This is a genomic window from Williamsia sp. (genome assembly GCF_036566845.1).
Classification (GTDB): domain Bacteria; phylum Actinomycetota; class Actinomycetes; order Mycobacteriales; family Mycobacteriaceae; genus Williamsia.
In genome coordinates this window covers 1-57485 of sequence record NZ_DATCVM010000220.1, presented here as the reverse complement: position 1 = coordinate 57485, position 57485 = coordinate 1, and the positions used below count along the sequence as shown (strand labels likewise).

The 57485-nt window shown below is 63.3% G+C and carries 56 protein-coding genes and 1 pseudogene (1 of these 57 running past the window's edge); 23 read left to right on the top strand and 34 right to left on the bottom strand.

Features of this window, described 5'->3' with window-relative positions; all coding sequences use genetic code 11:
- On the top strand, positions 1 to 317 hold the final stretch of the coding sequence (locus VIQ49_RS21475; protein ID WP_331888451.1) for a hypothetical protein. 910 nt of this gene lie to the left of the window's left edge; only the last 317 of its 1227 coding nucleotides appear in the window; its start codon lies off the left edge, out of view; the stop codon is at positions 315 to 317.
- A gap of 45 nt (positions 318 to 362) precedes the next feature.
- Here the strand turns inward: VIQ49_RS21475 and VIQ49_RS21470 are convergent, their stop codons facing one another.
- The 11 genes from VIQ49_RS21470 to VIQ49_RS21420 form a co-directional block, all read right to left on the bottom strand.
- A complete protein-coding gene (locus VIQ49_RS21470; RefSeq protein ID WP_331888449.1) occupies positions 363 to 1649 on the bottom strand; it encodes a hypothetical protein in 1287 nt (428 codons plus the stop codon).
- 70 nt (positions 1650 to 1719) lie between these two features.
- On the bottom strand, positions 1720 to 3495 hold the full coding sequence (locus VIQ49_RS21465) for a glycosyltransferase family 2 protein (protein WP_331888447.1): 1776 nt from the start codon (positions 3493 to 3495) through the stop codon (positions 1720 to 1722).
- Entirely contained in the window at positions 3492 to 4082 is a 591-nt protein-coding gene (locus VIQ49_RS21460) for an acyltransferase (protein WP_331888445.1), read from the bottom strand. The genes VIQ49_RS21465 and VIQ49_RS21460 overlap by 4 nt, the downstream gene beginning before the upstream one ends.
- A 33-nt stretch (positions 4083 to 4115) precedes the next feature.
- Positions 4116 to 5330, bottom strand: coding sequence for a hypothetical protein (locus VIQ49_RS21455; RefSeq protein WP_331888443.1), 1215 nt, complete (start codon positions 5328 to 5330; stop codon positions 4116 to 4118).
- Between the two features lie 57 nt (positions 5331 to 5387).
- Complete coding sequence (locus tag VIQ49_RS21450; protein WP_331888441.1) at positions 5388 to 6584, bottom strand: DegT/DnrJ/EryC1/StrS family aminotransferase; 1197 nt, start codon at positions 6582 to 6584, stop codon at positions 5388 to 5390.
- A complete protein-coding gene (locus VIQ49_RS21445) occupies positions 6581 to 7228 on the bottom strand; it encodes an acetyltransferase (protein ID WP_331888439.1) in 648 nt (215 codons plus the stop codon). The genes VIQ49_RS21450 and VIQ49_RS21445 overlap by 4 nt, the downstream gene beginning before the upstream one ends.
- Positions 7228 to 8361: a DegT/DnrJ/EryC1/StrS family aminotransferase gene (locus VIQ49_RS21440; RefSeq protein ID WP_331888437.1), complete on the bottom strand. Its 1134-nt coding sequence runs from the start codon at positions 8359 to 8361 to the stop codon at positions 7228 to 7230. Before VIQ49_RS21440 ends, VIQ49_RS21445 begins: the two co-directional genes overlap by 1 nt.
- Positions 8358 to 9350, bottom strand: a complete 993-nt coding sequence (locus tag VIQ49_RS21435) for an NAD-dependent epimerase/dehydratase family protein (protein WP_331888435.1) — start codon at positions 9348 to 9350, stop codon at positions 8358 to 8360. The genes VIQ49_RS21440 and VIQ49_RS21435 overlap by 4 nt, the downstream gene beginning before the upstream one ends.
- Positions 9347 to 10414 carry a Gfo/Idh/MocA family oxidoreductase gene (locus VIQ49_RS21430; RefSeq protein ID WP_331888433.1) on the bottom strand — a complete coding sequence of 356 codons (1068 nt, stop codon included), beginning with the start codon at positions 10412 to 10414 and terminating at the stop codon, positions 9347 to 9349. Before VIQ49_RS21430 ends, VIQ49_RS21435 begins: the two co-directional genes overlap by 4 nt.
- Positions 10414 to 11214, bottom strand: coding sequence for a hypothetical protein (locus tag VIQ49_RS21425; protein ID WP_331888431.1), 801 nt, complete (start codon positions 11212 to 11214; stop codon positions 10414 to 10416). Before VIQ49_RS21425 ends, VIQ49_RS21430 begins: the two co-directional genes overlap by 1 nt.
- Positions 11211 to 12755 (bottom strand): O-antigen ligase family protein, encoded by a 1545-nt coding sequence (locus VIQ49_RS21420; protein WP_331888429.1) that lies wholly within the window; start codon positions 12753 to 12755, stop codon positions 11211 to 11213. Before VIQ49_RS21420 ends, VIQ49_RS21425 begins: the two co-directional genes overlap by 4 nt.
- 275 nt (positions 12756 to 13030) lie before the next feature.
- Between VIQ49_RS21420 and VIQ49_RS21415 the strand changes: the two genes are divergently transcribed.
- The 6 genes from VIQ49_RS21415 (at position 13031) to VIQ49_RS21390 (ending at position 18942) form a co-directional block, all read left to right on the top strand.
- Positions 13031 to 14503, top strand: a complete 1473-nt coding sequence (locus tag VIQ49_RS21415) for a sugar transferase (protein WP_414731680.1) — start codon at positions 13031 to 13033, stop codon at positions 14501 to 14503.
- A 98-nt stretch (positions 14504 to 14601) separates the two neighbouring features.
- Positions 14602 to 15438 (top strand): WecB/TagA/CpsF family glycosyltransferase, encoded by an 837-nt coding sequence (locus VIQ49_RS21410; protein ID WP_331888425.1) that lies wholly within the window; start codon positions 14602 to 14604, stop codon positions 15436 to 15438.
- A 296-nt stretch (positions 15439 to 15734) separates the two neighbouring features.
- Positions 15735 to 16397 carry a response regulator transcription factor gene (locus VIQ49_RS21405; protein WP_331888423.1) on the top strand — a complete coding sequence of 221 codons (663 nt, stop codon included), beginning with the start codon at positions 15735 to 15737 and terminating at the stop codon, positions 16395 to 16397.
- Complete coding sequence (locus VIQ49_RS21400) at positions 16364 to 17569, top strand: sensor histidine kinase (RefSeq protein ID WP_331888421.1); 1206 nt, start codon at positions 16364 to 16366, stop codon at positions 17567 to 17569. The genes VIQ49_RS21405 and VIQ49_RS21400 overlap by 34 nt, the downstream gene beginning before the upstream one ends.
- Positions 17566 to 18561, top strand: a complete 996-nt coding sequence (locus VIQ49_RS21395; RefSeq protein WP_331888419.1) for a hypothetical protein — start codon at positions 17566 to 17568, stop codon at positions 18559 to 18561. The genes VIQ49_RS21400 and VIQ49_RS21395 overlap by 4 nt, the downstream gene beginning before the upstream one ends.
- A 114-nt stretch (positions 18562 to 18675) precedes the next feature.
- Positions 18676 to 18942, top strand: a complete 267-nt coding sequence (locus VIQ49_RS21390) for a LuxR C-terminal-related transcriptional regulator (RefSeq protein ID WP_331888417.1) — start codon at positions 18676 to 18678, stop codon at positions 18940 to 18942.
- Positions 18943 to 19104: 162 nt separating this feature from the next.
- Here VIQ49_RS21390 and VIQ49_RS21385 read toward each other — a convergent pair whose 3' ends face one another.
- Positions 19105 to 19881, bottom strand: a complete 777-nt coding sequence (locus VIQ49_RS21385; protein ID WP_331888415.1) for an enoyl-CoA hydratase — start codon at positions 19879 to 19881, stop codon at positions 19105 to 19107.
- Complete coding sequence (locus tag VIQ49_RS21380) at positions 19878 to 20951, bottom strand: enoyl-CoA hydratase/isomerase family protein (protein ID WP_331888413.1); 1074 nt, start codon at positions 20949 to 20951, stop codon at positions 19878 to 19880. The genes VIQ49_RS21385 and VIQ49_RS21380 overlap by 4 nt, the downstream gene beginning before the upstream one ends.
- A 156-nt stretch (positions 20952 to 21107) precedes the next feature.
- Here VIQ49_RS21380 and VIQ49_RS21375 point away from each other — a divergent pair, with 156 nt between their 5' ends.
- Complete coding sequence (locus VIQ49_RS21375) at positions 21108 to 21374, top strand: hypothetical protein (RefSeq protein ID WP_331888411.1); 267 nt, start codon at positions 21108 to 21110, stop codon at positions 21372 to 21374.
- 60 nt (positions 21375 to 21434) lie between these two features.
- On the opposite strand, the gene VIQ49_RS21370 is transcribed toward VIQ49_RS21375, so the two are convergent.
- Entirely contained in the window at positions 21435 to 22106 is a 672-nt protein-coding gene (locus VIQ49_RS21370; protein WP_331888409.1) for a PaaI family thioesterase, read from the bottom strand.
- 87 nt (positions 22107 to 22193) lie between these two features.
- Here VIQ49_RS21370 and VIQ49_RS21365 point away from each other — a divergent pair, with 87 nt between their 5' ends.
- Positions 22194 to 23129, top strand: a complete 936-nt coding sequence (locus VIQ49_RS21365) for a 1,4-dihydroxy-2-naphthoyl-CoA synthase (RefSeq protein WP_331888407.1) — start codon at positions 22194 to 22196, stop codon at positions 23127 to 23129.
- Positions 23130 to 23213: 84 nt separating this feature from the next.
- On the opposite strand, the gene VIQ49_RS21360 is transcribed toward VIQ49_RS21365, so the two are convergent.
- Entirely contained in the window at positions 23214 to 24242 is a 1029-nt protein-coding gene (locus VIQ49_RS21360) for an alpha/beta hydrolase family protein (protein ID WP_331888405.1), read from the bottom strand.
- A 1096-nt stretch (positions 24243 to 25338) separates the two neighbouring features.
- Positions 25339 to 26391, bottom strand: a complete 1053-nt coding sequence (locus VIQ49_RS21355) for an LLM class F420-dependent oxidoreductase (protein ID WP_331888403.1) — start codon at positions 26389 to 26391, stop codon at positions 25339 to 25341.
- Between the two features lie 212 nt (positions 26392 to 26603).
- On the opposite strand from VIQ49_RS21355, the gene VIQ49_RS21350 reads away from it, so the two are divergent.
- The 6 genes from VIQ49_RS21350 to VIQ49_RS21325 all read left to right on the top strand — a co-directional run bounded on the left by VIQ49_RS21350 (position 26604) and on the right by VIQ49_RS21325 (position 31091).
- Positions 26604 to 27932, top strand: a complete 1329-nt coding sequence (locus VIQ49_RS21350) for an inorganic phosphate transporter (protein WP_331888401.1) — start codon at positions 26604 to 26606, stop codon at positions 27930 to 27932.
- Positions 27933 to 27935: 3 nt separating this feature from the next.
- On the top strand, positions 27936 to 28217 hold the full coding sequence (locus tag VIQ49_RS21345; protein ID WP_331888399.1) for a hypothetical protein: 282 nt from the start codon (positions 27936 to 27938) through the stop codon (positions 28215 to 28217).
- Between the two features lie 100 nt (positions 28218 to 28317).
- Positions 28318 to 28686 carry a DUF3349 domain-containing protein gene (locus tag VIQ49_RS21340; RefSeq protein WP_331888397.1) on the top strand — a complete coding sequence of 123 codons (369 nt, stop codon included), beginning with the start codon at positions 28318 to 28320 and terminating at the stop codon, positions 28684 to 28686.
- A complete protein-coding gene (gene menE / locus VIQ49_RS21335; protein ID WP_331888395.1) occupies positions 28676 to 29827 on the top strand; it encodes an o-succinylbenzoate--CoA ligase in 1152 nt (383 codons plus the stop codon). Before VIQ49_RS21340 ends, menE begins: the two co-directional genes overlap by 11 nt.
- Before the next feature lie 123 nt (positions 29828 to 29950).
- Complete coding sequence (locus tag VIQ49_RS21330; protein ID WP_331888393.1) at positions 29951 to 30262, top strand: hypothetical protein; 312 nt, start codon at positions 29951 to 29953, stop codon at positions 30260 to 30262.
- Between the two features lie 160 nt (positions 30263 to 30422).
- Positions 30423 to 31091: a response regulator transcription factor gene (locus VIQ49_RS21325; protein WP_331888391.1), complete on the top strand. Its 669-nt coding sequence runs from the start codon at positions 30423 to 30425 to the stop codon at positions 31089 to 31091.
- A gap of 96 nt (positions 31092 to 31187) precedes the next feature.
- Here VIQ49_RS21325 and VIQ49_RS21320 read toward each other — a convergent pair whose 3' ends face one another.
- The gene (locus tag VIQ49_RS21320; RefSeq protein ID WP_331888389.1) at positions 31188 to 32102 is read right to left on the bottom strand and encodes a hypothetical protein; all 915 of its coding nucleotides are present in this window, start codon (positions 32100 to 32102) and stop codon (positions 31188 to 31190) included.
- Between the two features lie 227 nt (positions 32103 to 32329).
- On the opposite strand from VIQ49_RS21320, the gene VIQ49_RS21315 reads away from it, so the two are divergent.
- On the top strand, positions 32330 to 33319 hold the full coding sequence (locus tag VIQ49_RS21315) for an ATP-binding cassette domain-containing protein (RefSeq protein ID WP_331888387.1): 990 nt from the start codon (positions 32330 to 32332) through the stop codon (positions 33317 to 33319).
- On the top strand, positions 33316 to 34137 hold the full coding sequence (locus tag VIQ49_RS21310) for an ABC transporter permease (protein ID WP_331888385.1): 822 nt from the start codon (positions 33316 to 33318) through the stop codon (positions 34135 to 34137). Before VIQ49_RS21315 ends, VIQ49_RS21310 begins: the two co-directional genes overlap by 4 nt.
- Before the next feature lies 1 nt (position 34138).
- Here the strand turns inward: VIQ49_RS21310 and VIQ49_RS21305 are convergent, their stop codons facing one another.
- Positions 34139 to 37372, bottom strand: a complete 3234-nt coding sequence (locus VIQ49_RS21305) for a BTAD domain-containing putative transcriptional regulator (protein ID WP_331888383.1) — start codon at positions 37370 to 37372, stop codon at positions 34139 to 34141.
- A gap of 116 nt (positions 37373 to 37488) precedes the next feature.
- On the opposite strand from VIQ49_RS21305, the gene VIQ49_RS21300 reads away from it, so the two are divergent.
- On the top strand, positions 37489 to 38358 hold the full coding sequence (locus VIQ49_RS21300) for a 1,4-dihydroxy-2-naphthoate polyprenyltransferase (RefSeq protein WP_331888381.1): 870 nt from the start codon (positions 37489 to 37491) through the stop codon (positions 38356 to 38358).
- 66 nt (positions 38359 to 38424) lie between these two features.
- Here VIQ49_RS21300 and VIQ49_RS21295 read toward each other — a convergent pair whose 3' ends face one another.
- From VIQ49_RS21295 to VIQ49_RS21265, 7 genes are all read right to left on the bottom strand, one after another.
- A complete protein-coding gene (locus VIQ49_RS21295; RefSeq protein WP_331888379.1) occupies positions 38425 to 39174 on the bottom strand; it encodes a Clp protease N-terminal domain-containing protein in 750 nt (249 codons plus the stop codon).
- A gap of 62 nt (positions 39175 to 39236) precedes the next feature.
- Positions 39237 to 39452: a hypothetical protein gene (locus VIQ49_RS21290; protein ID WP_020107858.1), complete on the bottom strand. Its 216-nt coding sequence runs from the start codon at positions 39450 to 39452 to the stop codon at positions 39237 to 39239.
- Positions 39453 to 39553: 101 nt separating this feature from the next.
- Positions 39554 to 40432 carry a DUF559 domain-containing protein gene (locus VIQ49_RS21285; RefSeq protein ID WP_331888375.1) on the bottom strand — a complete coding sequence of 293 codons (879 nt, stop codon included), beginning with the start codon at positions 40430 to 40432 and terminating at the stop codon, positions 39554 to 39556.
- Between the two features lie 129 nt (positions 40433 to 40561).
- Positions 40562 to 43102 carry an FtsX-like permease family protein gene (locus tag VIQ49_RS21280; protein WP_331888373.1) on the bottom strand — a complete coding sequence of 847 codons (2541 nt, stop codon included), beginning with the start codon at positions 43100 to 43102 and terminating at the stop codon, positions 40562 to 40564.
- Positions 43099 to 43782, bottom strand: coding sequence for an ABC transporter ATP-binding protein (locus tag VIQ49_RS21275; protein WP_331888475.1), 684 nt, complete (start codon positions 43780 to 43782; stop codon positions 43099 to 43101). The genes VIQ49_RS21280 and VIQ49_RS21275 overlap by 4 nt, the downstream gene beginning before the upstream one ends.
- 31 nt (positions 43783 to 43813) lie before the next feature.
- Positions 43814 to 44971, bottom strand: a complete 1158-nt coding sequence (locus VIQ49_RS21270) for a PLP-dependent cysteine synthase family protein (protein WP_331888371.1) — start codon at positions 44969 to 44971, stop codon at positions 43814 to 43816.
- Between the two features lie 2 nt (positions 44972 to 44973).
- Positions 44974 to 45345, bottom strand: coding sequence for a DUF4229 domain-containing protein (locus tag VIQ49_RS21265; protein WP_331888369.1), 372 nt, complete (start codon positions 45343 to 45345; stop codon positions 44974 to 44976).
- Positions 45346 to 45560: 215 nt separating this feature from the next.
- On the opposite strand from VIQ49_RS21265, the gene VIQ49_RS21260 reads away from it, so the two are divergent.
- The 3 genes from VIQ49_RS21260 to VIQ49_RS21250 all read left to right on the top strand — a co-directional run bounded on the left by VIQ49_RS21260 (position 45561) and on the right by VIQ49_RS21250 (position 46842).
- Entirely contained in the window at positions 45561 to 45827 is a 267-nt protein-coding gene (locus tag VIQ49_RS21260; RefSeq protein WP_331888367.1) for a BldC family transcriptional regulator, read from the top strand.
- 135 nt (positions 45828 to 45962) lie between these two features.
- Positions 45963 to 46205, top strand: coding sequence for a hypothetical protein (locus tag VIQ49_RS21255; protein ID WP_331888365.1), 243 nt, complete (start codon positions 45963 to 45965; stop codon positions 46203 to 46205).
- 214 nt (positions 46206 to 46419) lie between these two features.
- Entirely contained in the window at positions 46420 to 46842 is a 423-nt protein-coding gene (locus VIQ49_RS21250; RefSeq protein ID WP_414731679.1) for a helix-turn-helix domain-containing protein, read from the top strand.
- Between the two features lie 68 nt (positions 46843 to 46910).
- On the opposite strand, the gene ccsB is transcribed toward VIQ49_RS21250, so the two are convergent.
- The 6 genes from ccsB to hemL form a co-directional block, all read right to left on the bottom strand.
- Entirely contained in the window at positions 46911 to 47885 is a 975-nt protein-coding gene (gene ccsB / locus VIQ49_RS21245; protein WP_331888363.1) for a c-type cytochrome biogenesis protein CcsB, read from the bottom strand.
- Positions 47882 to 49591 carry a cytochrome c biogenesis protein ResB gene (gene resB, locus VIQ49_RS21240; protein ID WP_331888361.1) on the bottom strand — a complete coding sequence of 570 codons (1710 nt, stop codon included), beginning with the start codon at positions 49589 to 49591 and terminating at the stop codon, positions 47882 to 47884. The genes ccsB and resB overlap by 4 nt, the downstream gene beginning before the upstream one ends.
- The gene (locus tag VIQ49_RS21235) at positions 49588 to 50406 is read right to left on the bottom strand and encodes a cytochrome c biogenesis CcdA family protein (RefSeq protein WP_331888359.1); all 819 of its coding nucleotides are present in this window, start codon (positions 50404 to 50406) and stop codon (positions 49588 to 49590) included. Before VIQ49_RS21235 ends, resB begins: the two co-directional genes overlap by 4 nt.
- Positions 50403 to 50990 (bottom strand): TlpA disulfide reductase family protein, encoded by a 588-nt coding sequence (locus tag VIQ49_RS21230; RefSeq protein ID WP_331888471.1) that lies wholly within the window; start codon positions 50988 to 50990, stop codon positions 50403 to 50405. Before VIQ49_RS21230 ends, VIQ49_RS21235 begins: the two co-directional genes overlap by 4 nt.
- A gap of 72 nt (positions 50991 to 51062) precedes the next feature.
- Positions 51063 to 51689 (bottom strand): histidine phosphatase family protein, encoded by a 627-nt coding sequence (locus VIQ49_RS21225; protein ID WP_331888357.1) that lies wholly within the window; start codon positions 51687 to 51689, stop codon positions 51063 to 51065.
- Positions 51689 to 53014, bottom strand: a complete 1326-nt coding sequence (gene hemL, locus VIQ49_RS21220; RefSeq protein WP_331888469.1) for a glutamate-1-semialdehyde 2,1-aminomutase — start codon at positions 53012 to 53014, stop codon at positions 51689 to 51691. Before hemL ends, VIQ49_RS21225 begins: the two co-directional genes overlap by 1 nt.
- Before the next feature lie 146 nt (positions 53015 to 53160).
- Here hemL and VIQ49_RS21215 point away from each other — a divergent pair, with 146 nt between their 5' ends.
- Together VIQ49_RS21215 and VIQ49_RS21210 are read left to right on the top strand one after the other, a co-directional pair.
- Positions 53161 to 53466 carry a hypothetical protein gene (locus VIQ49_RS21215; protein ID WP_331888355.1) on the top strand — a complete coding sequence of 102 codons (306 nt, stop codon included), beginning with the start codon at positions 53161 to 53163 and terminating at the stop codon, positions 53464 to 53466.
- Complete coding sequence (locus VIQ49_RS21210; protein ID WP_331888354.1) at positions 53466 to 55877, top strand: hypothetical protein; 2412 nt, start codon at positions 53466 to 53468, stop codon at positions 55875 to 55877. Before VIQ49_RS21215 ends, VIQ49_RS21210 begins: the two co-directional genes overlap by 1 nt.
- Before the next feature lie 780 nt (positions 55878 to 56657).
- Here VIQ49_RS21210 and VIQ49_RS21205 read toward each other — a convergent pair.
- From VIQ49_RS21205 to VIQ49_RS21195, 3 genes and pseudogenes are all read right to left on the bottom strand, one after another.
- Positions 56658 to 57044, bottom strand: coding sequence for a hypothetical protein (locus VIQ49_RS21205; RefSeq protein WP_331888352.1), 387 nt, complete (start codon positions 57042 to 57044; stop codon positions 56658 to 56660).
- A gap of 22 nt (positions 57045 to 57066) precedes the next feature.
- Positions 57067 to 57267: a hypothetical protein gene (locus VIQ49_RS21200; protein WP_331888350.1), complete on the bottom strand. Its 201-nt coding sequence runs from the start codon at positions 57265 to 57267 to the stop codon at positions 57067 to 57069.
- A gap of 30 nt (positions 57268 to 57297) precedes the next feature.
- A pseudogene (locus VIQ49_RS21195) lies at positions 57298 to 57485 on the bottom strand (hypothetical protein); the annotation flags it as partial.

Sequence of the window (57485 nt, the reverse complement as noted above, 5' to 3'; positions counted from 1 at the left end):
CCGGGCTCTACAACGAGACATTCGGGGGACTGGCGATGTCCTTCACGAACATTTCGCTCGTCGTAGAAGAAATGCTCGCATGTGGTGCCGTACCGATCGTCAATGACTCACCGTACGCACGGGCCGACATGCCGAGCACCTCCGTGCGGTGGGCGGCACCCACTCCGTCTGCCATCGCGGCAGAGCTGGTGAAACTGGTTGACTCACCGAACCCGAGGGAGCAGGCGTCAGCAGCCGCAGCCAGTATCCGGACAGACAATTGGATGTCCGCGAAACAGCGAATTGTCGAATTGATCGAAGCCCAGGTATACGGCTGACGAACTGCGAGCTGTGTCGGCCGCACACCTGGGCAAATCAGCTACTCAATCCAGCGCGATCTTATAGACGTGGTACTCGGCTTCAGATTCGAATTCGTCCTGAAAGGAACCATCAGTGGCGGTGATATCACGATCTTCACCAACCACCTCGACCGTATCGGTGAGCCCTGCCGGTAGCGCGAGATGCCGACTTCCGGCCGTGCCGTCGGTCATCGCGAACATGTAGGCGAAGCCATCCTTCACCTTGAGCATCGTGTCGGTTCCCGGTCCCGCGTCCCAACGGTAGCTTTGCGTATTCAATACCGTTGCAAGAGATTTGATGAGGTTGTTGACCTCACCCATCGCCCGGACCTGAGAATCTCCGCAGAAGCCGCTTCCAAGGACCTGTGCGTCCCGGAGCGGTTGCGATGACTTGCAGGGTCCTGCAAACGACTGCTGGAACCACACGAGCCCACGGGCCTCGTTGATCAGCGAAGACATGGCAGCACCCTTGAGTTCTTCCGGCGTGACGTAGCGCGAGAACGACTCCTCTTCGCCGGCACCGGACAACACCTCGACAAAGTTCCACACTGGTTGCAGGCGTCCATCGACCGCATCGCGCGCCCGCAGTGAATCGACCATCCGGCCGTAGCTCGACGCTGAACGGCACGTCGATTCCGGAATCGGATTCACATAGAGTTCACCACGGTAATTCGGGAAGTCGCAGAAGGGAATCGTGTAGAGGTACATATCGAGGCTGACGACATCTGAGTAATCATTGACATACTTCTCCTGGTCCGCCAACGGCATGTCCTCACCCACCACCATGTGCGTGTAGTTCCCGTACAAGAACTGTTCCTTACCACCGAACTCGTCGATCACATTCTGAAGAAGCGCCTGCCCCTCCGCCGGGTCTTCGAAGCGTCCGTCTATTTCATCATCTGTCATCCGCCCGGGCCAGTTCTTCGACGCCGGATCGAATCCGCTGTTGATCTGTCCGCCAACCCAATCCATGTCAGCGCTTTCCAGAACCTTGAAGTCGGATGCCTCCCACAGACCACCGGTGTAGAAGTTTATGCCCAGGCTCTTGTCCCACAGAACCTGTTCCTTCGTGTCAAAGGACCCGTACCATAGGCCGATGGGGAAGAACTCAGGATTCGTCCAGTCCGATGCACTCTCGAACTCCTGCCAATAGCCGGGCCCTCCCTCCCACGGCACCCGCTCCAGACCTTCGATGCCTCCGACTGTTTCACTGCTCGTGTCGGCGCCGGCCGAGTCACATGCGGTCATCGTGAGTACCGCCATACCCACAGCCATCAGAACCCTGATGCTGCGCTGAAACTCAGAAAACATCGTCACTACCACTCCTGGAGTATTCTTCGGCTACGCCGTGCTTGTATCGAACTGCCTCCGCAACAACGCATTAGACCGCAATTGCGGTTCGGCTACTGTCATCTCGTTCCCAGGCCACTGTGCGGGCCCACCGAGCGCGCCGTCTGGCGACCAATGTCAGTACCACGTATACACCGGCGTCCCACGCGGATTGCGGACCTCGCACCGAGTCGATGACCGCACGGAGGGTCTGGCCGGCGCTGGGGGCCTCGGCGACCTCAGCCTTGCCCCGATAGACCCGCTTCATCATGTGCAACAGGCTGTTTCGATCACGTGGGACGACGACCATCGCCGGCGCGGTCTCGACGACGCACTTCTCGTCCGCGACGAACTGCGCATCGACCCACAGATCGTCACCGGTCAGCGAGGGGAACGGCCCGATCCTGTGGTGGCCGGCCTCGCTCAGACCATAGGCACCGGCGCCCCACAGCGCCGTCCGGAACCACGCGATACGCGATCGGGCCCGGTAGTACGACCGCACGAGTGCGTCAGCTCCGCTGACATCGAACATCGACGACGGCCGCGCAGCCAACACTGAACCCGACCGGAGTGCCGCAAGCACCTGTGCCACAGCGGTGATGGTTATCGTGATGTCCGCGTCGAGGTACAGCCGGGGCCACAGCCTCGCGGTGGCGTCGCCGAGGTTCAGCGCCGTGATCTTCGAGGCCTCGGCCGTCTCCACCACGGTCACACCCAGGTATGCCCTGGCGACGTTCGCGGTGTCGTCGGTGCACCCGTTGCACACCACGATCAGTTCGATCACACCGCTCGCCGCCGCAGCAACCAACGGCTCGAGAGTACGGCCGATCACCGAGGATTCGTTGTGCGCCGGGATGATGACCGCACCTAGGGCCACACCACCGACCGGCAGCGGGGGCGGCGACGCCTTGGGCAGATCAACCCAGCGGGCGCTGTTGCAGAGCACCCGCAACGTCTTCCGGTGCCCACTGTCGTACGAGCGCAGGGCCTCACCCAGCATCACCATCGCTCGATGCGATGCCGACTGCAGCTCACCGTGATAGCGGTCGAAATACCGCACCCGGTTGACAGACATCAGCGTCGCCAACTCCGGTGAACTCCCCGATCCGGCGCCCCGATGTTCCACCACGGCACGCGGGTCGAACCAGATCAGTGCACCCGATGCACGGATGCGTCGGAAGTAATCGACCTCCTCGGAGTAGAGGAAGTACCGCTCGTCCCAATCGCCGACGGCACGGTCGACATCGGCGCGGATCAGCAACGCCGCACCGGTGGCCCAGTCGATCTCATGGGGGTGGTGGTAGCGCTTCGGATTCCACACCGTCTCCGACCAGCGTTCATGTCGCCGGTCGAAATGGTGCCCGAACAGACTGTCGCCCAAGGTTCCCACGACGGAGGGTTCCGACCGCAGTGACGGATAGGTGAGGCCATCGGCGTCGACGATCCGCGGGACCACCACACCGATACGACTGCGATCGAGGATGCGGAGCATCGTCCCCACCGTCCCGGCCCGCACACGCAGGTCCGGATTGAGGATGAGCACCGCTCGGCAGTCTCCAATCTGACGTCGTGCGACATTGATACCGCCGGCGTAGCCGATGTTGCCTCCGGCAGAAATCAGGACGACATCGTGATGGCGCGCCACGATATCCCTGGTGCCATCAGTGGAATCATTGTCCACCAGCACAACCCGGATGACATTCTCGCGAGCTTCACGACGAAGGTCCGCCAGGAGGTGGCCGATGTCATCACTACTGTTGTAGGTCACCACGATGACCGCCACGTCAGCGCGGCCGTCCACACCGATGAAGTCGTTGTCATCGATCATGATTCATCACTCCCGAACGCTTCGAGTCCACCAACGGTTTCGCTATATGTGCGCCCACAGTCACCGCAGGTGAGGTCTCCGGACAGGCGCTCGCCGCATTCACATGCCCAGCCGATCTGCCTGCCGGGGTTCCCGACCACAAAGCCGTGTGCCGGAACATCGGCGACCACCACGGCCCCCGCCCCGATGAAGGCATGCTCGCCGATGGTGGTGCCACACACGACCACCACCCCGGCACCGAGTGTTGCACCGCGGCAAACGGTTGTCCGCGAGAGCGCGTCACCACCGCGCTTGATGTGGGCACGAGGACGCAGGTCATTGGTGAAAACCACTGCGGGCCCCAGGAACACGTCGTCTTCGACGGTGACGCCCTCGAAGACAAGGACCCGGTTCTTGACGGTCACCCGATCGCCTACCACCGCTCCGGATTCGATGTAGGCGTGGTCGCAGACGTTGCAGTCGCGACCTACTCGGGCGCCGCGCAGGATGTGCGCAAACGCCCAGACCCGGGTTCGCTCACCCACTTCGGCACTCTCACAGAGTGCGGCTGGATGCACGTAGACGTCGGTGTTGTCAGTAACGGTCATGACCACTTCTTTCGCATTTCAGGCGTCCGTATTTCAGGTGTTCTGGGATCTGCGCCCGTGCAGCCACACACGAAGTCGCCACATTCCGCGACGACGCAGCAACACCGCGGCCACCCGGATCAGGTCACTGAAGGTGCTGAGTTTCCCCACCCTGGTGTCGAGTGCGTCGCGATACTCCTGCAGTTGGCGTAAGACCGCGTTGTCCAGCTCATACTTCTGGGCCAGCTTGTGGGAGTACGCGCCGCGGTATTCCCTCAGGCGTTGGCTGTCCAGCAGCGGCTTCAAAGCATCGAGCAGCTCGCCCTTGCCCATGCCGACACCGCTGCCGACGCCGTACCACCCCGACCACTGGAACTGCTCGGCGGTCGCATGGTTCACCGCCCTGAAGTAGCCCTGGTCGCCCTCCACGACCACCGGCTTCCCGAAGGCCATGCCGTGCAATACCGAACTGTCCGAACCGATCACCACATCCGCGGCCGCATAGGCCTCTCCACGGTCGAGCACGTCGCCCGCGGCCACCGAGACTGTCCGCGCGTACCTGTGGTTCAGTTCCGTCGCACGTTCCTCGGCCAGTGCGTGACGAGGACCGTCTCCCACCACCAGCAGTTGCACTGGCAGATCCAGCGCCGCAAGGTCACTGACCGCATCGAACACGGTGGCCAGCGCTGCGGTCGACGATTCGGAATCGGGCGCGGTGACCACGATGATGAGCAGTCCGTGCCGCTCGAAACCCCAGTGTGTCTTGAGTTCACCGATGTTGCCGTACTTCGCCGGATCATTCTCGGCGGTGTTCACCCACGGCTCCAGCAGTCCGACCCGGGTGTAGCCCGCCGACCGCATGTCGGCCACGGCACTTCGCGAGGTCATCAGCAGCGGTACGGTCCGGGGCAGCACGGGCGCCGGGTTGCGCGACAGTACGGTGCCGGTGACGGCAGCGTGCGCCCTGAACAGTTGCGTCGCCACGAAGGCCTTTGCTATCGACTCCCATTCGAACGCGTGGATCATATCGATATCACGTTCCCGCGAGACCCTGGCGAGCAGTCGCACCGCCCGCAGCACGCACCAACGGGTCCTTTCGGGCACCGATACGACCTCCACGCCCAGTTCACGTGCTCGACCGACGATCAACCCCGGACCGCCCAACATGGTCACCTCATACCCGGCACGCACCATCGCACCGGCCATCTCGACAGCCTGGCGTTGACTATCACCTGAATCAAGGTCTTTGGGGTAGAACAGAATTCGCATTCTCCATCCACCCTTTCGAACGAGGGCGCAGCACCTGGAGCAACCGCAGCGAGCTGGTCACCGCGCGCCAACGATCAGGCCGGCCAACCGGTCGACCACGATCTCCTGCTGCGTCACCGAGATGTGAGGGAACAGTGGCAATGACAAGATCTGTTGTGCCGCATGCTCGCTGACCGGGAACTGCCCGGCACGATGCCCATCGTGATAGGCACCGGTGAGATGGATCGGCGTCGGGTAATGGATCCCCGCGCCGATTCCGGCGGCACCGAGACCATCCAGGACCCGATCCCGGCCATCGACCCGCACCACATACAGGTGCCACACGTCCACGTTGCCGGGAGCCGATGTCGGACTCTGCACACCGTCGATCGATGCCAGCATCTCCGAGTACCGTTCGGCAGCGCGGCGTCGCAGATCGTTCCAGCGTTGCAGATGGGCGAGTTTGGCCCGCAGCACCACCGCTTGCACGGCATCGAGCCTGGAGTTCACGCCGACCACGTCGTGGACGTACTTCTGCCGGCTTCCATGGGCTGCGATGATGCGGACGCGGTCGGCGAGGGCATCATCGTTGGTCAGCACGGCGCCGGCATCCCCCGCCGCACCGAGGTTCTTGCCCGGATAGAAGCTCGTGGCCGCAGCGATACCCGTTGTTCCGGTGGGTATTCCGTTCCGGCTCGCACCTTGCGACTGGGCCGCGTCCTCGATGATCATCACATCGTGACGGGCTGCGAGATCCACGAGCTGTTCGACAGGGGCGGTCTGGCCGAACAGGTGCACCGGGATGATCGCGCGCGTCCGCGCGGTGATGGCCGCCGCCACCTGCTCGGGATCGATGAGCAAATATTGGGGATCGACATCGACCAGGACCACGGTGGCGCCGGCCCGGCTCACCGCCTCTGCGGTTGCGATGAACGAGTTGGTGGGGAGGATCACCTCGTCGCCGGCGCCGATTCCGGCTCCGCGCAACGCAAGTTCGATGGCATCGGTGCCGTTGCCCACGCCAACACAGTGCTGTGCACCCGAGAACTGGGCATAGGCTGTTTCGAACGCGGCCACATGGGTGCCGCCGATGTAGCCGGCAGTGGTCAACACGTCATGCAACACCGGCATCACCTCGGCGGCGACGTCGGCGAACTGCGCCTGCAAATCCACGAACGGCACTCCGACTCTCGCGGCATGTCCCTCAGCGACAACACTGTTCGGGACAAGACTGTTCGGGACAGCATTGTTCGGGGCGATTCTCTCGACGGTCATACGCGGCTTTCTCTCGGCTTGATGTTGCGAGCGGGACTACCCGCCCAGACCTCGTGGTCGGGTAGATCTGTGAGCAGTACGGAGCCCATTCCGAGCACCGCCCCTGTCCCCACCCTGCTGTTCTGCCTGACAGAACTGTTCATTCCCAGGTAAGCCTCGTCGCCCACCACCACATTGCCGCCCAAAGTGACACCGGCGCAGAGTGTCACGAAGTCGCCCAGCTGATCGTCATGGGTACACACCGCATGGGGCATCAGCACGGCATGGCGCCCGATCCTCACCGACGCGGTCAGGACCGAGCCGGCCATCACGATGGTTCCCGACCCGATGGACACATCCGACGGCAACCGGACATCAGGGGCGATCACGGTCGCGTAGCGCACGTGATCGACTCCGAGGCGGCGCAACCGGTCGACGATGAGACAACGCGACCGGCCCGAACCGGTGCACACCAGCAGGTCGGTGTCGACGTGATCGAGCACGGAGCGAATGCCGCCCATCACGGGCAACCCGGCAATGTCGGTGCCGTGCAGGCCAAGGTTGTCGTCGAGCAGTCCGATCGGTTTGTACTCCTGCGTATCCTCGAGTAGCGCAGCGACCTCCCTGGCGAGTCCACCGGCACCGATCAGAATCAGAGGCTTCATCACGTACCCCGGATCACGTCCACGACCCGAAAGAGGTCGTCAGCAGTCATCTGATGGAACAGGGGCAGTATCAACGTCGAGTCGGTCAGTCTCTCGGTCACGGTGAGATCGGCGTGCTCGCGCCAGGCGTGTGCGGGTTGCCGGTGCGCAGCCATGATCCCCCGACGCGCCGAGATCCCCGCCACCGCGAGTTCGGCGAGCAACTCCTCACGCGAGAAACGGAAGCCGGGGAGCACCTCGATCCAGAACGACTGGAAGTTGGCCCGGCCCCCGACAGGGTCGGCGACACAACGTATTCCGGCCACACCGGCCAGCGCGTCCTGGTACATCCCGGCCAGTACCCGACGCCGGGTCACCATCTCGCCGAGACGGCGCAACTGGACGATGCCCACGGCAGCCTGCATATCGGTCATCCGGTAGTTGAATCCGACCTCGAGGTACTGCTCGGCCTCCGCGAGAACGCTCTCGTGCCGTTGCGCGGCACTGACACTCATCGCATGCTCGCGCAGGGTCCGCGCCCGATCAGCCCAGTCCATGCGGTTGGTCGTCAGCATTCCGCCTTCTCCGGTGGTCAGCAGCTTGCGCGGATGGAACGACCAGACGGCCACGTCGGCGTCCACGCCGACCGGCCGGTTACCAAGCCTGGATCCGGCCCCACAGGCTGCGTCCTCGATGACCGTGATCCCCCGCGGGGCGCACAACGCCTTGATCGACGCGATGTCGGCGGGTATTCCGCCCTGGTCGACCGCGATCACCGCGGTCGTGGCCGGCGTCAGCGAAGCCTCGATCGTCGCGGCCGTCACGTTTCCGGTCAGAGGCTCGACATCGGCGAACACCGGATGTGCACCCACATACGTCGGCGCGTTCGCAGTGGCCACAAAGGAAAATGACGGAACCACCACGTCGTCACCGGCCTTGACGCCGGCGACCACCAGCGAAAGATGCAGAGCAGATGTGCAATTCGACAGCGCCACGGCATACGCCGTATCGACGAGCGCGGCGAAGCGGGATTCGAACTCCGCCACTCGTGGGCCTTGCGCCACCCAGCCGGACTCCAGGACGGCGGTCACCGCCGCTACCTCTTCCTTTCCGAGATAGGGCTGCATCACATTGAGCCTGACAGTGGAGGTCATGACGCCACCGATCGGCCGGCCGCGATGCTCTCCCGCTGCGGTTCCCACCACTTCACCAATGCGCGAAGTCCGTCCTCGACACCGATCTCTGCGCGAAAGCCCAGGTCGTTCGATGCGGCGGTGGTGTCGGCCAGACGCCTCACCACACCGTTCACGGCCCGTTCCGGACCGTGTTCGACCGACAAGGGTGAGCCCATCACGCGAAGCAAGGCATCCGCCAGTTCCAGCAGGGAGGTCTCTGTGCCACTCGCGATGTTGTACACACCCTCGTCGATATCACTGAGTGCGGCAAGCACATTCGAGCGAGCAATGTCTTCGGTGTACGCGAAGTCCATCGTCTGGGATCCGTCGCCGAAGATCAGCGGCGGCAGGCCGTCGGCGATTCTCTCCATCCACCGGACAAGGACCTCGGTGTACACGCCATGGACGTCCATCCGCGGGCCGTAGACGTTGAAGTACCGCAGCGCCACATACCGCATCCCGTACATCGCCCGGAAGCTCCGGAGCATGCCTTCGTTGAAGCTCTTGGCCGCGCCGTAGAAGGTGTCGTTGTTGTGGTGATGGTGGCGTTCAGTGGTCGGGAACTGCTCGGCCATCCCGTAGACGGATGCCGACGACGCCGCGACCACCTTGTCGACGCCGTGTTCAGCGGCGGCTTCCAGCACCGTGAAGGTGCCGTTCACCAGCACATCGAGCGCCAGTCGCGGTTCCTCGGCGCACTGGGTGATCCGGATCGCGGCCTGATGGAACACCACGTCGGAGCCCTTGGTCAGGTCATGGACCAGGTCACGGTCACGCAGATCTCCCACCACCAGTTCGGTACGCGGATCGTCTAGCGCCACAGCAAGGTTCGCCTCGCGGCCCCGAACCAGATTGTCCAGGACAACAACGCGGCCCACGCCCTGATCGAGCAACTGGTCGACGATGGTCGAGCCGATGGTGCCGGCGCCGCCGGTCACCAGGACCGATGCGCCCTGCAATGAACTCACGATGCACTCCGAACGGTCAAGGAGCTGTCGTATTGCCGGGGCGCGACCGGGCGGCCCCGGGCGGCCAGGCTCTCGGAGACGGCCTCGAGGACCGACAGCACCCGAAGGCCCGCATCCCCGTCTGTGCGGGCCGAGCGCCCGGACTTGATCGCCGACGCGAACTCTCCGACCATTGTCGAGAGCGCTTCCTTCTCTGTGAGCGCCGGCACGGTGACGTCGCCGAGTCTGTAGGAGACCTGAGCGGCCTTGCGCTCATCCACCGACTGACCGAAGGCCAGATCGACACCCCTGTCATGCACCGACACCCGGCGCTGCGCGTCGAGATCGTCCCAGACCACCGTGCGGTGGCTGCCACCGATCACCATCTGCCGAATCTTCGTGGGCGACAACCAGTTGACGTTGATGTGCGCGGTGGAGCCATCGGCCATCGTCAGTGAGATGTGACCGACACAGGCATTGCCGACGCGTAGTGGATCGGCACCGGTGGCGCTGACCTCGACCGGATTGAGGCCGCCAGGCAAGATGAAGTCGAGGATCGACAGGTCATGTGGTGCCAGGTCCCAGAAGACATCGACATCGGGTTGCACCAACCCCAGGTTGATGCGGGTGGATTCGATGTACATGACGTTGCCGAGCATGCCCGACTGCACCGTCTGGGCGATGTATTGCACCGCGGGCGTGTAGCAGTAGGTGTGGTCGATCATCAGTACCCGGTCGCCATCGCGGGCGGCGTCGACCATGGCGACCGCGTCGACGACACTGGGCGCCAACGGCTTTTCCACCAGGACGTGCTTACCCGCGGCCAACGCGGCCAACGCCAAGGGCGCATGCGTCTGGGCCGGAGTGGCGATCGCGATGGCGTCGATGTCGTAGCGTTCCAGCAGTCGCTCGTAGGACGTCTCGACCTCGACGGTCGAGCGCGAACCGACGACAGCCTGTGCGCGCTGTTCGTTCAGGTCACAGACCGCGACCAGATCCCAATCCGGCGAACCACGGAAGTTGCGGACGAGGTTCGGGCCCCAGTAGCCGGCGCCGACCACCGCCACGCCGAGTTGCTTCTTCATCAATTGCTCCTTGATAGAACGTCGCGGCCATTGGAGTTCGGTTTGACCAGCAGACCGTCGAGGTTGTTGCTGGAGGTATGGTTCTCGGTTGACTCAAAGTCAGACTTCGGTACGTCGGCAGGTTCGAACCCGTTGTCTTCGGCGCCTTCCGTGGCCGGGGCTCGACGACTCTTCCGGAGCTCGAGAGCTCGTGCCGCGGATACTGCACCGAACAGCAGGACCAGGCCGGCCACGCCCAACATCGCGACGTTCCGGAGTCGGCTCGACAACCTCTCGACCGCGGCCCCCGGCGGTGTGACCTCTTGTGCGGTCATGAAGTACTGCTCGTCAGCGCCATTGACCAACTGGATGGAACGTAATTCTTCGGTCAACAAAGTGCCCAGCCGCGATGTGGTGTTGACCGCCTTCTCCGGGGTGTCGGCGCTGGCTGTGACCCTGATGATCTGTCCGGAACCGAATTCGCTGGCCGGCAGGGCCGTATAGTCCGTCGACAGTCCGTCGCGTTCGAGGGCTTCCGCCACGTCCAACGCCCCGAGACGCGTCATCACCACTTGAGCGGCCAACGACGGCTCGGGGGCGCGCAGATAGGGGTTGTCTGTTTTGGCTGTCAACGCCGGATTGTTGGCTATGTCGAGATCAGAAGGAGTGTCTGGCGTGATCAAGACATAGGTAGCCGACGACTCGTAGGTTCTGGGCCCGTAGAACATGGCGTAGCCGCATGCCCCGACGATCAACAGCACCAGCGGGATCGCTAGCAACTTGTGTGCCCACAATGTCGAGAAGATCGCAAATGGATTCATGCGGTTAACTCTCTGTTCGGTGCTGAGGCTGGGCGTCGTTCCGGGAATGCCTCAGTGGAAGTTGATGATTCGCCACGCGCGGCCAACCACACGACGCCGGACAAGCCGGCGATGAAGCCGGAGATCAAGGTAAATGTCGGAAAGGAGAACGAATCAAATGCTGCAGACGCCACCAGGGAGGCGGAACCCGCACCAAAGACCGCACCAGCGAGTGCCTTCATCTCGGGATCACGAAAGTGGCGTGCTGCCAGCAGACCGGCAAATGCCGTCAAGCCGAAGAAGAGTGCCACCGCAACCGCGCCGGCAATCCCCATCTCAACCGACGATTTCAGATATTGGTTGTCGAGAATCTTCAGGGCGTTCTCGGGCAGGTACGTTCCTGGCCCGGTACCGAACCAAGGACGATCAGAGACCATTGCCTCCACTCGCGGATAGTTGTTCAACCGCGTGGTGATCGACGGATCCGCAGACCCCACCGTCAGCGTTCCTTTGAGCGTGGCAATCATGCCCGGCACAGTCACGAAGACCGCCACCACCGCCACGGGGACAGCCACCGCTGCCCACAGCCGGGCCGTCCGCGGCAGGAATGGAATGCTGAACAAGCACACCACGAGGAGGCTCAGCAACATCGACCGAGACACCGTGCACACCGCTGCAGCAGCGATGAATACACATTGCGCCCACGGAAGCCATCGGTAGCGGGAACGGTCAAATAGACCCCGCCACACGGCAAACGGCAGCATGAGGCTCATCACAACCCCAAGCTCGATGGGTGAGAACATCGTGCCGGCAACCCGCGTGAACTCCGCACGCGTCTGAAAGGTGGTGTTGCCACCGTTATCGGTCATGCCGACCAGGGCTTCAGAAATCCACTTGACCGGGTCGATCCCAAAGGCGAACTGGCAGATCGCGATCATCGCGCACAGCGTCGCACCCCATGTCATGGCTCTGATCAACGATCTGATGGCCGCAGGGCCACGTACGAATTCGGCTGTGGTCAGCGCGATTCCCGTGATGGCCATGAGTGTCAGTACCCACCGGTCGGCGCTCATCCGCCCGGCCAATCCGGCCGGGCCTGCGCTCATCACAACGTATGAGGCGGCTGTCACAAACCACAAGATGCCCAATGCCAGACGTGCGGGATTTCGAAACCCGACCGGGTCGTGCAGGCCCCATGCGGCTGATGTGATCCACAACCCGAACACAAACAGCGCGAGGATCATCGCGACAAAGCCATTCGCGCCCAGCGGCGCGAACACGAAGTTCGGTGGGATCAAGAAGACCGTGACGGCTACGGCACGGAGCAGCCACGGGGCGCGGTCGACCGAGGCCTGGTCCACCGCCGGCGCGTGGTCGACGATTTGGTTCACCAGGTGAGTATGCGGCGAATCTGCGTGAAATTGCGCATCGAAAACGAAACTGAATGCGTTCAGACGATGGCCTCTAATTAGCACCAGTAAGGATTGTAGGCGGAACGATTGAACTTTCGTTTCGGTCGACCGGTCGTCAATTTCCAGCAGCGCCCGGACCGTCACCTTCACAACTGTCCCTGTGCCTCATATCTGACACTGACGGTCAATCTAAAAGGCTACAAAATGATCTTCAAGAAACAATCTAAATGAATGATCACTCCCTATCATTGCTTTTATATTACCGGGCGAAGACTCGCTATTGCCTGTAGCCCCAATGGGCTCTGACTCCACTTGAGATTGCCCGGTACTTTCGCCAATATTCGATTGATCGTGGCGAATCGACCTTCGCGGCCACGCTCGCAAACCCCGAGATCCCGAGATGGGTACAGATCATGTTGGACGAAGTGCGCGTGGCACCAAGAACTGCGAAAGTGTCACCGTTTGAGCTGGTCAATCCGCCTGCAGAGAGTTGGCAGCAGACCTACGCGCGGCGAGTTCGCTGGACCGACCTCGTGATCGTCCTGGGTGCCGTGGCCGGCGCCGTCATCGTTCGATTCGCCGGAAATGGCGATTTGGGAATAGATCAACGCAAACACCTGACAATCGAAACAATTGCGCTCTCAATAGTTTGGATGGCAACGCTGAGAGCAACCCAAAGTGAAGATTCGCGAATCCTTGGTTCAGGTGCCACCGAGTACAGCCGAGTGGCGTCGGCATGTTTCATGACATTTGGCCTGCTCGCAATCTTCGATCTGATCTTCAAGCTCGATATTGCCCGTGGATTTGTGGCCATCGCACTTCCATTCGGCACATTGTCTCTACTCGCGGGACGATGGATCTGGCGCAAACAACTGACCCGACAAAGAGCAAATGGCCGCAATCTTCAGCAAATACTGATCGTCGGCGACACCGAATCATCAATTCCATTGATCGATCGAATCGAAGACAACCCGGTGCTCGGATACCAGGTTGCCGGAATAGTGCGCACCGCCGGACATCGTTCACACCCGTCCCGTGGCGGCGAACTGCTACCCGAACCTCCCGACCTCGACGCCCTCACCCACGCGGTGCGGCGATCGGGTGCCACCACGGTGGCGGTGACCTCGGCATCAGCGCTCGGGCACTCCGTCATGCGGGAGCTGTCGTGGGAGCTCGAGGCGATGGGTGTCGACATGGTGGTGGCACCCGGCGTCACCGACATCGCGGGGCCCCGAATGATGTTGCGCCCCGTCGCAGGTTTGCCCATGGTGCACATCGACAAACCTCGATACGCCGGCGCAAATCGGTTACTCAAAGGGGGAATCGACCGCGTCGGGGCGGCAGTACTGCTATGCACGATCGCGCCGCTTCTCGTCGCATGCGCCATTGCCGTCAAATGCAGCTCACCCGGTCCGGTCTTCTATCGCGCCGAACGGATCGGGACAGGCAATACCCCATTTCGAATGTGGAAGCTCCGCAGCATGGTCAACGGAGCCGACAAACAGAGGTCAGAACTCCTCGGCAGCTCGGATGGAAACGGCGTGCTGTTCAAGATGCGCGAAGATCCCCGAATCACCCGCGTCGGTCACTTTCTGCGCCGCTACAGCCTCGACGAGCTCCCCCAGCTGATCAATGTCCTGACCGGCGAGATGAGCCTGGTCGGTCCGCGACCACCACTTCGCGAAGAAGTCGCGCAGTACAGCGGCCCAGTGAATCGCCGAATGCTCGTCCGCCCGGGCATCACCGGACTCTGGCAGATCTCCGGGCGGTCAGAACTCTCCTGGGACGAATCTGTTCGCCTCGACCTGATGTACGTCGAGAACTGGTCGATCATGCAGGACCTCGTAATCCTCTGGCGCACATTGCATGCCGTCATCAAAGGGCGCGGTGCCTACTGATGAGTCCCAACCCATCCAGCGCACTGACCAGGAGAGCAAAGATGCAGTCACCTTCGGCGCGATCGGACGAAACTGATCGTCCGCCCCAGACCGTCACGATGATGATCGACGGAGTCGCCGTGGATCTCTGTACCGAAGCCCTCGTGCTCGATGCCGTGCAGCGGTGCCTGACCGGGCCCCAACGTACGCCGTTGGCCATCGGATCGGTCAATCTGGACCATCTCCATCACTTCACCGCACCGGGCGGCCCGCGACTCGATCACCCCGATCGTCACGGTGACGACGGCGTGGACTGGGTGTTGCTCGCCGATGGAGCCCCCATCGTCGCCCGGGCGACGAAATTGACCGGGCAGGCCTGGCCCCGCCTCACCGGCTCCGACCTCCTGCCCGCGATCCTCCGCCAAGCCGAGCGGGCGGGAAGCCGCGTCGGCTTCTACGGCGGATTCCCGGAGCTGCATCAGAACCTGGACACCCGGATCCGCCAGGACTTCGACAGCCTGGGACCGGTGCGCTACTGGTCACCTGATCGCGCCGACCTCGCGGATCCGCGAAAATGTGTACGAGACGCCGAGCAGATCCGCGATGCGGGGATCGACGTGCTCGTGGTCGGATTGGGCAAACCGCGCCAGGAACTATGGATCGAACACTTCGGTACGTTGACCGGGTCACGGGCCATGCTGGCATTCGGTGCCGCCGCCGACTTCCTTGCCGGAACCGCGCAGCGCGCCCCGATCCAGTTCCAGAGGCTCGGCCTCGAATGGCTCCACCGTCTCACATCCGATCCACGTCGGCTGGCCCGCCGTTACCTGATCGAAGGCCCTCCCGAACTGCTGACCCTGCGTCGCGCGCAAGTCGCCGACGACTTCCGGTCTGCCGTCGCCGATGCCGGTCGCGTCGGATCACCCGCTCCGGCGTCCACCATCAGCAGGCAGTGAGCTGCGGAGGTCCCGGCCAAACCCTGCGGCGGGGGCGATAAACCTTGAATTCACGATTCACGGAAACACATTCACCGACGCCTTCGCCGACGGCAACAGCGTCCACACCTACCGGCTACGAGGCGTCGAACTCTGCGGCCCGGGCCGGTGATCAGCTAAGATAACTCTTGACCTTGCTCAAGAGGGTGGGCTGGTCCGTCCATATTCGACAAAAAGTACATCGTGTTAGTTCGCCAAGCACACGACTCAGTAGGTCCCGCCCATGGAGGGTTCCGCCATATTGCTCCGTACCGCCCATGGATGAATCGTGGGAGGTTGCGCGAATCGGGGTGGTCGAAGATTTCGCGACCACCCGACGGGGCCTCGTGACGATCATCAACCAAGCCGCAGGAATGTCGGTCGTGGCCGACTCTCCGACGGTGCCGAAGCTGGTCGATCAGGGCGCACCGATCGATCTTGCACTGCTCGACCTGCGGCTGTCCGACGATTCGACGCCCCGCAGCAACATCGAGTTGCTGCGTGCCCTCACCCCCAACATCCTCGTTTTCACCTCGGCCTCGGAGCCGTATCTGATCCGTGAGGCGCTCACCTCCGGGGTTCTCGGCATCCTGAGGAAGTCGGTCGGCGTGGACGAGCTCATCGCCGCGATCCGGTCAGCGATCGACGGTCAGGTGGTACCGACGATGGAATGGGCGACAGCCATCGATTCGGATCCGAATCTTGCCGCGGTCGAACTCAGTCCCAGACAACGCCAGATCCTCGAGTTGTACGCCGCGGGAGAACCAGCATCCCGGGTGGCTTCGATCACCGGATTGTCACCGGAAACAGTCAATTCGTATGTAGGCCGGATCAAACAAAAGTACTCGGAGGCGGGTCGGCCGGCACAAACCAAAACCGACTTGTACAAACGGGCATTGGAGGACGGGTGGTTACCAATGCCGCGGCGTTTTCGGCACTGAGATATCCATCGACCTCCGCCGCGGACCTCACAACCCGACAAGTCAGCCGGTTCGGGTCGATCGCGCTGTGCCTGTACCCATTGCTACTCGTCGAGCCGATCAAAGCCCTCTCGGAGGTGGTTCCGACGTGGTGGACCACCACCGCTCTGGAGGCCATCGTGCTGCCCTCACTGGCGATGCTGGTCTCCACGTTCTTCACCGACACCCGTTGGACGATCCGTCTGGCCTGGGCGGTGTCGATCTCCTACGCCGCGGTCATCACCTCATTCGCCTTCGTCTGGAACGGACTGCCCACAGATGACGGCTCTGGGGCCTGGCTGACCGCACTCGCCGGTGTGGTCAGCGTCGCGGCCGTGGTTGCCATGCCGGTCCCGGCTGCGGTCGCGTATCTCCTGGCATCGGTCACTGCAACACGGATGATCAGCGCGTCGGTCGCCGAACGAACGAGTGCCACGGAGTTCTTCACCGACCTCCCGTGGGGACTGTTCGTGGCCGCGGTGCCTTTTGCCATTGCGATCTTCGCGCTGGAAACCGGCCGACGACGGGACGGAGCGCAGGCACGTGCAAAGCGCCGGGCGGAGGCCACCGCCGCCGAACAGAGCCGCCGCCGGGAACGCGCGAATCTGGACGCGATCACCCATGACCGCGTCATGTCGATCATGTTCGCCGCCTCCCGCGAGGGCACCAACACCGAACTTCAGACCCAGGCAATCGCCACGCTCGCACAGCTCGACGCGCTTGGCGCCGACGACGACCTCAACCGTGCCGTGTCACCGGTCGAGCTGGTAGCGGAGGCCGAGTCCGCCGCGGCGATCGTCGACCCCGACACCGAGGTGCACAACGCCGCCACGATCGGACCGACCACAACCTATCCGCTCGACATCGTTCACGCGATCGTCTCTGCCATGTCCGAGGCTCTGCACAACAGTGTCAGGCACGCCGGCCCCGACGCCGCGCGGTCGGTTCTGTTCACCATGGACAGCAACTCCCTGACCGTCGAGATCGCCGATGACGGCGTCGGTTTCGACCAGGAACTGGTCCCCGCGGACAGGTTGGGAATCCCGCTCTCGATCAGAGGACGGATGGAACAGATCGCCGGTGGCACGGCCACGATCACGTCCGCGCCGGGTGCCGGCACCCGCGTGATCCTGAGCTGGCGGCGGACGCCATGACACTCCGGACGATCACCAGCCTGGCATTTGCCGGTTTTGTTGTGATCACAGGTTTCGTCGCCATCTGGAGTCAGCCCACCGGTGCATCCGCCTGGCCCGTTGTCGTGACGCTGGGGATACTCTGCGTCGGCGCTGCCGCGATCACCTTCGGTCTCGGTGACCCACTGTCACCCCGGTGTACCGCGGTCGCGTGTGTATCAATGCCGGGCGCGGTGCTCGCCGCCCTACTCGCGGAACCACAGATCGTCGAAACCAATCGGCCGCCTTGGCTTTTGAGCGCAATCGTCATCTTGGGAATCGTCCTGTGTCTACGTGGACGAATCGTGCCCGCCTGGTCGAGTCTGGCGATCTGCTACCTCGTGATCTTCGCGTGGTCGGCGGCGTTCTCCGAGGGGCGTCCGGAGCTCGTCCTGATGTTGTTGGCACCGGCCCGAATGTTCATCGGAACGGCATTCGCTCTGGTTCTGCGTCATTCGTTTCTCGCCATCGAGGCGCTCAATCGCGCCGAGGCCGAAGAGTCCGCCAGAGCGGCCGCTGTCCGGGCAGCCCGCGAGGAACGCATCTCCCGGCTCGCCGATCTCGAATCGATGGTTCGTCCGATGCTCACCCGGATCGCCGAAGGGGAACAGCTCTCGGCGGCCGACAGGAAGGCCTGCGCGTTGCTCGAAGGCCAGCTCCGCGATCAGATACAGGCTGCAGCGCTCGCGAACGCTTCGGTCGCAGGCAATGCCCGGGCCGCGCGGCGCCGAGGAGTCGACGTGGTGATGATCGACGACGGTGGGCTCATCGACACGTCGCCGGAGGTCCACCGACGGGTCACTCAGCATGTGAACGACGTACTCCACACCTCAGACGGCGGGCATCTCCGAATCCGCGTCCTCCCGCCGGGTCGGTCGAGTTTGATTTCGATCTACCGAAGTGACGAAAAGTCTGGCACTATGAGAATTGATCTTGACGTGCATGGCGATCCTGCCTCCGACCTCGCTAGCTAGCAGAGGTAACGATGAGGCACTTTTGGTGTAACCAAAAGATGTGGCTACCCGTTTCTCGCGTGCCGTAAGAGGATGAACCTGGGCCGGGAAACCCATCGACCAGGAGCATCCAAAATGACGTTGTCACTTGCGCCTCTCAGCATCAGAGGGCTTGCCATGCCGCGACTCACCGCACGAGAGATCGAAGTCCTGCGGAGTTGGGTGAAGCACGACTCCAAATCCAGTGCTGCGAGCGAGCTTTTCATCACCGCGGCCACGGTCAACACCCACGTCAATCGCATACGTGGCAAATACGCGGCCAGCGGCCGTCCCGCCCACACCAAAGCTGCCCTGCTCGCCCGTGCACTCCAAGACGGTTACGTCACGCTCGACGAGTTCTGAATCGATTCATCGTTGTATCGGCAGTATCAGCCTGAGCCTGAAATGCTCAATCTGCTTCAACCAACACGCATTTCGCCATCGCCATCGCCATCCGAACAAGAGGACGATGGGCGATGGGCGATGGCCACACGTGGTCCTGCGTACCGCGCGACCCGCCGACACTCAGCGGTGGCTGAACTTCGCGTCGCGCTTCTCGACGAACGCGGCCATACCCTCGGACTGATCCTCGGTGGCGAAGGTGGAGTGAAAGACCCTGCGCTCGAACAGAACTCCCTCGGTGAGGCCGACCTCCTGCGACCGGTTCACCGCCTGCTTGGCAAGGATCGTGATCGGCAGCGACTGTTCGGCGATCGTATCGGCGACCTCGAATGCGTCGTCGAGATATGACTCGGTGGGAACCACGCGGGACACCAGTCCGCTGCGTTCGGCCTCGTCGACCGTCATGCGGCGGCCGGTCAGGACCATGTCCATCGCCTTGGCCTTGCCGATGGCGCGCGTGAGACGTTGCGAGCCACCGATTCCCGGGATCACGCCGAGATTGATCTCCGGCTGGCCGAATACGGCATTCTCGGCGGCGATGATGATGTCACACATCATCGCCAGCTCACATCCGCCACCGAGCGCGAACCCGGCAACGGCCGCGACGACCGGGGTCCGAACATTGACCAGACCATCCCATGCGCTGAAGAAGTCGACCGCCAGCATGTCCACGTAGGACTTGTCGGCCATCTCCTTGATGTCGGCGCCCGCGGCAAACGCGCGCTCGGAACCGGTGATCAGGATGGCGCCGACCGACTGATCGACATCGTATGCCTGCGCCGCCGCCACGACCTCGTTCATCAGCCGAGAATTCAAGGCGTTCAACGCCTTCGGACGGTTGAGGGTGATGATACCCACCCGGCCACGCTGTTCTGTGAGGATCGTTTCGTAGTTGCTCATGCCTGGACTCCGTTCGTCAGTACGAGTTCTTTGGGCACCGGGGCGAAGAAGTCGTCGACCTCAGACCTCTCCACTGCGGTGAGGGCCGGCGGCGACCACTTGGGTGACCGGTCTTTGTCGATGACCTGAGCGCGAATGCCTTCCGCGAGGTCGTGGTGGGCAAGGAAGTGGATCGATACCCGGTACTCGGTGACCAGCGCTTCCTCCAACGTTGTCTCCGAGGAGATTTCACGCAGCGACCGCACAGTCACCTCCACCGAGGTGGGAGATTTGGCCGCCACCACGTTGGCGGTGTCGTGTGCGTCGGATTCGTCGTGACCTCGCAGGCGCTCCACGATCTCGATCGCGGTGCCGGCCGAGAAGGCATCATCGATCCAGCGGCGCTTGGTCAGCAGACCCGACTCCGGCGGCTCGATGCAGCACTCCGCGATCACCTCGGCGGCCGGCCGGGTGGTGAGCGCCGAGGTGAAGTCGGCGATCTTCTCGGCGGGGAGGTAGTGATCGGCGAATCCGATCGCGACGGCGTCGGCGCCGTTGATCTGCGCTGCGGTCAGCGCCAAGTAGGTACCGAGTTCACCCGGGGCCTTCGACAGCAGGTACGTGCCGCCCACATCGGGCGCGAACCCGATGCCGACCTCGGGCATCGCCATCTTGGTGCGATCGGTGACGATCCGAGTGTTGCCGTGCGCCGAGACGCCGACTCCGCCGCCCATCACGATGCCGTCCATCAGCGCGATGTACGGCTTCGGGTAGTGCGAGATATACGCATTGAGGACGTACTCGTCGTACCAGAACTTGCCGGACGGAGAAGCGATCGCGTCGTCCAGTGTGACCGACCGAGAGGCATCGCGGTGAATCGCGACGATATCTCCACCCGCGCACAGACCACGCTCGCCGGCACCATCGAGAAGCACTGCCTCGACGGCATCGTCGTGCGCCCATGCGCGCAGAGCGGCGTCGATCTCGAGCACCATCTCGTGCGTGAGGGCGTTGATGGCCTTGGGGCGATTCAAAGTGATCCGGCCGATGCGGCCCTCCGTCCGGACCAAGACGGCGCTCTCGTCTGACATGACTCTCCAATGATCGACTGCGACGGCGGTTCCAATACTTGCATATCCTAGTAACACGAGTCCATAGAACCGATATCCGCGGTAACCGGGACGCTATGTCGCAAGTCACCGCGCCGCATCGACCCTCCCGAAGCGCCCCCTTGGAATACTGCAGGGATGCACATCACGCCCGCGTTCTTTCACGGCCTCGTGCTGCTGAACCTGTTGTTCGTCTGCGGGGCGTGGACCTTGGCCAAGCCCAGCCGTACCGCCGCGTTTGTTCTGATCGGCGTATCAGTGCTGTGGATCCTGTTCAACGGACCGATCGAAGGAGCCGTACTCCTCTCCTTCACCCCGAAGAACGGATTGACCGAGTCAGATCTGCTCAGTGTTGTCGGGCTGGGTATCGCGATCTACGCACTGCGTCGCCGTCGCCGCTGGTAGACGGTTGCGAATTGCCCTTACCGCGTTGGGAATTCACGATAGACAACCACATTCGGCCGACTACGGCTGGCCGGGCTTCAGCTTGATGAACAACCCGTCCGCCTCTGCACACAAGGTGTCGCCGTCGTGCAGGCTTCCCTTCAGGAACACTTTGCGCCCTTCGATGCGGTCGACCCATGACCGTATCGTGAGCTCCTTGTTCAGCGGGGTGATAGCGCGGTAGGTGATCGTCAGATAGGCGGTTCGGGTGATGCCACCGGATCCGAGCGCGCCTGACATCCCCAGCACATCGTCGAAGGCCACCGCGATCTGACCACCATGGGCCGCATTGTTGCCGCCGAGGTGATAGCGCCGGAACGTGATCCGCGCCCTCACCAACTCTGCGGTGGCCTCGTCGACCTCATACGGCGGAAGCGTGATGTTGCCACGCGCCGGCAGGTCGATACGGCCACCAGAAGGAGCACGCCATTCGTCGATGGCGACGCCGTCGAGCCGGTCGTTCATCACCTTCAACTCATCGATCAGCTCATCGACGAGGTCTTCCGGTGGGCAGGCCGCTTTCACCCGGTCCATGAAGGTCCGCACCTGCTCTACGAATTCGCCGTAGCGCGGCCCCCCGCGGGTCAGGTCCAGGTCGAATGCGGGGCGAAATCCACCCTCATGACGCTCTTCGAGCTCTGTGCCGTCACCAAAGGTCGCGGCGCTCGCTTCGAGTGGGTTTCCCTCAGTCATGGTCACGACAGTATCCACCTGCGCCGACCTGGCGCGACCCGACCTCCGTACCAAGCCCTGAGATTTCTGCAACTACGCTCGGAATCCATGAGCGCCTCACCAGATCAGCCCTTCGATCCAACGCAGTGGAAAACGGTCGACGGTTTCGACAACCTCACCGACATCACCTATCACCGCCACGCCGGCGAGGGTCGCGCGCACGGAATCGTGCGGATCGCGTTCGACCGCCCAGAGGTACGAAACGCCTTCCGGCCCCACACCGTCGATGAGCTGTACCGGGTCTTCGACCACGCGCGACGCAGCCCTGACGTCGGCGTGGTGCTGCTGACCGGCAACGGACCGAGCGAGAAGGACGGCGGCTGGGCTTTTTGCAGCGGCGGAGACCAGCGCATCCGCGGCCGCTCGGGCTACCAGTACGCCGGCGGGGACACCTCGGACACCGTCGACACCGCACGGGTCAAAGCCGAAGGCGGCCGTCTGCACATCCTCGAGGTACAGCGGTTGATCCGGACCATGCCCAAAGTGGTGATCGCAGTGGTCAACGGCTGGGCGGCCGGTGGCGGCCACTCCTTACACGTGATCTGCGACCTGACGCTGGCGTCGCGCCAACACGCACGGTTCAAGCAGACCGACGCCGACGTGGGGTCGTTCGATGCCGGATACGGCAGCGCCTACCTGGCCAAGCAGGTCGGTCAGAAGAACGCCCGCGAGATCTTCTTCCTCGGACGGGCCTACGACGCCGAATCGATGCAGCGAATGGGTGCTGTCAACGAAGTGGTCGACCATGCCGACCTCGAGTCGACCGCCATCGAATGGGGTAAGACCATCAACGGAAAATCCCCCACCGCTCAGCGCATGCTGAAGTTTGCGTTCAACCTGACCGACGACGGATTGATGGGACAGCAGGTCTTCGCCGGCGAAGCCACCCGCCTGGCCTACATGACCGACGAAGCCGTCGAAGGCCGGGATGCATTCCTGGAGAAACGCGCACCCGACTGGGACGACTACCCGTTCTATTACTGACCGCCGCCTCACACCAGGCACAAACACATCAGCCCCCGCCAACACTTGGCGGGGGCTGATTGCGTCAGTTCATCGCTGTCGGGGTCAGGCCCCGATCGGTGCGGCCAGAGTAGGCCACGACTTGTGCAGCTGCTCTTCCCAGTAGCCCCACGAGTGTGTGCCCACGGGCGGGAAGTCGTAGGTGGCCGGGATGTTCAGTTCGTTCAAACGGTTGACCAGCAGCGCGGTGCAGACACCGGTCGCAGCTTCGATACCGCCGCCCAAGATGATCTGATCAGTCAGCTTCGCCAGATCGCCATCGGCGCGATCCAACGTCTCATATTGGCCCGGCAGGCCCGTGGCGTTCGAGATGTAGAGGGCGAGGCCACGCAACTTCTCGGCGTTGAGAATCGGATCGTTGGCCGCCCAGCCCGGGCCGTCAAACGGACCCCACATGTTGGTGGCGTCGCCGCCGCCTCGCGCCTCGACGGTGATCCGGATGTAAAACTGGCCGAGCTCACTCGAGGTGGACGCGCAGCCACTGTAGGAACCGACAGACTTGTAAAGCCCCGGATGCTCGATCGCCAGGTTCAGCACGGACGTCGCGGACGACGAAATGCCGGCGATCGAGTTGAGACCCGAAGTGCCGAGCGCCTGATCGATGATGGGAGGCAATTCACTGCCGAGGAACGTCGACCACTTGTTGCGACCCAGCTCCGGGTCGTCCTGCTGCCAATCGGTGTAGTAACTGAACGCACCCGCATTCGGCGTCACCACGTTCACGTTCTTGTCGGCGAAGAATCCGTCGACATCGGTCCTCGCCTGCCAGTTCGCCGCATCCTCGCCACCACCTGCTCCGTTGAGGAGGTACAACGTGGGCCTGGGAACGGACCGGTCCTTCGGCAGGATCACCGAGAGTGGGATGTTCTTGTCCATCGACGCCGAGTACACCAGCAGATCGAGCTGCTTGGGACCCGTCTGGGTCACGCCTACCAGCGACGATCCGCCCGGCGACTGGATCCCTGTCTGCGGGAGCTCCTCGGCCGAGGCCGGAGACGAAACAAGGAGGGTCGCGGCCAGCACTGACGAAACCGCTGCGGCCAGCGTCATGCGCAAGCGCTGGGATGTACTCATTCGGGTCACCAGGCGACATTAGCCGCACTTCTCCCACACCGAAAGTTGTTCCGCGATACCGGGCACACGACTTCAGCCGGCGACGCTGTGCGCCCTCATCGTCCGGCCACTCGAATGGACTACCGAAATCGGGAATTCGGTCAAATAGACGGACTGTTCAAATCGCCTGATAAACCACACGAATAGTGGGATCTGAGCTGGCCGATTGTCACGAAAACAAGATTTAGAGTCAGAGACCGCAGGGTTACCAGACCGTTAGCAAAAGGAATGAGGCCCTCACCGCACGCGACCTATTTCGGACCGCGAAACCGGAAATTCACTGTGGCAAGGGATTCGTTCTCCTAAGAAAAGAGGACGGAACTTGCTGCAGCTCAACATATTTCCGAAAACATGCATCTCGCGTCCAGCGCACTCGCAGACCAACTCGAGACGACGAATTTCATTTCATCGACTTTTACCAAATTGCAATGCAGGGTCACTGACTTGTGTCAGTGTGATCACGGCTCACCGTTTGGGTACCAGGGCAGCCCCCAGGCGTAGAGTCGAAACAATGTAAACTACAACGAGGAGATTTACATGTTCACTTCAACGCAAGACATTCTCAGCATCCTTCCGACTCTGCTTGAGTTCTTCGGCACATTCGTCGGTGGACTCCTCACCGGCAGCGCCGGCGGCTGATCTTTCACACCAGAACCGGTGAGGTCCGCACGTCCCCGAGGGCCGGCCTCGGGGACGTGTGACACCATCGAGATCCGTTCCGACGAAGAGCCGAAAACTACACTGCCACAGCACATATGCGATTCTCATCGCACAGCATTCCTCTTGCTCGACTACCGGGTTCCAAGTGCATCGGCGATGCCATTCTGTCGTCAGACCTGTGCCGGTCACAACCGGTCCATCAACTTCTGGCGTACTTCAGATAGCCATCGCGTTCACCGAACACGCGGCGTCCGACAATTGAAATCGTTGTGGGGCAATCAGCCCGCTTCCCACGAGAAGGTATGGCGCAGAGGCGACATCGCGGTGGAAGCACATATGGCTCGCCCCGCGTACTCCGTGGAGCGCGCGGGGCAAGAACAGCGAACGGGGTACCAGATCAGCTGACGAACTCTTTGAGTTGACGGATCTGTTCGACGCGCGCTTCGTGCGTCGGAGCCGGCGAGCTGACGAGCAGCATGCTCAGCCCGATCTCGTCGAATGCGGCGATCCGTTCTTTGACGTAGCCCGCCGAACCGATCAGGGACATGCCCTTTGCGAGGTCATCGGGAATCGCCGCTGCCGCTTCGGCCTTCTTGCCGTCGAGGTAGAGGTCCTGGACTTCCTTGGCGGCGTCGGCGTAGCCGTAGCGAACCGCGAGGTCGTTGTAGAAGTTCTTGCCGCGCGCACCCATCCCGCCGATGTACAGCGCGGAGTGGTGCTTGACCAGTTCGAGCGCGTTCTTCTGCTCTTCCTTGTCGTCGGTGATCAGTGCCGTGACGGTGGCCGAGATACCGAGTTCGCCGAGGGCGGGGTCACGCTTGGCTGTGCCCTTGGCGAGCGATTCGCCGAAGACCGTCTTCAAGTGCTCGGGATGCAGGAAGATGGGCTGCCATTCCTCGAACAGCTCTGCCGCGAGTTCGACGTTCTTGGGGCCGATGGCAGCGAGCAGCATCGGAATTCGGTCGCGCACCGGATGGTTGATGATCTTGAGCGGCTTTCCCAGACCGGTTCCACCGTCCTCCTTGGAGAACGGCAGCTTGTAGTACTTGCCGTTGTATTCGGTCCGCTCGCGACGCCAGACCAGTCGGCAGATCTCGGCGGTCTCACGCGCCCGGCCGACCGGGGCGTCGTATTTCACGCCGTGAAAGCCTTCGATCACCTGCGGGCCCGACGCGCCGATGCCCAAGACGAACCGGCCGTCGGAGATGTAGTCGAGGCCGGCGGCGGTCATCGCGAGGTTGGTGGGCGTACGCGAGAACATCGGCAAGATACCGGTGGCGAGTTCCAGGGTCGTCGTCTTCGCGGCGATGAAACCCAGTTGGCTGACGGCATCGAAGCTGTACGCCTCCGGGACCGTGATCCGGTCGAGCCCAACCTTTTCGAAGTCGACCAGATTGTTGATCGTATCCGCGAAATCTCCCGCGTAGTTGATACCCATGCCGATCTTCATATGCCCTCCCAAGGACCGCGCAACCTATTAGACAAGGTGGTCGAAGTCTGCCACATCGCCTCATTTCGGCATCGCCCCGACCACGTGAGCCCCTCGAGAAGGTGAACAGTGGATGAACAAATATGGGGTCCAAAGGAAAGCGCTGGTCAGCTCAGATGTCGACTTGGTGAAAGTTTAGGAGATTTCGCCGCGCCACCAGCAGAATATTGACCATGAGTGCAGAAATGTTGATCCTCGTGCTGCTCGTCATCACCGCACTGGGATTCGACTTCACCAACGGCTTTCACGACACCGGGAACGCGATGGCAACCTCCATCGCAACCGGGGCACTCAAGCCGAAGACCGCGGTGACGATCGCGGCCATTCTGAACCTGGTCGGCGCCTTTCTATCGGTCGAAGTCGCTGCCACGATCACCAAGGGTGTTCTGAACATTCAGCAGACCAGCGGTGACGATGCAGGCACCCTGGTCGGTGGCCTCGACGCCCAGAAGGCGATGCTCATCATCTTCGCCGGCCTGGTCGGCGGCATCCTGTGGAACGTCTTCACGTGGCTCTTCGGCCTTCCTTCCAGCTCATCCCACGCACTGTTCGGCGGTCTGATCGGCGCCGGTATCGCCGCGCTCGGAACGTCGGGGGTCAACTGGTCAGGTCTCACCACGAAGATCATCATCCCGGGTCTGCTGGCTCCGGTCATCGCCTGCGTCGTGGCCGCCTGCGGGACGTACCTCATCTACAAGCTCACCAGGGCGATTTCCGAAAGCAAGAAAGCACAGGGCTTCCGGGTCGGTCAGGTGGCCTCCGCATCGCTGGTCGCGCTCGCACACGGCACCGGTGACGCCCAGAAGACGATGGGAGTCATCGCCATGGCGATGATCGCCAGCGGACACCTCGAAGCCTCGAGCGTTGAACACGGTTTGCCGTTCTGGATCGTCTTCAGCTGCGCGGCCGCGATCGCTCTCGGCACCTACCTCGGTGGCTGGCGCATCATCCGCACCCTCGGCAAGGGCCTCGTCGAGATCGAATCCCCGCAGGGCATGGCGGCAGAGGCCTCGTCGGCGGCCATCATCCTGACATCGAGTGCCGCCGGTATGGCACTGTCGACCACGCAGGTCGCCACCGGATCGATCCTCGGATCGGGCATCGGGAAGAAAGGGGCCACCGTGCGATGGTCGGTTGCCGGCCGCATGGCCACGGCCTGGGTCTTCACCCTGCCGGCCGCCGCCTTGATGGGTGCGGTGTCATTCGCCATCGCCAACCTGACGGGTGGAGCCATCGGCGCGATCATCATCTTCGCAATCCTGATCGTCGCCTCGGGTTACATGTACTGGCGCGCGCAGCTGCAGAAGGTCGACAGCCACAACGTCAACGCCGATTGGGACGAGACAACCGACAGCGTCATCCCGGCCGACGTTGCGGCGGCCTACCACCACGAGGACGTCCCGGTCGTTGCGCTCGAGGTGCAGACCGACATCCGTGTCACACCAATTCAGAACCCGGTCGACACCACCACCACCGGGCTGGGCCAGAAGGAAGGCGTCTGATCGATGAGCACGTTCGAAGCGATTCTCAGAGTGCTCGTCGTCGGACTCATCCTGGGCGCCGGATTGCCGGCGATCTTCGCGATCGGAATTCGGCTCCACGCCGCCGGATCGGGCGACGTGGGGTCCGACGGGGCTGTGACGCCACCGAATTCGCTGATGCGGGGCATCGCCTACGTTCTGTTCGGGATCATCGCCGCGGTCATCGTGGTCGGAATTCTGTGGATCACGCGCGGCACCATCGAGTACTACTTCGGCGTCGATCTGTTTCCGTTCGTCGAGGGCTGAACGGTCCGGACCAACGGTGGTCAACATCATCACATCGGGTGAACCCGGCAGTCTGGAAGCGGCTACCGACGGAGCACCTCGAGTCGCGAAAGGAGGAGTGGTGGACCGACCGCAGTTTCTCACCAAAGTTGTCAGCTGGCTCCGTGAGGGATATCCCAACGGGGTCCCGTCCAGTGATTACCTACCCTTGTTCGCACTTCTTCGCCGGCAACTGTCAGAAGAAGAAGTCACCTCTGTCTCACACGAGCTGATCAAGAGCGGCCAGATGATCGACAACCGGCCCGAACCGATCACCTCGATCGACGCCGGAGTGCTGATCACCAAGATCACCGACGAACTCCCACTCGAAGCCGACGTGGAACGGATCCGCAAACACCTCGAATCCAAGGGCTGGCCATTTTCCCTCACACCACTGACCGACCCCGCCGGCAATTCTGACAATTCCAACAATTCGGACAATGGTGATTGACCTGCGGGTTCTACAACCCCTGCCGCTATCGGAAACACCTGATATCGGTGCGCTCACCGAGTTGCTGGCCGGTTCGGCGAGTTTCCTGCCGGTGCCGGCCGCCGATCCGGCCGAGACAGCCCGACTATGCACGGCGCTCGGTGCCGGCGAGCCCATCAACCCCGATGTGGCGCTGGTCATCGCCACCTCCGGCACCACCGGAACCCCCAAGGGCGCAATGCATTCCGTGGCATCGCTGACCGCTTCCATCGATGCGACGCACGAACACCTCGGTGGTCCCGGCGGCTGGTTGCTGGCCCTGCCTCCACACCACATCGCCGGTCTGCAAGTGCTTCTCCGCAGCATCCACGCCGGTTTCGCCCCGATCACGCTGGACGTATCCTCCGGCTTCGACCCCGCCACCCTGGTGAGCGCCATCGACCAGATGACCTCGGGCCGCCGGTACACCTCGCTCGTGCCGACCCAACTGGTCAAAGTCCTCGAACACCCCGACGCGACCGCAGCATTGAGCTCGGTCGACGCGGTGCTCGTCGGGGGTGCGGCCACCCCGCCACCCCTGCGTCGTCGGGCAATCGATGCCGGGATCCCCATCGTCGGCACCTACGGGATGAGCGAGACCTGCGGCGGCTGCGTCTACGACGGCACGCCCCTACGCGGTATCAAGATCCGCATCGACGGTGAGGCACCGGGTCGCATCATCCTCGGCGGCCCGATGGTCGCGGCCGGCTACCGCGGACTGCCCGACCACACCGCATTCACCGACACCGGATGGTTCCGGACCGACGACCTCGGCCAGGTCGGCGCCGATGGAATGCTCTCCGTCATCGGCCGCGCCGACGAGGCCATCACCACCGGCGGCCTGACCATCGTTCCGCAGGTGGTCGAGGCCGTGCTCCTCTCGGACCCATCGATCAGCGACTGTGCCGTCCTCGGATTGCCCGACGATCGCCTCGGCGAAAAAGTGGTCGCGGCCGTGGTCGCCGCGCGCGGGGCACCAGTGAGCGCTGCATCGGTGAAAGCCTTTGCAGCCCAACACCTTGATCGGACAGCAGTGCCGCGCGAGGTGCGATTCGTCGACGACCTACCCCGGCGGGGTCCCGGCAAGGTCGATCGCGCCGCGTTGCGCGCACTCCTCACCTGATCGCGACCCGGGTCGTACGCGTAGAGGCGAGCCGAATATCGGGTAGTCGACTACCCGCGACCACCCACGCCGTACCCGGCATGCTGTGAAGCAGGCACTCGTCGCATCCGAAAGGCCGTTGACATGACATCCATCAACCTCACCCGAAAAGCGGTCGCGCCGTCGAAGGTGTACTGCAAGGTCGATGACAGCAGTGGCCCCATCGCACCGGGCGATCGACTCGTCCCGTCGACCACCACGTTCGGTCATGCCATGAAAGCCGCTGACGCGAACCGTGATTCGACGGTCATCGGTGAAGCCCTGGCACCATTCGACGGAGGTTGTGGGCTGATACCCGTTGCGGTGACCGAGGACCATCTCGCGTTGATCCTAAAGCGCCTGACCAAACCCAACCGCCAGGGAAAGCTGTTCTACAGACTGCTCAACCATTGCTGACCAGATCGCCCGAAGTTTCGCACGATCCATAAATGGGTACGGTAACCACATCTCTTGAGATCTCGGCTGACCAACTGCGACGAAGCAGCTCGCCGACGGGGAACGGAAAGTGGGTCCGGCATCCGGAAATGATGTGCGGGCGGATGAAACGGGGGGTTGTGTGAACACCAGCGATTCAGCGCGCACCTATCGGGTGGGGGTCGTCGAGGACTTCGAGTCCCAGCTCACGGGTCTGCAGACAATCATCGACGAATCCGACGGGATGGTTTTTGCCGCGGGCGCGGCCACCGTCGACGAATTGCTGGCGCAATCCACAGATCTCGATGTCGTGGTGCTCGACTTGCGCCTCGACGACAGGTCCAGGCCGCAGGACAACGCCGACAAGCTGCACTCGCACGGCATCAACGTCCTGGTCTTCACGACCGCGGATTATCCCGACCTGGTTCGCGGGGCGATCTCCGCCGGAGTTGCCGGGGTCATGCGCAAATCCGCCCGCAACACCGAGCTCGTGGAAGCGATACGACTTGCCGCCGAAGGACGTACGGTAGCCACCACGGATTGGGCAGCGGCCATCGACGCCGACCCTGACCTCGGGGACGTGGACCTGAGCCCCCGCCAGCGCGAGGTACTCGAGCTCTACGCCTCCGGCGAGCCCGCGGCGCGAGTTGCGTCGATCACCGGGCTGTCGATCGAAACCGTCAACGCGTATCTCACCCGGATCCGGCGCAAATACGCCGACGCCGGCCGGCCCGCACCCACCAAGACCGACCTCTACAAGCGGGCACTGGAGGACGGGTGGCTGCCGATGCCCCGGTTGTTTCGTCGTTGAAAGCTCGACGCGGCGGCCCGCTCCACCCGTTTTCGCACCGTCCATCGACAATTGCCGGTGGGTGACGCACATTCGGGTGGCGGTGCGCCGTCTGGGTCACAGCACCCCACCCAACCGCAGCCCTCGGTTGAGCACCGCCCGAAAGCGCAGCGGATGCATCAGGTCACTCCACGTCCAACGCATGACGTGAATACCCAACGCGCGCAGGCGGTCTTCCCGATACTTTTCGCGGATGATGGCATCTTCGACCGACTCGCCCGGCCGTAGATGCTTCCGGTATTTGTGCCGCCCGTCGAACTCCCCGACCACGCGGCCGTTCCAGTCGAAATCGGTGAACCCGATGAGGCCGTCGTCGTCGACAAAAGCGTGTTGCAGTCGTGGCGCAGGCACCTCCGGAAAGCCGAGCATCAGCCCACGGCAGAGTGATTCTCCCGGATTCGCGGCCTGCCCGTCGGCCGCCTGCGCCGCGTCACGCAGCGTCGCTCCCCCGACGAAGCCGCGGAACCGCTGAGCCATCGCCTCGACATCTGCGCGCGGCACGCCGGCACGTAGACCGGAGTCGAGTATCGCCAACGCGTCGAGAAACTCGCCCTCGCGCGCGACATCGACGACGGTACGCACCATGGATGTCACCCGATGTCCGTTCACCATCACCACGTCGCTGGGATCGACCTCCGCCTCATGGAGGTGAATCCCCTCGGCCACGCGTCCACCCCGGCGGACGATGAAGTGCACTTTGTCGTCGTCCGGTCTGAGCAACGGCAGGTCGTGGACGGCCGCGGCCGATCGATGGCTGATGACCCGCACCTTCGACTTACCGGCCCGGGCATACACGCGTTCGAGGTACTCGCCAGCAGCCGAGAGGTCGGGATCAGGTGGGACGTAGACGCCGGCGCAACGGCGGATCAACGCGCCTGACCGAAGCCCGGTACGGACGGCCTGATCGCTGATCGCACCGGCCGGCACGAGTTCGGCGCGTCGGAGCAGATGGCGGTGTTCCTGAGGTGTCATGGATCCACCGTGAAAGCGGGGTCGGACAGAATCGGCCCGGCCGCGAGTCATCTGTGGATACTTGCGGAAAGTGTGGATAACTTGCGTCAACGCCGCCCCACCCACCCGTTCTTGCATCGTCCACCGGCAATTGCCGGTGCACGATGCAAATTCGGGTGGGTGGGACCTGTGAGCTCACGACAGCAGCTGTAAGCGTGACGACAGCGCGCCGGAGCATCGTGTGTTTCATGAACACACCACTGCACACCGGATCGCCGGCCATCGAGGCCCGTGGACTGGTCAAATACTTCGGTTCCACCAAGGCCGTCGATGGCGTCGACCTGGTTGTTCCGACCGGAACGGTCTACGGCGTCCTCGGCCCCAACGGGGCCGGAAAGACAACCACCGTCCGCATGCTCGCCACACTCCTGCGGCCCGACGCCGGCCAGGCGAAAGTCTTCGGTTACGACGTGACCACCAACTCGGTCGCCGTCCGTTCGATGGTCGGCGTCACCGGTCAGTACGCATCGGTCGACGAAGACCTCTCGGCCACCGAGAACCTCATCGTCTTCAGCCGGTTGCTCGGCAAGAGCCGCCGGGCCTCGCGTCAACGGGCGCACGATCTGCTGGAGGAGTTCGGACTGACCGACGCCGCGAAGCGACCACTCAAGGAGTTCTCGGGCGGCATGCGGCGCCGTCTCGATCTGGCCGCGAGTCTGATCGCCACTCCCCCACTGCTGTTCCTCGACGAACCGACCACCGGACTCGATCCGCGAACCCGGGCACAGATGTGGGACACCATTCGCCGACTCGTGGCCGGCGGCAGCACTGTGCTGCTGACCACCCAATACCTCGACGAGGCAGACCAACTCGCCGATCGTATCGCGGTGATCGACCACGGTCGGGTCATCGCCGACGGGACCGCCGACGAATTGAAGAGTTCGATCGGATCGACCACCCTGCAGTTGACGCCCGCCGACAAGTCCCTGGCACCGGCAGCCATGATGGTGATCGAGCAGATCCTGCGCGAGCCGGCCACACTCAGCGCGGAGGCCGGCCGGATCACCGCTCCGCTGCCCAGCCCAGATCTGTTGCCCGACATCCTCATCGCACTTCGCGAACAGAGCATCGGCGTCGAGGCCATGAACGTCCAGAAGCCGAGCCTCGACGAGGTCTTCCTCACCATCACCGGTGAACCCGCGGAATCCGATTCGGACTCGAAGGAGTACGCAGCATGACCACGATCATCGAAAGGCCGATCACCACATCCGAAAACCCACCGGTACCCATCCGTGCGGTCGGGGTGCGCGATGCCATCGCCCAGTCGTTCACGATGGGCTACCGCGGGCTCCTCAAGATCCGGCACAACCCCGAGCAACTGTTCGACGTTGTGCTGCAACCGATCATCTTCACCCTGATGTTCACCTACATCTTCGGCGGCGCCCTGGCCGGCAGCGTGCAGGACTACCTGCCGATCATCATCCCCGGCATCCTCGTCCAGACGGTCATCGTCACCAGTGTCGTCACCGGGACACAACTCCGGGAAGACATGGACAAAGGCGTCTTCGACCGGTTCCGGTCGTTGCCGATCGCCCGCATCAGTCCGCTGGCCGGAGCATTGCTCGCCGACGTGGTCCGATACCTGATCGCCACGGTGATCACCATTGTCGTCGGCGTCGCGATGGGCTGGCGTCCCGACCCACTCGGGGCCGTCGCGGCCACACTGCTGGTGATCGTCTGCAGCTTCTCGGTCTCCTGGATCTTCGCCTTCATGGGAACGATCATGCGGAAGGCCTCTGCGGTGCAGGGTGTTTCGATGCTGATCCTGTTTCCGCTGACGTTCATGTCGAATGCGTTCGTGGAACCCGACACGATGCCCGGCTGGATGCAGACGTTTGTGAAGTTCAATCCGGTCTCGCATCTGGTCAGCGCGGTCCGCGAGCTCACGAACAACGGTCATGTGGGAGTCCATGTGCTGTGGTCGCTGGTGGGCGCGGCCATCATCGTGGCGATCATGGCGCCGATCACCGTGACGTCGTACATGCGCAACGCCTGAGTCAGGTTGCCGCCAAGCTGTTTTCCATGATCGACAAGATGTCCTCCGAGGCCTGCCGCCGGGACATCTTGTCGATCTCGGCGCTCAGCTGCTTCCAGCATTCGTCTGTCACGGCTGCGATTTCCTGCCGCCGATCACGCACGAGCATCAGAGTCGAGTAGTCGAGCCGGCATCCGATCCGCTCGGCCAGCAGGAACAACCGTGCTCCCTCCACCGATCCGGGATGTCGGCCGCACAGCGACGTTCCGAACGCCATGGCGATGGAGCCCAATTGCGGAAGGTCCCCGAGCCCGCCCGGGCTGAACATGGATGCCGCGATCATTCCGAGGTTCGACAGATAGTGTCCCGAGCTGACGACGCGCCCTGCCAATACCATTCCACAGACCCCGGCGCTGATCACCATGCCGACAAAGGGATCCTGCCCCGGCAACGGATGCTCTGCCAGCAGCAGCCGCACCGAACGTTCGAAGAGGTCGGCGGCCTCATCGACATTGTTGTCACGCCATTCCAACTCCGCGGCACCCACCAGAATCGATGCGGCGATCTCGGGATGCAGCCTCGGATCGGGATCTGCCGGAACCCACCCTTCGGCCAGAACGGCAAACTCCTTGCGCGCCTCCTCGATACGCCCCTTACCGACCAGCGCGGCGACGACGTAACCACGGGTCTGCCGCACATCCTGGTCGGAGCCGATCTTCTCGAGCAGGTCCATCGCACGACGGTAATGCTCGATCGCCGTCTCATAGTCGGCAGTCTGGCCGTGAAAACTGCCGATCTGCGTCAGCACACTGGCGGTGACCCACAAGTCGCCCTGGGACTCCGCGATCCCCAGGGCGACGTCTGCCGCACGCATCGCGCCGCGCCTGTCGGATTTGTTCTCGTGCGCGTTCGCGGTCAGCATCGTCGCGATCATCCGCACCCGCGGATCGGCACATCGGGTACCGATCACCATCCGCCGGACGGCGCCGAACATGGTACGTGCCAACATTATCGAAGACACGAAGTCGAATTGACGTTGGTCGGCGAGGTCGGGACGGTGCAGCCGGCGCAACTGCCACCTGGCGATCGCGACGAGCCGGAGACTGCGGGCCATCAGCAGGTGACCGCCGGCAATCAGGTAGACGGCCTGGCGGCTTTCCCGCTCGGCGTCGTCCAACGCATCCGCAGCTGCCTGATCCAAGTGTGGCAGAACGGCGATGACCCTCGGCGCCCAGGTCATCACCTCGCCGTGCAGACCGCGAATCGCCCAGAACCCCGTGACCACCGGGAAGCAGGTGACGATCGTCTGTTCCCAGTCTGCCGGGCGCGCAGCCACATCCGGTTCCATACAGCGGCGCAGCACCCAGACCAGGTTGTCCATTTCACCGGCCACCGCCGCCAACACGACCGGTTGCTCGCCGTTCTCGAAGGGCTCGCGGGCACCACCGGCAAACGTCCGGGCCCACCGGGCGATCGACGAATTCACCTGCGGCCCTTCATTCGAGGCGATCAGCTGCTCTTCACCGAACTCTCGCACGGTCTCGAGCATGCGATAGCGGACGCCGCCGTGCTCGGAAACTCGCAGGAGCGATTGATCGACAAGGGCGTCGAGGTTGTCGTCGAGTTCGAGGTCGCCGACACCCACGACCTCGCGGGCCGCAGCGCGTGAGAACCCGCCGGGAAAGCGGCACAGCCGGCGCAACGCGATCCGGGCGGATTCGTCGAGGAGTTCCCAACTCCACTCGATGACCGCATGCAGGGTCCGATGACGGGCCGGCGACGAACGATCTCCCGTGCGCAGCAGGGCAAATCGCTGCGACAGCCGCTGCGATATCTCGGCAACACTCATCGTCCGGACGCGAGCGGCGGCCAGCTCGATGGCCAGGGGCAGCCCGTCGAGCGCTCGGCACAGGCTCGCGACCTCCGCGTTGTGGATGGTCACGTCGGGACGGATCGCGCGCGCTCGTGCGATGAACAGATCTGTTGCGGCCGAGCCGGACTCGTCGACGGCCAACGGTGGGAGCTGATGGATCACCTCGGCGTTGACACGCAGCGGTGACCGACTGGTGGTCAGGATCCGGACGTCCTCGGACATCCCGACGAGTTCGGTTGCCACGCGGGCACAGGCGTCCACCACATGTTCACAGTTGTCGAAGATGACCAACGTCTCCGACGTGAGCGCGTCGGCGAGGCGGGTCTGCAGGTCCGAAAAGGCGAGGCGCGGACGGCTACCGAGTCCGATGTCGGACTCACCGACACCCAGGGTTGCCGCCACGGCGGCCAGTACGTCGTCGTCGCCGCGCACAGAAGCGAGTTCGATGAAGTACACCCGCACGCCTTCCTCGGCAACCAGATGCCCGATCAGGTTGGCCACGCGTGTCTTCCCGGCACCTCCAGGTCCCTGAATCGTCACCACTCGCGAGGTGCGGAGCAGTGAACAGACGCGGTTGACGTCGTCGGCGCGGCCCAGGAGTTCATTCGGCTCGGCGGACAACCCCACCGACATCGCCCGGCCGGTGGTCCGGGGTCGCTCGACAGGCGCCGGCCGCAACAACTGTTCATGGATGGCCATCACCTCCGGCCCCGGGTCGGCGCCGAGTTCGGTGGACAGCGTGCGGCGCAAGCGCGCGAACACCGCCAATGCCTCGGCGCCGCGGCCGAGCGTCGACAGCGCCCGCATCAGGGTTGCCTGGGCCGACTCGTCGAGGGGGTCGGCATCGGCTTTGCGCTGTGCCAGCGCCCGGACGGTCTCGAAATCTCCGTCGTCCAGCGCTTTCTGCGCCCGGCGTTCATCGAGCTCGTCGTGAACGCGGTCGGCGGTCTGCCGAACCTCGCGCGCGAGTTCGTCGTCGCCGAGATCGTCACCGGGTGTTCCGCGCCAGAGCCGGGAGGCCGCGTCCAGCGACCGCGCCGTGCCGGCGCCGAGCAACGACTGGGCGGCGAAGATGTCGACGGCGGCCGACGGCAGCGTGAGTCGGTAACCGGCCGGGCCTGCCTCGATCGCACCCTCCGGGAGCAGCGGTCGAAGCCGCGAGATCTGGGTGTGGAGCGCCGACTGCGGCGATCGCGGGAGGTCGTCGCCCCAGACGCCGTCGATGAGGGCGGACTGCGACCTCTGACTGCCCGGTGTCAGCGCCAGGACCGCCAACAGCCGCCGCGCCCGGATTCCGGGGACCGGTCGCATTTGCCCGTTTTCGTCCGCGATCGAGACAGGTCCGAGCAGTCCGATGATCGGCGCTACGACGGCTGATGCCACGTCTTCCTCGCAAATAGTGGGCGGTCCGGCTGCATAAATGCAGGTCAACAATGCTCGCTCCAGCGTAGTGGGTGGGGCCGGGCGACGTCGGCAAGAGGGTACGGAAGGATGCTCACATGGCTTCCGCAGCGCAATGGTTCGAAGGATCTCGGCCCCGCACGTATCCCAACGCGATCGCGCCGGTCATCGCCGGTACCGGCGCGGCCGGCTGGGTTGCCGACATCGTGTGGTGGAAGGCGGCTCTCGCCCTGGTGGTGGCGTTGGCGTTGATCATCGGCGTGAACTTCGCCAACGACTATTCGGACGGCATCCGCGGCACCGACGACGTGCGGGTCGGCCCGATGCGGCTCATCGGTTCCAAGGTGGCCACCCCGAAGTCGGTGAAGGCCGCGGCGATGACAGCCCTGGCCGTTGCCGGGATCGCCGGGCTGGTGCTCGCGTTGACGAGCGCCTGGTGGCTGATCCTGGTGGGCCTGGCCTGCATCGTCGCGGCCTGGTATTACACCGGTGGCCGAAACCCGTACGGGTACAGCGGTTTCGGTGAGGTTTCGGTGTTTGTGTTCTTCGGACTCGTCGCCGTCCTCGGCACGCAGTTCGTGCAAGCCGAAAAGGTCGACTGGGTCGGCTTTCTCGCTGCGGTGGCCGTGGGTTGCTATTCCAGTGGAGTCCTGGTGGCCAACAACCTCCGCGACATCCCCACCGACACGGAGTCGGGGAAGGTGACGCTTGCGGTTCGGCTGGGCGACAATCGAACTCGAGTGCTTCACACGGCGCTCGTGGCGATTCCGTCGCTTGCCAGTCTCGCGCTGATCGCGGCCACCCCGTGGGCGTTACTCGGCTTGATCTCGGTCCCGCTGGCCTACAAGGCCAACGCGCCGGTTCGCACCGGGGCCGTCGGGCCTGCTTTGATTCCGGCGCTGGCCCTCACCGGCCTGGCAATGCTTCTCTGGTCGATCGGCACCGCCGCCGGACTACTCCTCGCCTAGCCCGATTTTGGTGGGTTTTGGCGAGTGAACACGCAGGTCGCGGTCACCAGAACCCACCACTTTCGGTCAGCTGGTGGTCGTTTGGAGCGCGGTACGGATGGCCTCAGGGGTGGTCGCTGATGCGATGAGCGCCTTGGAGGCGGCATCGTCGGTGGCGAGGATTCCCAGTAAGACGTCCTCCGCGATCAGCTCGCGGCCCGCTTCCCGTGCGATGAGTGCCGCGTGGGTGATCGCCGACTTGGCGTCCGCGGAGAATCGGGGCCGGCGCATGCCACCCCGGGGTCCACGGCGGCCTCGGCCACCTTCCCACGGTCCACGGTCTTCACCGTCTTCGCGTTCCCACGGCGCGGGCCCGTCACCTTCCGGACGCTGCCAGGGACCCGGACGACGTCCGTGCGGCCCGCCGCGCCCATGTGGCCCGCCACGTCCGTGCGGTCCACCACGTTCGTGTGGCCCGACGCGTTCGCGGGGGCCGCGTTCACGTCCATCCCGGCCGCCGCGGCGTTTGCCCCAGTTGTCGGTGATGTCGTCGCCGAACGCGGATTTGACCGCCGCGCGAACCTTGTCGAGATCGATTCCGATGGCCGCGAGGGCGGCCCGGTCTTCGTCGACGCGATCTTTGTCCGCGTCGGTCTTGTTGGCCTCGTGGAACTCACGTACCACTTCGCGGGCCTGAGCCAGGGTCAAACCCTGCTCACCGAGGATGTTGAACACCGAACTCCGGGCATTGCAGAGCATGCCGAGGATGAGGTGGTCGTTGCCGAGTGTGGTGTGTCCGAGGTCGGCTGCCTCCTGATAAGCGAAAACCAGGGTCATCCTGTTTTCGCGAGTGAACTGGTGAAACATGTTGTCTCGCTTCCTGATATGGAACGCGGCGGCTATTCGCCGCGAGAGTGCTTTTGGTGCACGGCTTGACGGCTCACCTGCAGTACGTCGGCGATTGCCTGCCAACTCCAGCCTTGTTGCCGGGCATTGGCGACCTGTACGTCTTCAAGCCGATCGGCCAACGTTCGCAGCGCTCTGACCGCGGCCAGCCCTTTGGCCGGATCACGATCTGCAACTGCAGCGGTGATGTCTTCTTTGTTGTCTTGCACGATTGTCAAGTTACCCTGACACGCATCCCGTGTCAACATTTATTGACAACTCGCGCCCGCCGCCCCCGATCTTGGTGGGTTTTGGCGAGCGTTTTCCCAGTTCAGGGTCTCCAAAAGCCACCAGGATCGGAGCAGACCCAGCCTCGGGAGAAGAGTGCGGCACGTACCTGTGCGACGAATTCTGCGCGGTTGGCGCGGATGTTCACCGCGGTCACCGGGATGACGATCCATCCCCCGGCACGTAGGCGGTTCCACCGCTCTAGGTCTTTGGCGTGCTGTTCGGCGGTGCGGTGATGTGCACCGTCGTACTCGACGGCGACCTTGAGCTTCGGCCATGCGATATCGAGGCGGTAGCGCCCGTTCATCACCTCGACCTGCAGATCCCACCCGCACAAGCACTCGTCGACAAGAATCAGCCGCAGCCGGGTCTCCCAGGGAGACTCCGCGAGTGGGTCGACCAGACGCATCGCGGTGATCGCCTTGCCTATGCCCCAGTGGTTCTCCCACCGCTTGAGTTCGGCACGCATCTCGTCGAGCATCGTCGGCCAGAGCCCGGCCATCGCATCGAGTGCCGCGACTGCTTCGTCGCGAAGATTGAAGCGCCCCAGATCAATACCGGTCCTCGCCAGCGACGTGCATCGCACTCCGTGGAGGTCGACGATCTCATCGGATTCGATCTGGACGCGACGAACGCAGACACCCTCGTATCGCTTGTTCCCATCGATCGGCGCCACGATTTCCGGTTCGGCGATCTTCGGGCGATACGGATTGCCCCAGATGTGGGCCGCGGACCAACCGCAGAGGACCGCATGCTCGTTGAGCATCCCCGCCGCGATCGACAGGACACCGAAGTCGGCGGCCTGATCGTTGCGGAGCCACACTCCGCGCAGGATGGAGCGGTACTCGAGCCGCAGCTGGTATCGAGACATGATGTCGAGCAGGTCGGCGGCACGCGCCGGACCGGTTGGCAGTTCCCCCATGGCCCGAGTCTGCAGATGTACTCGAGCCGACTGGCCCCGGAATACCCGAGTTATCCACAGCCCGCGCCCCGAAATTGGTGGATTGTGGAGAGCCCGACCTGGGAAAACAGTCGCCAAAACCCACCAAGATCACTCGGTGAGGAGGGACTCGCTGATGTTCATCCGGCCGGCACGAGCGGCCGGGAAGAAGGCACCGGCGAAGCACAGGCCGAACGCGATCACCACATAGACAACGATGAGCGCCTGCGGCGAATACACCACGTCGACGGCTGTCGACTGCGTGAGGATTTTGTTGCCGACCAGGTGCAGCGCCGTACCCATCACGACACCGAGCAGCGACCCGACCGCCGCCACGGCCGCGGCCTCGGCGAGAACCATCCGCTGGACGAACTTGCGTGAGGCACCCATCGCCCGCAGCACCCCGAGTTCGCGTTTGCGCTCGATCACCGAGAGCAACAGCGTGTTCAGCAACGCGATCGCCGCGACCACCGCGACGATCCACTGGATGGCGATCGCAAACGCGCCCGACTGTTCGACGGATGCCTTGGTGGCGTTGAGCCCTTGCTCGCCCGTGTAGACGTGCGTCGGCATCGTCGTGGCACCCTCGGCAGCGGCGGCGAGCACCGGCTGGATCTGCTCCTTGTCGACACCCGGTTCCGTCGTCACCTGCAGGTAGGTGTCGCCGGGCCGCACGAACCAGTCGGCCAGCAGTTCATGCGAGATCGCCGCGGTTCCGGAGTTGATGCTCACGTAGTCGACAACCTGCAGGACGGGAAGCGAGTGGTAACCGGTCGGTGATGCGATCTCGACCGGATCACCGACCTCGGCGTCGAGATTGTCTGCCAGCGTCTGCGACATGATGATCCCGCGGCCGGCGAGGACCTCATCGATCACCTCCGGCGACCCTTTCGTGACGAACGGTGCGGTGGTGCCGGGATCGAGTCCCTGCAGCATCACCAGCGACTCGCCGATGTTGACCGACGCCCACTGTCCCCCGACCACCTCCTCGACCCCGGGCACCTCCGAAATCGCCGATGCCACCGCAGGATCGAGGATCGGCCCGTCCGGAACCGTCGCGCCGTCCTGGGTGGAGACGTAGAAGTCCGTGTCGCCCAGACCATCGAGCGAATTCGTGATCGACGACACCAGATTGTTCATCACACCGGACGTACACAGTCCGACCGTGATCGCCACCGCGACCGTCATCAGCGTTGCCCACGCACGTCGCGGAGCCCGCTCGGTGTTGACTGCACTCAACGTGCCCGGGCCACCGAAGCGAGAGGCCAGCGCGCTCACCGCCGCGACCAAAGGCCTTGTGATGGCATAACACACGAGCAGCATGCCGACGCAGAAGACGATTCCTGCGGTCGCGACCGCCGCACTCTGGATCCGGTTGGCCATGATCCAGCCGACGACGATGAGGATCACACCGAGCACCGCGCACACCTTGGCGGCCACACCGCGTCCGGCCCGCTGCTCGGCGACAGCACCTCCCGACATCGCCTCGATCGGGGAAACCGTGAACACCGACCGGGCGGCCAGCGCGCTGGCCCCGGTACAGGCGAGTACACACGCGATCACCGCGGCCGGAGCGGCGTAGCCCGGCAAACTGAATTCGACTGTGGCGCCATAGGATCCCAACGCCTCTGGCAACTGCCCGATCGCCCAGCGACCGGCCAGAATTCCGACGGGCACCCCGATCAGGCCGCCCACCAGGCCGAACAGTGCGGCCTCCCCGATCAGGTCGGCGACCAGCGGTCCACGCTTGCCACCGAGGGCCCGGATCATCGCGATCGACGACCGCCGCGACGCAACCGCCATGTTCATCGTGTTGAACACCAGGAATCCGGCGATCACCAACGAGATCAGCGACACCAGCAGAGTCGAGTTACGGGTTGTCGCGCTTGCCGTTTCGGCCTGTTTCGCACGGAAGTCGGGGCTGACCACCGCGGCCCTGCCGTCGACCACCGAGTTCAGTTGCTCGCGCAGATCATCGGTCGACGTTCCCGGTTCCTTTGTCACCAGGATCGAGTCGACCCGGCCGTCGTGGTCGGTGAGCCGCTGGGCCAATCCGAGGTAGGCGAAGATGAACTTCCCGGCATTGATGGAAGCCGCTTCCGGGGCGTCGATCACCATCGACACCGTGGTGTCGACCCCGTTGATCGAAACCTGTTGACCCTTCTGGAATCCGGTGGCCTTGCCGACGCTGATCCCCGTCATCAATTCGTTCACGCCGGTGCCACCGGCGGTCGCCGCCTCTGCGACGGCATCCCGCAGACCGCCACTGAGCGCGGTGATGTTGTTGTCGCTGCCGAGGACCGTGAACCGTTCACCATCGACGTAGATCGGGCTGTTGATCAGTGGGACAACACTTTTCGCGGACGGAACTTCGCGACGGATCTGGCCCATCAGCGCATCGTCGACACCGGAGTCGACAATGCCGGCAACTTCGAGATCAGCGGTACCCGAGATGGTGTCACTGAGCTTCTGCACCGACGAGGTCAGCGACCCATACGTGCCGAAGACCGCGACCAGCAGAGCGGACGCGACCACAACCACCATCAGCGATGTGGTCACCCGCAGCCGATGCCCGAGCAGTTCCCGAAGATTGACAAGCCTGATCCGGGTCAGGCCGGCTCGCACCGACCCGAACAGTGCAGAGGGCTTCACTCCTGGATCTTCCCGTCTCGCACGGTGATCGTCCGATCGGCGTGCGCAGCGGCCTTGTTGTCGTGGGTCACCATGACCACCAGCCGGCCATCGCCCTCATGCGCGACCTCGGTCAGGAGTTCCAGGATGGATTCGCCCGTATGCGAATCCAGGTTTCCGGTCGGCTCGTCGGCGAGGACGATCCGCGGGCTCATGATCAGCGACCGCGCGATGGCCACCCGCTGCATCTGCCCACCCGACAGCTCGGACGGACGATGTTTCGAACGTTCACCGAGCCCGACCCGGTCGAGCAGCGCGATGGCCTCGGACTTGGCCGACCGCAATGATCTCCCGTCGAGCAGACGCGGCAATGCCACATTTTCCCACGCCGACATCGTCGGGATGAGATTGAAGAACTGGAAGATGAAACCGACCCGCTTGCGCCGGAACTCGGACTGCTGGTCCTCGGAGAGCTTCGACAGGTCCAGACCGTCTACGACGATCGATCCCGAGTCGGGAACATCAAGTGCCCCGAGGACGTGCAGCAGCGTGCTCTTACCGGCGCCGGAGGGCCCGACGATGGAAACGAACTGACGCGCTTCGAGTGTCAGATTCAGACCGTCGAGCGCCCGGACCTTCTCCTGGCCCATCTGATACTCCCGCACCAGATTGATCGCCTCGACGATCGGCTGCCCGTTCATCTCGCGAACGTCGCTCAAACCCGAACTCTGCTCACTCAATCCATTCCCCTGCCGCAAAGAATCTGTCCAATGTGTATTCGGCGCGGGCCAGGTCGAGCCCGGCACCGGTCACCCAGTCGTCGTTGTAGTAGGTACCCGAGTACCGATCCCCGCCATCGCAGAGCAGGGACACCACGCTGCCCGGCGTACCCTCCTTGCGCATGTCGGCCACCAGCCGGAGCGCACCCCAGAGGTTGGTCCCGGTCGATCCACCGACCCGGCGGCCGAGTAGGTCACTGGCGCGGCGCGCGGTGGCGATGCTCGCGTCGTCGGGTACGGAGACCATCTTGTCGATCACCTGTGAAATGAACGACGGCTCGACCCGCGGACGTCCGATGCCCTCGATGCGTGAGCCGGGCACCGGTCCGGCCGGCGCACCCGGGTCTCCGTCGCGGTACGCCGGATAGAAGGCCGAGTTCTCCGGATCGACAACACAGAGCCACGTGTGGTGCCGTCGGTACCGGATGAATCGGCCGATGGTCGCCGAGGTGCCGCCCGTTCCCGCACCCACCACAACCCAGGTCGGCACCGGAAACTCTTCTTGCAGCATCTGGCTGAAGATCGATTCGGCGATGTTGTTGTTGCCGCGCCAGTCCGTGGCCCGCTCGGCCATCGTGAACTGGTCGATGAAATGTCCGTCGGTCTGATCGGCCAGCTGCTGCGCGGCGTCGTACACCTCATCGGACCGCTGGACGAAGTGGCAGCGTCCACCCTGCCGTTCGATGAGCCCGATCTTGGCCGGTGACGTTGTCGCGGGCATCACCGCGATGAACGGAACCCCGATCAACTGAGCGAAGTACGCCTCGGACACCGCAGTCGATCCCGACGAGGCCTCGATGACCGTGGTCCCCTCGGTGATCCAGCCGTTGCAGAGCGCGTAGAGAAACAATGACCGAGCGAGGCGATGCTTGAGCGAACCCGTGATGTGGGTGCTCTCGTCCTTCAGGTAGAGCGAGATCCCGGTACTGCCCGAACCGGTGTCCCATCGCGACCACGACGGGAGCGGAAATCTCAGCAGGTGTGTGTCCGCACTCCGGGTGGCGTCGGCATCGATGAGCCGGATCGCATTGTCGACCCACCCACGATCAGCCCGGCGGTCGACTTCCCGCGTCCAGACCGCATCCGACTCCGTGCGTCCACTGCCGGCCATGGCTACTTGTCGGTTCCGTCTTCACCACGAAGCCGTGACGACAGGTTCTCGCGCTGCGCCTTGCGCCCGGCGTCGACTGTCGCGATGCCGGCGTTCACACGTTCGCGTAGTCCCTTGAACAGCAGCATGCCCAGCGGCAGGGCGATGATCACGGCGAAGAAGGCCGCAACCAGGATCGGTACGTCGATCCCCACCGCCTGTCCGATCAGGTAGATCCCGGCCGCCAGGGCGATGACCAGCGCGATCCGCGCGCCGGTGAAGAGCACCAGGTCGATGGCCAGACGACGGCCCGCCCCCGGCGACGGCTCGACTTGAGGCGTTCGGTCTTTTTTCCCAGATGACCGTTTCTTTCCGGCCGGCTCGTTCGTGCTCACGTACTAGACCTTACTGCGCCCGGAAGGAGCCGGAAACGTCCGCCTTTGCCATCCCTTTACCAACACCTAACTATTCGAATACCTGGGCAAATCGGTGTAACCATGAGTCGTAGGCTCCTCGGAATCCAGGGGAGACCCTGCGCGCACTATTCGCGCCTGACGTCCAGACGGATGTATGGCACGCGGTTGACAGCCCACCTCGATTAGGAGCAGCGATGACGTTTGCAGGCCCCCTCGGACAGCACACCCCCACCCCCGGCTCGCTCGGTGCCGGACCGGTCCTCTCGCCACAGGCCGCAAGCCAACACACGCTGACGCCCGGCCAGGTGGCGGCCATGTTCAACGTCAACCCCAAGACCGTCGCCCGGTGGGCCAGCTCGGGGCTGCTCGGGGCCATCCGCACGCCGGGCGGGCACCGCCGATTCCGGGAAGAAGACGTCGTGGAGCTCCTCAATCGACGCACGCCCGCGACCGGTAGCTGATCCCCAGACGCCGGTCAGACGACCCCCGGCCGACACTCGTGCGTCCGATGTGATCACCCGTTCCGCTCAGGCGGCACCACTGACTGACGCCTCCAGTAGCCTGGATTCAACGGCTTTGAATCTGGAGGTGCCGAAATGATCTACCTACTCGCCATCATCGGCCTGTTGGCACTGACATACCTCGCCTGGCGCGCGTTCGGGCCGGACGCCGAGGGGGAAGAATCCCGCGGACCGGCAGCACCCCGGCGTCAGAGAACACGCGGTCCGGTGGGTCCGGATGACGATCTCGAATTCCTGAAAGATCTAGATCGTAAATCCCGCGACAAGAATCCGAAATTTAATTCGGACGGCGACGACCGCCCGACTTCTACCGACTGACCTGCACAACTGCCCAAAGTTTTTTGGCCTTGTGTCCAACAATTCAGCGCCAATTCCCCGCCGATATTCACCAAAATAAGCCCGCAGTTAACGAGACCGAATTGCCGGAAGGCGTTCGGTCTCGATACCCACTTTGCGAACTTTAACGGTAGAGTCACGCTCTAGTTCGACCGCACCACACTGCTGCGGTCAATAGGTCTGGGGAGTTAGATAAGTGGCTGCTGTACACGACGGAAAAACGTTTGCCGACCATCTGAACGAACTGTTCAGCACGGTCCGCGACGAGAACGGAATCCCGTACACGGGCAAGAAGATTGCCCTGAAGGCGAACCAGCTCGGCTACACCCTGAGCGACGCTTATATCTCCCAGCTACGGACCGGCAAGGCCAAAACTCCGTCGTTTCGAACCGTCGAAGCCATTTCCCGGGCATTCGAAATCAGCGTCACGTATTTCTTGACCGACCCCGATGAAGATCTCAAACGCGTAGAGCAACAACGTGAATACGTCCAAATGGCAGCCGAGACCGGAGCACACCTCGCGGCGTTCCGGCACGAGGCCATCTCCACCGATACCATCGACGTCGTGATCGAACTCCTGAAGGTCGTCAAGAAACAGCAAAACGACCGCGACGTCTGATCGGGACACCTCGATAGACGGCAAAGGCGCCCTCAACCGGACGGTTCAGGGCGCCTTGTGCGTCGCGGTCAGAGGCCGGCGTACGAGTGCAGGCCGGACACAACCAGGTTGATGATGAAGAGGTTGAACAGCATCGCGGTGAATCCGGCGATGTTGATCCAGGCCGCTGCCGTGTTGCGCCAACCGGCGGTCGCCCGCGCATGCAGGTACGCCGCGTAGATCACCCAGGCGATGAACGACACGGTCTCCTTGGGGTCCCATCCCCAGAACCGGCCCCACGCGGCTTCCGCCCAGATGGCACCGCAGATGACACCGAGACCGAACAGCGGGAACGCGAACACCACGGTCTTGTAGGCGATGCGGTCGAGCGTCTGGGCCGAGGGCACGCGCTGCAGGATGCGTCCCCAGAATCGGTCACTCGGTTCGGGGTACTTCAGTTTGAGCAGGTAAAGAATGCTCGCGACACCGGACACCAGGAAGACGCCGGAGCCCAGGGCGACGATCGAGACGTGAATGGCCAGCCAGTACGACTTGAGCGCCGGGACCACCGGTGCGGCGTTGGTGTAGAGGTACGTGCCGGCGATGAACAGCAGGATGACCACCGGCAGCAGGACGAACCCGAGCAGCGGACGATACTCACGCTTGCGCAGCACCACGAGCGCCGCAACCATGCCGGCGGCGCAGGTGATGGAGACGAACTCGTACATGTTGCCCCACGGCGCGCGGTCGGTTGCGATGCCGCGCAACACAATCGAGGTGATGTGCAGCGCCGTCGCCAGGACCACCACACCGTAGGCCATCTTCGCCAACCGGTCTCCCAGTGGCGCTTTCTCGGTGGCCTGAACCTTGCCGGGCATCCGCACGTCGTCGGCGTCCACCGGGGCGCCACCACCACCGGCGGCGACGAGTTGGCTGGACTTCTCTACGGTCTTGTTCTTGGTGGCCAACGACACCAGGAACATGATCATCGCCAGGACGTAGACGGTCAGCGCCGTCCCATAGGTCAGGTCGGAAAACCGGGAGAGGGTCTCATCGACGTTCATCTTTTTCGTCCACCTTGCTCGTTGCCACCAGGCTTGTTCTTGTCCGCGTCAGGCGTGAGATCCAGCAAGTCGGCGACCATGTCGCCGAAGCCCTCGCCCCAGCCGGCCTGATCTGTACGTGCCAGACCCGCCATTTCTACTACAGAGCGTCGCACACCCACCGTAGCGGTGCCATCACCAGTGGAACCGGTCATGGGCGTGATCCGGGCCCAGACCCGCCGACGCTTGATCAGCAGCGAGACCAGCAGTCCGCCGAGCATTGCGATCGCGGAGACCAGCACCCACTTCTGCGCGGGATCGTGCGAGACCTGCAACGACACCCATCTCTGATAGCCGTCGAACGAGACCTGCGTCCCGTCCTCGAGGGTGGTCGATTCACCCATGTTCAGATTGACGCGTTCCTGTTTGAGCAGCCGTCCCTGGTTGACCAGGTTCACATCGAGTGCGAAGACGTTTTGCGGTCGGCCGGTGTCGAGGCCGGTGTCGCCCTTGTAGATGTCGATCGCCACCGCCGGGGCCTCGGGGAGCGGGAAACTCGACGTCATCAGACCGCCGTGGAACGTGGCCGTCGGAGCGAAGAGGCCTTCGATGGCAATCTGGTTCTTCCTGCGCTCGTCCTCATTGGGATACATCCCGGCCGGGGTGTCGAATCGGGCCACCCCACTCGACATCATCGTCTGCAGCTCATCCGGCCGGAACGGGACCGTCTGGGTGCGGGTTTCTCCACCCGGGAAGGTGACCGTGAACGTGGGGGCAAAACCATTGCCGAGCAGATAGACGCGGTCACCGGCGATCCGCAGCGGGTGGTTGACCTTGACCTCGCTGGAGTCCCAGTCGTCGCCGTCGATCTCATTGCCGACCTGGTACTTCACGTCAGCGCTGTACATCTCGGGCTGCCCGGACGGCAGGAAGTCCGCGTCGAACGACTCCACCTGCAGGCAGAACTCGTTGAGGTTGGTGCCGTCGACCAGATTGCCCGCCCGGAAGGAGTCATACACCGCGGTCGAGGTGTTGCAGAAGCCTTCCTCACCGTCGGCGACCAGGATCCGGGTGCCTTCGTAGCCGAACATCTTGCCCGCGGCGATCGCGACCAACAGCGCCAGCAACGCGAAGTGGAAGACGAGGTTGCCACCTTCGCGGAGGTACCCCTTCTCGGCCGAGACCTCCACGACGGTGGCCACGGAGCCGTCGGCCTCTCTGCGCTCCACCGTGCGGGTGGTCTTACGCCATCCGCGCAGGCCGGAGGTGATCTTCGACGCGATCTCGTCGGGAGTGCCGTCGACCTCATGGCTCTCGTGCCGCGGCAGTCGGCCGAGGTTGCGGGGCGCCGGGACCGGGCGGGCCCGCAACGCCTTGGCGTGTTCGATCATGCGGGGCGTCAGACATCCGACCAGCGAGATGAACAGCAGGACGTAGATGGCGGTGAACCAGATGCTGGAGAACACCTCGTACATCTGGATCTTGTCGAAGAACCGGCCGATGAAGCCGTGATCGGCGATGTACTGCTCGGTCTTGAACTCGTTCAGCGACCGCTGCGGCAGGAGCGCACCCGGAACCGCGGCCAGGGCCAGCAGGAACAGCAGCGCCAGCGCTGTCCGCATCGACGTCAGCGAGCGCCAGGTGTTCCGCGCCGGCCACAGCAGGAAGCGTTTGAAGGGGCCGGCCTTCGGGACCGGTGGCGGAGTTCTCGTCTCGGTGGCGGTCATATCGGCAGCACCGTGTCCGAGACGAACATGTCCCGAACCCAAACGATGAATTGGTCCCACAGACCGGTCACCAACGCCACACCCACGACAACCAGTAGTACACCTCCGAAGATCTGGATCGCCCGGGCATTTGTGCGCATCCAGCCCACCGCGCGCAACGCCCAGGCCGAACCGAACGCCAGCAGGATGAACGGGAGCCCCAGGCCGAGGCAGTAGAAGATGATGAGCGTCACACCGCGAGCGGCGGTCGAGCCCTCGGTGCCACTGGCGGTGGTGATGACGGCGGCCAAGGTCGGACCGAGGCAGGGGGTCCAGCCGAGCGCGAAGACAGCGCCCAGCAAGGGGGCTCCGACCAAGTTCGACACCAGCCGGGGATGGAATCTGGCGTCGCGCTGCAGTATCGGGATCAGGCCGATGAACACCAGGCCCATGATGATGGTGATGACGCCACCGACGCGTTGCAGCAGTTCGCGATTGACCACAAAAGTACTCGTGATCCCGAACACAGATGCGGTGGCCAGCACGAATACCACCGTGAATCCGAGCACAAAGAGCAAGGCGGCCCCGGTGACCCGAAGGCGACCGGCCTTCTTCGACTCCACCTCCGACATCGCCGGCGCCTCGGCACCCACCAGCCCGGCGAGGTACGACAGGTATCCGGGCACCAGCGGCACCACGCAGGGCGAGGCGAACGAGACCAGCCCCGCGAGCATGCATGCCCCGAGCGCCAGCAACAGCGGTCCGGTGGAAACGGTGTCCGCGAAGCTGTCACCGACTCCGGCGACGTGGCTTGAACTCTGGGCCAGGAAAGTCATGGGGTATCAGGTGTTTCGGCGGCAATCCGCTCGACGACAGGTTGCAGTTGGTCGGCGGTGACGGCCTTGAGGAAGACCGCCGCGGCACGGTGCTGACGATCGAGGACCAGCGTGGTCGGGACCACGGAGGTCGGCGTGGTCAGCTTCGACAGGGTGCGCCCGTCGTAGTCGTAGATCGAGGGATACGTGACCTCACGGTCGACCACGAAGTCGCGGGCTGAATCCTTGCGATCCCGGAAATCGATGCCCAGGAACGCAACACCCGAATCCTTGGTGTTGGCGTAGACCTCTTCGAGAGCGGTTGCCTCGCCGCGGCACGGACCACACCACGAGCCCCACACGTTGATGACCACAACCTGACCCTCGAAGTCGGTGAGGCTGATGGTTTTGTCGTCGGAGAGCAGGTCGGGGCCGGACAGGTCGGAAACCTTGCCACGCTCGGACGGCGGATCATAGAAGATCTCGGTCTTGCCGCCGGGAGAAACGAATTCGAAGTTCTCACCTTGCGACACCGCGTCGTCGCCGGTTCCACAACCGGCGACCACCAACAGCGTCGCGATACCGAGGACCAGCAGCGTCACCATCCGCCAACCAAGCGGTGCCAACACACGGGTCAATCCACGTTCAGGGCCGAGCTCCATCACTACGTCGCTACCTCAGGCTCCCGTGGCAAGCGGGTCCGAGGCACCGGCGGGTTCGGAGTAGACGATGTCCACCAACGCGTCGCCGTCGTACAACAGGCTGGTCAGAGAGGCCAGCGAACACTGCCGCTTGCGCGGATCGTGCCAAAGACGTTGTCCTTCAAGGAATCTGCGCAGCGTATACACCGGAAGCTGATGGCTGACACACACGGCCTCATGACCTTTGGCCTCTTCACGCGCCTTGTTCGCGACCGCGAGCATGCGGTGCGCGAGCTGGATGTACGGCTCGCCCCAGCTCGGTGTGAACGGGTCACGCAGCTTGACCCAGTGCCGCGGACGACGCAGCGCACCGTCACCCACCGACACCTTCAGGCCCTCGAAGGTGTTGTCGGCTTCGATCAGACCTTCGTCGGTGATGATGTCGAGTCCATGCGCTGACGCGATCGGGGTCGCGGTCTCCTGTGCACGTTGCAGCGGGGAGGCGAACACGTGGGTGATGTCGTGGTCGGCGAGGGTGCTCGCGACCGTCATCGCCTGGGTTGCGCCGAGCTCGGACAGATGAAAGCCAGGCAGTCGGCCATAGAGGATGCCGTCGGGGTTGTGGACTTCCCCGTGCCGCATCATGTGCACGATCGTGCGCATCAGTTCTCCTTTTGGGCCCGCGCAGCGGCGGTCGCAGCAGCCGGGAGTGCCCCGGCCATGACACCGAAAGCATCCTCGTCCAACGCCGCGGATACAAACCAGGCTTCGAAGGCACTGGGCGGCGGATAGACGCCGGCATCGAGCAGAGCGTGGAAGAACGGCGCAAAACGCCAGGTCTCCGTCTTTTTGACCGCGGCGTAGTCAGTGATGGGCTTTTCGGCTTCTGCGGTGAAGAACACGCTGACCAGGTTGCCGGCGTACTGCACGCGATGGCCGACACCCTCGGCGGACAGCGCGTCCCCGATCAGGGAGCCCAGCCGCTCGGAGTTGGCGTCGAGGGCCGCGTAGACGTCGTCGTCGGCGTGGCGCAGAGTCGCCAGCCCGGCGGCCACCGCCACCGGGTTCCCGGACAGGGTGCCGGCCTGGTAGACGGGACCGGCCGGAGCCAGGTAGGCCATGACATCTGCCCGACCACCGAATGCTGCAGCCGGAAGTCCACCGCTCATGACCTTGCCGAACGTGTAGAGGTCGCCGGCCACGCCCTCGAGACCGAACCATCCGGCCTTGCTCACCCGGAAGCCGGTCATGACCTCGTCGATGATGAGAAGAGCACCGTCGGCGCTCGTGACGTCTTTGAGTCCCTGATTGAAACCTGCGACCGGGGCGACCGCACCCATGTTCCCGGCGGCGGCCTCGGTGATGACCGCTGCGATCTGTCCCGGGTACGCGGCGAAGGTCTCGCGGACGGCAGCGAGGTCGTTGTACGGCAGAACGATGGTGTCCTGTGCCTGAGCACCGGTCACACCCGGCGATGTCGGCAGCCCCAGCGTCGCCAGGCCCGAGCCGGCATCGGCCAGCAAAGCGTCGACGTGTCCGTGGTAACAACCCGAGAACTTGATGATCTTGGTGCGGCCGGTGAACCCACGGGCCAGACGCACCGCCGACATCGTCGCCTCGGTGCCCGAGTTGACCAACCGAACCTGTTCGACGGGCGCCACCCGCTTGATGATCTCCTCGGCCAGCTCGATCTCGGCCTCGGTCGGCGCCCCGAACGACAAGCCCGTCGTCGCGGCCTTCTGCACCGCCTCCACAACCGCCGGATGGGCGTGACCCAGGATCATCGGGCCCCAACTGGAGACGAGGTCGACGTAGGTGTTGCCATCGGCATCGGTCATCCGGCAACCGGATGCGCTGGAGATGAACCGAGGCGTTCCGCCGACGGAGTTGAAGGCGCGAACGGGTGAATTCACCCCGCCTGGAATGGCACGGGATGCGCGCTCGAAAAGCTGCGCTGACTGATCGGTGGCATGCGACACGACCTCCAGTGTGACAAACCCCGACCCCCGAACCGAAAATGGTGGGCTTTGGCGACCTCGACCTGGGCTTTTCCTCGCCAGAATCCACCACAACCGGGGGTTCCGGGGTCATCGGTTAGGCTTCGGCAAACTAGATCGAGGCCGGGGGGCTTTTCATGGGGGAACAGTTCGATGTCGATGAGGTCACCACGATCCACAATGTCGGCACAAAGCTGATAACACTTGCCGCCGGCTTCCGCGAAATCACCGCGGAGCCCGGTTTCGCCGATTGCGCAACAGCTATGCCCAACTCTGCAATCGCCGGAGTCTGTGCCGGCAAAGACGCTCTGATCACTGATCTACTCAGCCGAGCATCCGGTCGGGTGGAGCAGATCGGCAATGCTTGCACGGACACCGGCAATGAAATCATCGACACCGAAGAAGAGTCTGCCGCCGGCTTCCGTGCGATCGGCGAGTTCTGATGGGCCAACCGACGCGGTCGACGGTGAACGGATGGAACCTCACGACGCTACGCACCCAGGCCGACGGCCTCGTCGAAGCTGCGGTGACGCTCCGAACCCAGACACAAGCGGTTGTCGACGCCGCACAGGGCACCGGTAACTGGCACGGGGAGTCGCAACGCGCGTGCGAAGAACGCGCGTTGTCTGACCAGACCGAGATCAACAAACTGGGAACCGACATCGATCGGGCGGGAAACATCCTGAACAACACGGCAAATGCGATCGAACCGAATCGCACCACGGCGCTCACCCGCTGCGACGGTCTCGAGCGTGATGACTTTGCCGTTGCCGACGACTGGACGGTGACCGAAACTCGCGACTACGCGACCGCGATCGCTCGCGAAGAGGAGGGGAGCGAGGGATACAACAAGCTTGTGGCGGCTCGCGACCTCCGAGCCAACGACGCGCTCAACGCGACACTGTCTTTGCAAGCGCTGGCAGACCAGATGGGCGTCGACGACCAAGCAGGCGCAGACGCTTTGGCCAATGCGTTCGGTAATGCGGAGATCAACGCTCCTGCTGCTGCGGGACTGTCCCGCCAGCAAGCCGCTCGCGATACCGAGGCGATCGCCGATGGAACTGCGACACCACAACAGAAGGCTCGCTTCAATGCTGCTACGAGCCTGACTCCCGAACAAAAGGACGCGCTGATTCAGGGCCGTGACGCGGTCATCGGCAAAGGTCAGTTCGAGTACCTACAGGGCGTTTACGCCAAACTCGGTGAAGGCGGACTGGATGCGTTCACCAGCTTCGGCGGGGACGATCCTGCGCTGAAAGCGTCTCTGGCCAACGGACTACAAATTCTGTCGAATCCGCATGTGCGAACCGACCAGCCAATCGACAACGTGTTCAGCAAAACCATCAATCCCATCATCGGCCTGCCTACGACGCCCGGCTACCTGCGGGGCGGTTTGTCACAACTGCCGAGCGCGATTCGTGATCCGCTGACTCAACAAGCAGCACGTTCGAGCCTCGTGACCTTCAACGCAGGCACGTCCACGTATTCGGTCGTGACAAAAGACTTCCCCACCCTGACGAAGCTGGGAGACGTCGCCAACATTCTCAGCCACGGTGACGTCGGCATCCAGTTGGGTAGCGACATCGATCGTGCGCTGATCGTGCGGAGCAGCGAAATAGCAGGTGCGGCCGCCGACCAGTCGGCGATCTACGGCACCGGCAACGACTACACCAGCCGCGCCGACATTTCGGAGGTGCTCGGCAAGATGACCTCTGTGGCAGGCAACGATCACATAGCGGTTCACGACGCATTGATGACTGGGCGCGACGGCGGACCATCCGCGACATCCGCTATGCCGCAAACCATCGACATCGACGGAACCACAAGGGATTACAACGCAAGCCAAGCCATGACGAAGCTTCTGTCGTTCGACTGGCCGGACGGAACCGGAGCCTCCGAATCCGGCCCGAACAATATGTTCCGCTGGATTGGCGATTCCGCCGCGGCGCCGGACGGATCACCGCCCAACGCAGTCGCCGAATCGTGGCGAGCGGGTGAATCGGGCTCAGAACTGGCCAGAATAATCGCTGAGAACAAAGAAGCATTGATGGATGTACATGGGGGCGCACCCGCGCTAGGTGAAGTCAATCCAGAGGTGACACGCACACTCGCCCTGGCGATATCTCCACATCTAGGCGACCTCGCCGGCGCACCTGACGGACTCTTTACGACGAATGGCACAACAGAACTAGATAGTTCGCAACAACTGACGGACATCTTCAGCGTGTTGGACACCGACGCAGAAGCGGGCAGATCCATAAATACCGCAGCATCACAGACCATCAATTACCTCAATTACCAATTCGGCCAAGACCCTACGAACAACAACTTCGGAGAACTGACCGGCCGAATCGAAGGCGCCATGTACACCGGACTCGATGCTCAGACCGCAGATGATCTGGCAGACAAAAGGTACGCAGCCACACTCGACTACGCCGAGAAGGGTGGAATATTCGACTCAGGCAAGGCGATCGTCGGATCCATTCCGATGGCCGCACCAATAAAAGTCGCATTCGACACTCTGGCTCCATGGGCAAAGCTGGAAGCCATCGGGGACCCCACCGATCCGAGCAATATTCAAGCGGATGATAGCTCGAAAGCACTCAAGCAGCAGCTGGATTCAACGACCACAACAACGGCGCGGTACGAACAAATCCTCAATAGCTACGCATCCAGCCACGCAGAGATACGCGACGACCCGACGTTGGGAAAATACTTCGACGATAAGGGACTGGTCAACCTGCAGAACTTCAGGGACGAGAACTTCAAACGCGAAGTGGTCGCGGTAATGGGCCCTTCTCTGATCGCGTTCGAGACAACACGAACGACCGGAAGAGAACCGAAGGACTGGTAGGTGATAAAGTCATTGATCCGCAACAGATTTTGGATCGGCGCAGCGACTGCGGCACTCTTGCTGAGTTCGTGCGGATCTGGCGACCCAGCCAATCCGGCCGATCGAGTCAGCGATTCCGAAGCATCTCCCCAGCCCCATGGTATGAACGTCTCGTTTCGGTGGATTCCGACTGCAGGATTCGACCCCATGAGCGCCGAGGGTACGTTCATACGCGCGTTTGTCGAATCACACGAACTCGCCCGCGACGGAGTCGGCATGGAGTGGGGGTACCCAGGTTTCGAGGCCGCATCCCCACCAGAAGTGGCCAGCCAACTGAGTCTGGACAGCCCTTTCGGCCCGTTCACGGGAACCCTCATTTACCGACTGCTCAGTCGGCACGACACCGATGTAGCGACACAAGTGACGCTGTGTCGCTACGGGGCCTATACACGTTTCGAGCCTTGGAACGACGGCCCCGACCGCCTGGTATCCAGAGCATGGAATCCCGGCCCAATTATTCTGGAGTTCAACAGAAACGGGACACCTCCACCTACCGAACAACGTGGACCCAACCGTGCCCCGACGACGAACAAGTTCGGACAGTGGAGGGCAACAGCGTGGGATTTCGTACCGAAACTCCCGCAAGGCGGCGACACCCCGCAGTACGCTGAATGCGAAACCAACAGCGATGGCCTGCCGCCGCTCCCCACTCAAAGAACCAATGTCGATACCCATACGGAGCCTCTGCCACCATCACCCGGTTGGCCTGGGACTGGCGTGTAGATCGCTGTTCCACAGCAATCAGGCAGCGTTGTATGTGGCTTTCTTCCAGCCGAAGTCGACTGCATAGACCGGCGCGAGCGATGCTTCGTGCTTGTTCTCGAACGCCGTCCTGGCGCGTTCTGCGAACCACTCGGCATCGGCCCTGCTGTCGGGGTTCCACATTTCCGGGTTGGTGAAGTACTCCTCCGGGAAATGAGTGTTGTTGGGGCGCGGCCGATCCAGTGTTCCGCGTTGACGCCACCCGATCCGGCCCTGCCAACCCGGTGGACCGGTGTCAGCGTTGATGATCTCGGTGTTCCACCCGGTCTCACCATCATGGATCTGGGCGTGGTCGGGATCGCAGACCAGGGTCAGGACGGTGATGTCGGTCCAGCCACCCTTGGACCACTCCCGCGTGTGATGCACCGCCACCTCTGTCGCCGGAGCATCACAGTAGGGCCGGCCACGGGCATCCCCGCTCGGCAGCGATCAACGCCATCCGCTGATCAGCGGTGGCCAGACGTCGTTCCCGACCCAGAAACAGCGGGCGGTGCTTGTCGTCGAGCAACGCCAAAAACTTACGATTGACACCGGCCAACCGGATCGCGTCCCGCACCGGCATCACCCCACCCGAGGCGGTGGTGGCCACACCCCGTTTCTTGTTCGAGCTGCTCCAACGTCATGGTTGCGTTTCCCGGCGTGCGATGATCGCGTGCGGCTGCCGCGCGCACGGTGTCCTTGTCGGCTTTGTCCGCCGGCCCGACGGTGAGTCCGGATCGTGGGGGTTGTTCATCCCGGCCGCAGCCCATTTGGCGGCAACGACATCCCAGAGCGCTTTGGTCACCGGATCGAGCGTGCCGGTGATCG

Coding starts and splice junctions, on each gene's coding strand:
- VIQ49_RS21430 (WP_331888433.1), bottom strand. CDS start 10,414: ATGAAGAAGCAACTCGGCGTGGCGGTGGTCGGCGCCGGCTACTGGGGC.
- VIQ49_RS21395 (WP_331888419.1), top strand. CDS start 17,566: ATGACACTCCGGACGATCACCAGCCTGGCATTTGCCGGTTTTGTTGTG.
- VIQ49_RS21345 (WP_331888399.1), top strand. CDS start 27,936: ATGAGCACGTTCGAAGCGATTCTCAGAGTGCTCGTCGTCGGACTCATC.
- menE (WP_331888395.1), top strand. CDS start 28,676: ATGGTGATTGACCTGCGGGTTCTACAACCCCTGCCGCTATCGGAAACA.
- VIQ49_RS21440 (WP_331888437.1), bottom strand. CDS start 8,361: ATGACCTCCACTGTCAGGCTCAATGTGATGCAGCCCTATCTCGGAAAG.
- VIQ49_RS21350 (WP_331888401.1), top strand. CDS start 26,604: ATGAGTGCAGAAATGTTGATCCTCGTGCTGCTCGTCATCACCGCACTG.
- VIQ49_RS21255 (WP_331888365.1), top strand. CDS start 45,963: ATGATCTACCTACTCGCCATCATCGGCCTGTTGGCACTGACATACCTC.
- VIQ49_RS21455 (WP_331888443.1), bottom strand. CDS start 5,330: ATGCGAATTCTGTTCTACCCCAAAGACCTTGATTCAGGTGATAGTCAA.
- VIQ49_RS21300 (WP_331888381.1), top strand. CDS start 37,489: ATGGCTTCCGCAGCGCAATGGTTCGAAGGATCTCGGCCCCGCACGTAT.
- VIQ49_RS21370 (WP_331888409.1), bottom strand. CDS start 22,106: ATGACTGAGGGAAACCCACTCGAAGCGAGCGCCGCGACCTTTGGTGAC.
- VIQ49_RS21285 (WP_331888375.1), bottom strand. CDS start 40,432: ATGGGGGAACTGCCAACCGGTCCGGCGCGTGCCGCCGACCTGCTCGAC.
- VIQ49_RS21260 (WP_331888367.1), top strand. CDS start 45,561: ATGACGTTTGCAGGCCCCCTCGGACAGCACACCCCCACCCCCGGCTCG.
- VIQ49_RS21450 (WP_331888441.1), bottom strand. CDS start 6,584: ATGACCGTCGAGAGAATCGCCCCGAACAATGCTGTCCCGAACAGTCTT.
- VIQ49_RS21320 (WP_331888389.1), bottom strand. CDS start 32,102: ATGACACCTCAGGAACACCGCCATCTGCTCCGACGCGCCGAACTCGTG.
- VIQ49_RS21270 (WP_331888371.1), bottom strand. CDS start 44,971: ATGGCCGGCAGTGGACGCACGGAGTCGGATGCGGTCTGGACGCGGGAA.
- resB (WP_331888361.1), bottom strand. CDS start 49,591: ATGACCGCCACCGAGACGAGAACTCCGCCACCGGTCCCGAAGGCCGGC.
- VIQ49_RS21390 (WP_331888417.1), top strand. CDS start 18,676: ATGACGTTGTCACTTGCGCCTCTCAGCATCAGAGGGCTTGCCATGCCG.
- VIQ49_RS21310 (WP_331888385.1), top strand. CDS start 33,316: ATGACCACGATCATCGAAAGGCCGATCACCACATCCGAAAACCCACCG.
- VIQ49_RS21445 (WP_331888439.1), bottom strand. CDS start 7,228: ATGAAGCCTCTGATTCTGATCGGTGCCGGTGGACTCGCCAGGGAGGTC.
- VIQ49_RS21375 (WP_331888411.1), top strand. CDS start 21,108: ATGCACATCACGCCCGCGTTCTTTCACGGCCTCGTGCTGCTGAACCTG.
- VIQ49_RS21470 (WP_331888449.1), bottom strand. CDS start 1,649: ATGTTTTCTGAGTTTCAGCGCAGCATCAGGGTTCTGATGGCTGTGGGT.
- VIQ49_RS21225 (WP_331888357.1), bottom strand. CDS start 51,689: ATGCGCACGATCGTGCACATGATGCGGCACGGGGAAGTCCACAACCCC.
- VIQ49_RS21235 (WP_331888359.1), bottom strand. CDS start 50,406: ATGACTTTCCTGGCCCAGAGTTCAAGCCACGTCGCCGGAGTCGGTGAC.
- VIQ49_RS21425 (WP_331888431.1), bottom strand. CDS start 11,214: ATGAATCCATTTGCGATCTTCTCGACATTGTGGGCACACAAGTTGCTA.
- VIQ49_RS21275 (WP_331888475.1), bottom strand. CDS start 43,782: ATGAACGGGCAGCCGATCGTCGAGGCGATCAATCTGGTGCGGGAGTAT.
- VIQ49_RS21360 (WP_331888405.1), bottom strand. CDS start 24,242: ATGAGTACATCCCAGCGCTTGCGCATGACGCTGGCCGCAGCGGTTTCG.
- VIQ49_RS21410 (WP_331888425.1), top strand. CDS start 14,602: ATGATGATCGACGGAGTCGCCGTGGATCTCTGTACCGAAGCCCTCGTG.
- ccsB (WP_331888363.1), bottom strand. CDS start 47,885: ATGAACGTCGATGAGACCCTCTCCCGGTTTTCCGACCTGACCTATGGG.
- VIQ49_RS21295 (WP_331888379.1), bottom strand. CDS start 39,174: ATGACCCTGGTTTTCGCTTATCAGGAGGCAGCCGACCTCGGACACACC.
- VIQ49_RS21385 (WP_331888415.1), bottom strand. CDS start 19,881: ATGAGCAACTACGAAACGATCCTCACAGAACAGCGTGGCCGGGTGGGT.
- VIQ49_RS21380 (WP_331888413.1), bottom strand. CDS start 20,951: ATGTCAGACGAGAGCGCCGTCTTGGTCCGGACGGAGGGCCGCATCGGC.
- VIQ49_RS21460 (WP_331888445.1), bottom strand. CDS start 4,082: ATGACCGTTACTGACAACACCGACGTCTACGTGCATCCAGCCGCACTC.
- VIQ49_RS21230 (WP_331888471.1), bottom strand. CDS start 50,990: ATGGTGACGCTGCTGGTCCTCGGTATCGCGACGCTGTTGGTGGTCGCC.
- VIQ49_RS21210 (WP_331888354.1), top strand. CDS start 53,466: ATGGGCCAACCGACGCGGTCGACGGTGAACGGATGGAACCTCACGACG.
- VIQ49_RS21365 (WP_331888407.1), top strand. CDS start 22,194: ATGAGCGCCTCACCAGATCAGCCCTTCGATCCAACGCAGTGGAAAACG.
- VIQ49_RS21215 (WP_331888355.1), top strand. CDS start 53,161: ATGGGGGAACAGTTCGATGTCGATGAGGTCACCACGATCCACAATGTC.
- VIQ49_RS21405 (WP_331888423.1), top strand. CDS start 15,735: ATGGATGAATCGTGGGAGGTTGCGCGAATCGGGGTGGTCGAAGATTTC.
- VIQ49_RS21330 (WP_331888393.1), top strand. CDS start 29,951: ATGACATCCATCAACCTCACCCGAAAAGCGGTCGCGCCGTCGAAGGTG.
- VIQ49_RS21355 (WP_331888403.1), bottom strand. CDS start 26,391: ATGAAGATCGGCATGGGTATCAACTACGCGGGAGATTTCGCGGATACG.
- VIQ49_RS21315 (WP_331888387.1), top strand. CDS start 32,330: ATGAACACACCACTGCACACCGGATCGCCGGCCATCGAGGCCCGTGGA.
- VIQ49_RS21465 (WP_331888447.1), bottom strand. CDS start 3,495: ATGATCGATGACAACGACTTCATCGGTGTGGACGGCCGCGCTGACGTG.